The sequence below is a fragment of the Enterovibrio sp. FF113 genome (assembly GCF_041439165.1).
Lineage (GTDB): Bacteria > Pseudomonadota > Gammaproteobacteria > Enterobacterales > Vibrionaceae > Enterovibrio > Enterovibrio norvegicus_A.
On record NZ_JBGONO010000026.1, the window covers coordinates 1 to 44,555 of the forward strand.

Annotated in this window: 38 protein-coding genes; 16 read left to right on the top strand and 22 right to left on the bottom strand. The window is 47.1% G+C overall.

Annotation, left to right across the window (positions count from 1 at the left end; all coding sequences use genetic code 11):
- Window positions 1-276 precede the first annotated feature (276 nt).
- Window positions 277-630 (top strand): DUF2799 domain-containing protein, encoded by a 354-nt coding sequence (locus tag ACED36_RS18285; RefSeq protein ID WP_016959374.1) that lies wholly within the window; start codon window positions 277-279, stop codon window positions 628-630.
- A gap of 50 nt (window positions 631-680) precedes the next feature.
- On the opposite strand, the gene dapD is transcribed toward ACED36_RS18285, so the two are convergent.
- Both dapD and ACED36_RS18295 read right to left on the bottom strand, forming a co-directional pair.
- Window positions 681-1,712: a 2,3,4,5-tetrahydropyridine-2,6-dicarboxylate N-succinyltransferase gene (gene dapD, locus ACED36_RS18290; protein ID WP_016959375.1), complete on the bottom strand. Its 1,032-nt coding sequence runs from the start codon at window positions 1,710-1,712 to the stop codon at window positions 681-683.
- Between the two features lie 224 nt (window positions 1,713-1,936).
- Window positions 1,937-2,233 carry a YebG family protein gene (locus ACED36_RS18295; protein WP_016959376.1) on the bottom strand — a complete coding sequence of 99 codons (297 nt, stop codon included), beginning with the start codon at window positions 2,231-2,233 and terminating at the stop codon, window positions 1,937-1,939.
- A gap of 81 nt (window positions 2,234-2,314) precedes the next feature.
- Between ACED36_RS18295 and ACED36_RS18300 the strand changes: the two genes are divergently transcribed.
- On the top strand, window positions 2,315-3,001 hold the full coding sequence (locus ACED36_RS18300; RefSeq protein ID WP_029486317.1) for a DNA-3-methyladenine glycosylase I: 687 nt from the start codon (window positions 2,315-2,317) through the stop codon (window positions 2,999-3,001).
- Between the two features lie 10 nt (window positions 3,002-3,011).
- Here ACED36_RS18300 and ACED36_RS18305 read toward each other — a convergent pair whose 3' ends face one another.
- Window positions 3,012-3,920, bottom strand: coding sequence for a LysR substrate-binding domain-containing protein (locus tag ACED36_RS18305; RefSeq protein ID WP_016959378.1), 909 nt, complete (start codon window positions 3,918-3,920; stop codon window positions 3,012-3,014).
- A 140-nt stretch (window positions 3,921-4,060) separates the two neighbouring features.
- On the opposite strand from ACED36_RS18305, the gene ACED36_RS18310 reads away from it, so the two are divergent.
- Both ACED36_RS18310 and recC read left to right on the top strand, forming a co-directional pair.
- A complete protein-coding gene (locus tag ACED36_RS18310; protein ID WP_016959379.1) occupies window positions 4,061-4,984 on the top strand; it encodes a TDT family transporter in 924 nt (307 codons plus the stop codon).
- A 136-nt stretch (window positions 4,985-5,120) separates the two neighbouring features.
- Window positions 5,121-8,516, top strand: a complete 3,396-nt coding sequence (gene recC, locus ACED36_RS18315; RefSeq protein ID WP_016959380.1) for an exodeoxyribonuclease V subunit gamma — start codon at window positions 5,121-5,123, stop codon at window positions 8,514-8,516.
- Window positions 8,517-8,582: 66 nt separating this feature from the next.
- Here the strand turns inward: recC and ACED36_RS18320 are convergent, their stop codons facing one another.
- Entirely contained in the window at window positions 8,583-10,196 is a 1,614-nt protein-coding gene (locus tag ACED36_RS18320) for a methyl-accepting chemotaxis protein (RefSeq protein WP_016959381.1), read from the bottom strand.
- Window positions 10,197-10,455: 259 nt separating this feature from the next.
- On the opposite strand from ACED36_RS18320, the gene recB reads away from it, so the two are divergent.
- A complete protein-coding gene (gene recB / locus ACED36_RS18325) occupies window positions 10,456-14,016 on the top strand; it encodes an exodeoxyribonuclease V subunit beta (protein WP_371733662.1) in 3,561 nt (1,186 codons plus the stop codon).
- Window positions 14,003-16,000, top strand: coding sequence for an exodeoxyribonuclease V subunit alpha (gene recD / locus ACED36_RS18330; protein ID WP_016959383.1), 1,998 nt, complete (start codon window positions 14,003-14,005; stop codon window positions 15,998-16,000). The genes recB and recD overlap by 14 nt, the downstream gene beginning before the upstream one ends.
- Here recD and argA read toward each other — a convergent pair.
- The gene (argA, locus tag ACED36_RS18335) at window positions 15,966-17,321 is read right to left on the bottom strand and encodes an amino-acid N-acetyltransferase (protein ID WP_026024370.1); all 1,356 of its coding nucleotides are present in this window, start codon (window positions 17,319-17,321) and stop codon (window positions 15,966-15,968) included. The two genes, recD and argA, sit on opposite strands and share 35 nt — an antisense overlap.
- A 179-nt stretch (window positions 17,322-17,500) precedes the next feature.
- Here argA and ACED36_RS18340 point away from each other — a divergent pair, with 179 nt between their 5' ends.
- Window positions 17,501-17,848, top strand: a complete 348-nt coding sequence (locus ACED36_RS18340; RefSeq protein WP_016959385.1) for a DUF2850 domain-containing protein — start codon at window positions 17,501-17,503, stop codon at window positions 17,846-17,848.
- 23 nt (window positions 17,849-17,871) lie between these two features.
- Here the strand turns inward: ACED36_RS18340 and ACED36_RS18345 are convergent, their stop codons facing one another.
- The gene (locus ACED36_RS18345) at window positions 17,872-18,093 is read right to left on the bottom strand and encodes a hypothetical protein (RefSeq protein ID WP_016959386.1); all 222 of its coding nucleotides are present in this window, start codon (window positions 18,091-18,093) and stop codon (window positions 17,872-17,874) included.
- 227 nt (window positions 18,094-18,320) lie between these two features.
- On the opposite strand from ACED36_RS18345, the gene mltA reads away from it, so the two are divergent.
- Window positions 18,321-19,409 (top strand): murein transglycosylase A, encoded by a 1,089-nt coding sequence (mltA, locus tag ACED36_RS18350; protein WP_016959387.1) that lies wholly within the window; start codon window positions 18,321-18,323, stop codon window positions 19,407-19,409.
- Window positions 19,410-19,496: 87 nt separating this feature from the next.
- On the opposite strand, the gene ACED36_RS18355 is transcribed toward mltA, so the two are convergent.
- The 3 genes from ACED36_RS18355 to ACED36_RS18365 form a co-directional block, all read right to left on the bottom strand.
- A complete protein-coding gene (locus ACED36_RS18355) occupies window positions 19,497-20,465 on the bottom strand; it encodes a TAXI family TRAP transporter solute-binding subunit (RefSeq protein ID WP_016959388.1) in 969 nt (322 codons plus the stop codon).
- Window positions 20,466-20,589: 124 nt separating this feature from the next.
- Complete coding sequence (locus tag ACED36_RS18360; protein ID WP_016959389.1) at window positions 20,590-21,423, bottom strand: 3-keto-5-aminohexanoate cleavage protein; 834 nt, start codon at window positions 21,421-21,423, stop codon at window positions 20,590-20,592.
- A gap of 9 nt (window positions 21,424-21,432) precedes the next feature.
- The gene (locus tag ACED36_RS18365; protein WP_026024371.1) at window positions 21,433-22,752 is read right to left on the bottom strand and encodes an aspartate aminotransferase family protein; all 1,320 of its coding nucleotides are present in this window, start codon (window positions 22,750-22,752) and stop codon (window positions 21,433-21,435) included.
- A gap of 137 nt (window positions 22,753-22,889) precedes the next feature.
- Here ACED36_RS18365 and ACED36_RS18370 point away from each other — a divergent pair, with 137 nt between their 5' ends.
- Complete coding sequence (locus tag ACED36_RS18370) at window positions 22,890-23,783, top strand: LysR family transcriptional regulator (RefSeq protein WP_016959391.1); 894 nt, start codon at window positions 22,890-22,892, stop codon at window positions 23,781-23,783.
- 100 nt (window positions 23,784-23,883) lie between these two features.
- On the top strand, window positions 23,884-24,693 hold the full coding sequence (tcdA, locus tag ACED36_RS18375; RefSeq protein WP_016959392.1) for a tRNA cyclic N6-threonylcarbamoyladenosine(37) synthase TcdA: 810 nt from the start codon (window positions 23,884-23,886) through the stop codon (window positions 24,691-24,693).
- 77 nt (window positions 24,694-24,770) lie between these two features.
- Here tcdA and phaC read toward each other — a convergent pair whose 3' ends face one another.
- From phaC to ACED36_RS18405, 6 genes are all read right to left on the bottom strand, one after another.
- On the bottom strand, window positions 24,771-26,588 hold the full coding sequence (gene phaC, locus ACED36_RS18380) for a class I poly(R)-hydroxyalkanoic acid synthase (protein WP_016959393.1): 1,818 nt from the start codon (window positions 26,586-26,588) through the stop codon (window positions 24,771-24,773).
- Between the two features lie 62 nt (window positions 26,589-26,650).
- Entirely contained in the window at window positions 26,651-26,998 is a 348-nt protein-coding gene (locus ACED36_RS18385) for a phasin family protein (RefSeq protein ID WP_017007583.1), read from the bottom strand.
- A 54-nt stretch (window positions 26,999-27,052) separates the two neighbouring features.
- Window positions 27,053-28,264, bottom strand: a complete 1,212-nt coding sequence (locus tag ACED36_RS18390) for an acetyl-CoA C-acetyltransferase (protein ID WP_016959395.1) — start codon at window positions 28,262-28,264, stop codon at window positions 27,053-27,055.
- Between the two features lie 50 nt (window positions 28,265-28,314).
- Complete coding sequence (locus ACED36_RS18395; RefSeq protein ID WP_016959396.1) at window positions 28,315-29,055, bottom strand: SDR family oxidoreductase; 741 nt, start codon at window positions 29,053-29,055, stop codon at window positions 28,315-28,317.
- 551 nt (window positions 29,056-29,606) lie between these two features.
- Window positions 29,607-30,029, bottom strand: a complete 423-nt coding sequence (gene csdE / locus ACED36_RS18400) for a cysteine desulfurase sulfur acceptor subunit CsdE (protein WP_016959397.1) — start codon at window positions 30,027-30,029, stop codon at window positions 29,607-29,609.
- Window positions 30,030-30,044: 15 nt separating this feature from the next.
- Window positions 30,045-31,268 carry an aminotransferase class V-fold PLP-dependent enzyme gene (locus tag ACED36_RS18405; RefSeq protein WP_017007584.1) on the bottom strand — a complete coding sequence of 408 codons (1,224 nt, stop codon included), beginning with the start codon at window positions 31,266-31,268 and terminating at the stop codon, window positions 30,045-30,047.
- A gap of 405 nt (window positions 31,269-31,673) precedes the next feature.
- Between ACED36_RS18405 and ACED36_RS18410 the strand changes: the two genes are divergently transcribed.
- The 4 genes from ACED36_RS18410 (at window position 31,674) to rlmM (ending at window position 34,706) form a co-directional block, all read left to right on the top strand.
- Window positions 31,674-32,579, top strand: a complete 906-nt coding sequence (locus ACED36_RS18410; RefSeq protein WP_016959399.1) for a transcriptional regulator GcvA — start codon at window positions 31,674-31,676, stop codon at window positions 32,577-32,579.
- Window positions 32,576-33,193: an alpha/beta family hydrolase gene (locus ACED36_RS18415; protein WP_017004482.1), complete on the top strand. Its 618-nt coding sequence runs from the start codon at window positions 32,576-32,578 to the stop codon at window positions 33,191-33,193. The genes ACED36_RS18410 and ACED36_RS18415 overlap by 4 nt, the downstream gene beginning before the upstream one ends.
- The gene (locus ACED36_RS18420; RefSeq protein ID WP_371733663.1) at window positions 33,193-33,570 is read left to right on the top strand and encodes a DUF423 domain-containing protein; all 378 of its coding nucleotides are present in this window, start codon (window positions 33,193-33,195) and stop codon (window positions 33,568-33,570) included. Before ACED36_RS18415 ends, ACED36_RS18420 begins: the two co-directional genes overlap by 1 nt.
- Before the next feature lie 68 nt (window positions 33,571-33,638).
- Window positions 33,639-34,706, top strand: coding sequence for a 23S rRNA (cytidine(2498)-2'-O)-methyltransferase RlmM (gene rlmM / locus ACED36_RS18425; RefSeq protein WP_017004478.1), 1,068 nt, complete (start codon window positions 33,639-33,641; stop codon window positions 34,704-34,706).
- Window positions 34,707-34,840: 134 nt separating this feature from the next.
- On the opposite strand, the gene xni is transcribed toward rlmM, so the two are convergent.
- From xni to queF, 5 genes are all read right to left on the bottom strand, one after another.
- Window positions 34,841-35,614: a flap endonuclease Xni gene (gene xni / locus ACED36_RS18430; protein WP_026024372.1), complete on the bottom strand. Its 774-nt coding sequence runs from the start codon at window positions 35,612-35,614 to the stop codon at window positions 34,841-34,843.
- 80 nt (window positions 35,615-35,694) lie between these two features.
- Entirely contained in the window at window positions 35,695-37,065 is a 1,371-nt protein-coding gene (ppnN, locus tag ACED36_RS18435; RefSeq protein WP_016959404.1) for a nucleotide 5'-monophosphate nucleosidase PpnN, read from the bottom strand.
- A gap of 236 nt (window positions 37,066-37,301) precedes the next feature.
- Window positions 37,302-38,858, bottom strand: a complete 1,557-nt coding sequence (locus tag ACED36_RS18440) for a diguanylate cyclase (RefSeq protein ID WP_371733664.1) — start codon at window positions 38,856-38,858, stop codon at window positions 37,302-37,304.
- A gap of 131 nt (window positions 38,859-38,989) precedes the next feature.
- The gene (locus ACED36_RS18445) at window positions 38,990-41,260 is read right to left on the bottom strand and encodes a GGDEF domain-containing protein (RefSeq protein WP_371733665.1); all 2,271 of its coding nucleotides are present in this window, start codon (window positions 41,258-41,260) and stop codon (window positions 38,990-38,992) included.
- Between the two features lie 65 nt (window positions 41,261-41,325).
- A complete protein-coding gene (gene queF / locus ACED36_RS18450) occupies window positions 41,326-42,171 on the bottom strand; it encodes an NADPH-dependent 7-cyano-7-deazaguanine reductase QueF (protein WP_016959407.1) in 846 nt (281 codons plus the stop codon).
- 62 nt (window positions 42,172-42,233) lie between these two features.
- Between queF and syd the strand changes: the two genes are divergently transcribed.
- Both syd and ACED36_RS18460 read left to right on the top strand, forming a co-directional pair.
- Window positions 42,234-42,779: a SecY-interacting protein gene (gene syd / locus ACED36_RS18455; RefSeq protein ID WP_016959410.1), complete on the top strand. Its 546-nt coding sequence runs from the start codon at window positions 42,234-42,236 to the stop codon at window positions 42,777-42,779.
- A 5-nt stretch (window positions 42,780-42,784) separates the two neighbouring features.
- Window positions 42,785-43,558, top strand: a complete 774-nt coding sequence (locus tag ACED36_RS18460) for a Zn-ribbon-containing protein (protein WP_016959411.1) — start codon at window positions 42,785-42,787, stop codon at window positions 43,556-43,558.
- Between the two features lie 12 nt (window positions 43,559-43,570).
- Here ACED36_RS18460 and ACED36_RS18465 read toward each other — a convergent pair whose 3' ends face one another.
- Complete coding sequence (locus tag ACED36_RS18465; RefSeq protein WP_371733666.1) at window positions 43,571-43,864, bottom strand: hypothetical protein; 294 nt, start codon at window positions 43,862-43,864, stop codon at window positions 43,571-43,573.
- 79 nt (window positions 43,865-43,943) lie between these two features.
- Complete coding sequence (locus tag ACED36_RS18470; protein ID WP_016959414.1) at window positions 43,944-44,177, bottom strand: DUF2789 family protein; 234 nt, start codon at window positions 44,175-44,177, stop codon at window positions 43,944-43,946.
- Window positions 44,178-44,555: the final 378 nt, after the last annotated feature.

Below are 44,555 nucleotides of genomic sequence, written 5' to 3' on the forward strand. Positions count from 1 at the left end.
ATGGTAGTGTGGGGTCTCCCCATGTGAGAGTAGGACATCGCCAGGCTTCAAATTCGTTTTCATCTTTTTAATACAAAGATGAAAACAAAAAGAAAAACAAAAGGCCACCCGATAGGGTGGCCTTTTTGCGTTTTTAATTTTTTCCCTCGAAGGGAATGATATCCCTTCGTATCTTTGAGATTTTGCTCGTAGACATGAATGTAACGTTTATTACTTCAGCTGGTGTTAATGTCTGACATGTAAAATAAAGGGAGTTAACAGATACAGGGGGCTCAAATGAATAAAACACTATCAATAATCGTATTGCTACTGTCTATCTCTGGCTGCTCAAACGTTATTCTTGAAATGACGGAACAACAAGATTGGGTTGCAGTAGCTCAACATGATGTTGAGTTTGGTAAAAAGCAGAGAACCGATGATAACTTGGAGGAGCTTGGCGCTATTAGTTCTGAGGCAAAAGAAGAGTATGTAGACGCATATCTCGCACATGTGAATTTTTATTGTGAGCCAAGAAAGGGTTATCTCGCTGGTCGTATTGGGAAGCCTAGAAATGATGTGTGCTTTACTACGCCTAATGGGTGGATGTATGAGCAAAGTTGGCTGTCCGGAAGAACATCAGAGCGACTCTAGGTATTGATAAAAGACCAGCTAATGCTGGTCTTTTTAGATGAATTTAATACTTAGTTGTTAGCATGCAACTCTGCATTCAATTCTACTGCCGACTTATTCGTCAGACATTCGATCTTGCCAGTCAGCGAGTTTCGACGGAATAACAAATCTGATTTACCTGCTAAGTCACGTGCTTTCACGGTTTCCACTTCAGCACCGCCTGCATCCAGCATCGATACTTTAGTACCAGCAGTAACATACAAGCCAGATTCGATAGTACAGCGATTCCCAAGAGGGAAGCCTAGACCTGCGTTAGCACCCAGAAGGCTATTCTCGCCAATAGAGATGACTAACTGACCGCCACCACTCAATGTACCCATAATAGAAGCGCCACCACCGATGTCGCTGCCATTTCCTACCATGACACCAGCAGAAATACGGCCTTCAACCATGCTCACACCTTCAGTGCCAGCATTGAAATTGATGAAACCTTCATGCATTACAGTTGTGCCTTCGCCTACATGTGCGCCCAGGCGTACGCGCGCCGTATCGGCAATGCGAACACCCGCTGGAACCACGTAGTCGACCATTTTAGGAAACTTATCGACGCAATCTACGGTCAGTGTTTCACCCGCTAAACGTGCTTCTATTTGGCGTTCAGCCAGTTCAGGTAGATCGATAGGCCCTTGGTTGGTCCATGCAATGTTGTGCAGCAAGCCAAAAATGCCATCCAAAACGATAGTATGAGGCTTTGCCAGTCGCTGAGAGATGAGTTGCAGTTTCAAGAAACCTTCTGCAACACTGGCCGGTTTTTCATCGTTTGCAAGAATAACCAAAACCAATGGTTGGTTAGATGTTGCTGCTTTCGCGGCAAAACTTGCTGCTAGTTGATGGTCTGCTTCGGAAAATGCTGCTGAAATAGCATCACACTGAGACGCTTCTACGTTGAAAAACTGGTTACCTTCTTCGTATTTAACGACGTCAGCCAGAGCAACTATTAACGAATCTGACGGGTTGAGGGTTGGGGTTGGGAAAAATGCTTCAATGATTTTTCCGTCTTTATTTTTAGTTGCGGTGCCAAGCGCCAGAGCAAAACTTGCCATGATGAGAAGGTCTCCTTGTCTCTTTTCTGATCGCTGCATGAAACAGAGATCACTCAATATTGTGAATGCTGGAGACATCTTAAAGTGAAGGGAGACAAGATTGAAGGGCGAAGAATTAGATTCTTTCAGAAAACAGTACTTAGTGGAGGTTTCTCGACAATTAGACCGAAAACAGGTCTCAAAACAAAATAAAAAACGCCCCGATATCGGAGCGTCTTAGAAGATTATGCCGCTTCAGCGTCATCTTCTTTGGCCAGTTCAACTTTCTTCTTTGTCGGCTTTGGTGTTGGCTTGCGCTTTGCTCCCAAAGCACACAAAACGTCTTCGCGGTTTTGTGCCAAAAAGAGAGATAACTCTTCACGTTGCGCTTCATCTGCCGCAGCGCCACTTTTACCTAAAAGTTCGAATAGCTCATCAGCCATGTCGAGCATTTTGTCGTACGCATCAGCTTCCGCTTTAGAGGTAAAAGTCATCTTCTCTTCTCCATTGCGTTCAACCACATATTTGACGATAACGGCCACGGTTAACCCCTCATTAATTGTCTACTGTCTGTTTATACAGTAGAGTAAATGTATGTGTCTAGTTTAACCGTGATTAGTGTGATGACATTAGAAAAATTCTCAGATATTTATTATCGCGCAGCGACAAGAAAAGGCAGCAATAGTGCTTTGGAACAACGCTTGTCGTATCCAAAACCTACTGAGGATTTGTTGAAAATCCCCGATGACCGTTGGTTGGCGATGTTCAGTCAGAAGATTTTCCAATCTGGTATGAACTGGCAAGTAGTGAGAAATAAATGGCCAGGATTTGAGGAGGTTTTCTGGGGGTTCGATATCGAAAAGATGTGTTTGATCCCGCCTGAAATGTGGGAAAAAAAAGCCACGAATCCTGCCATTATTCGCCACCTTGGAAAAGTGATGACGATTCCTCACAACGCCCAGATGATTCAGCATGCCAGCAGAGATCGTGGGAGTTTTTCTCAATTTATAGCTGATTGGCCAAGTGCCGACATTATAGGTCTATGGGCTTATCTGAAAAAACAAGGTAATCGATTAGGGGGAAACACGGGTCCCTATTCCCTTAGACTGATGGGAAAAGACACATTTATTTTATCTGGTGATGTTGAAGCTTACCTGCGAGCGCATAATATCATTGATGGTGGGCGTGATACTAGCAAATCTTTGCAAGCCGCTCAGGATGCGTTTAACTTTTGGCATGCTGAAAGTGGCCGTCCTTTCTGCCAAATAAGCCAAATCATCGCATTCAGTGTGGGCGATAACAGCAACTAACGCTGGTATATTAACCTGAAATCTGCCAGTTGGTACTGAAGGTGATAAATTGGTTGAGTAGGGGAGATAGGTGTTTGTCTTTATGACGGACGAGCCAGTACTGACGTCTGAGGTCTAACGGTATATCAAGTAAGTGTAAACGGTTGTTAGACACAGCATGTCGAGCTGCGAGTTTTGATAAATAGGCGAGCCCTAATCCCGCGGCAGCACAGTTAATGATCGCTTCTGTGGTTCTGAGCTCAAAAGCAATGTTCCAATGTTCGAGTCGCGGTGCCATGCGTGAGAGAAAATGCTCCCGCGTCCCTGAACCCGTTTCACGTAGAATCCATGGATGCTCTTCAAGATCAAACAGTGTTAGCGTACTCTCTTGCACCAATGGATGATCCACTGCACAAGCGATACACATCTCATCTGACAGCCATGGTTCCATCAGTAAATCAGTATTATTGAGAAGATGCTTATTCTCTCCCTGCCCTTCAATTAATCCGATATCCAGTTCAAACGCCATCAGTCCATGAATAATTGTCTGACTGTTAGAAATCATTAATTCTTGATCGACATGATTGCTTTGATTGCGAAAGTCTCGTAGCAGGAAAGGTACCAATTGATTGCCAATGGTATCGCTAGCACCTATGCGTAAATGACCACTAAGTTCCCCTGTCGTATCCAATACTTTTATGATTTCATCGCTGCGCGTTAGTAACTCATCAGCAAGAGGCAAAAGGCGTTTACCGTGCTCGTTGATCAATAGGCGATTATTGACACGTTCAAAAAGGTTATGCCCGATCTGTTTTTCAAGTTCGGAGATCGCCATGCTCACCGCTGGCTTTGAGAGGAAAAGTAATGCGGATGCCGCAGTGATGGTTTTTTCCTGCGCGACAGCAACGAAAACTTGTAATTGACGTAAAGAAACAGACATAAAGTTAAGCTTAGTTGAAAGTGGGTTTAAATATATTCAGATATACTAAAACACAATGCCGTTCTATCATAATTTATATGTTTTTCTTCTAAAGACGTGATAGAGCGATGCGCAGACATTTAAATCTTCTTCCTACCCCCATGGCCGGTTTGGCGCTGGCAATAGCAAGTCTTGGGTGGAGCTGGGAAAATGCAGGTAACTTTAACGGAACGGCGCAATATATTGGAGCTGCTATTGGCGGCGTCATGCTGTTACTCATCGCATCCAAGTTTCTATTGAGTCCTAAGAACCTCTGGGCAGATCTGCAGCACCCAGTTGTAGGCAGTGTCGTCCCTACTTTTGCAATGGGTGTAATGATTGTCTCAAGTGCATTGGGGAAGTGGTCTCCTATGGCCGGCGACACCTTGTGGGTGTTTGCCGTTGCTATGCACTTGACCTTTCTCACCTCTTTTGTGTATCACCGAGCAAAGAGTTTCTCATTGAGTCACATGGTGCCAAGTTGGTTTGTACCACCGGTAGGTCTTGTTGTTGCCGATGTCGCCTTCTCGGGTAATCCTGCGTTGCGCCCGGTGGCTGATGCAATTTTGATCTTTGGTTTATTATCTTATGCCGTCTTGTTGCCGATGATGATCTACCGTTTGATCTTCTGTGGTGAAGTACCTGATGGAGCAAAACCAACGATTGCCATCATGGCAGCGCCAGCTAGTCTGTCGTTAGCGGGTTATCTCACCGTCAGTCAATCACCTTCGCCTGTGATTGTTGCAGTGCTACTCGGGATCGCGCTGCTGATGACCGCGGTAATTTATGTGTCATTCGCGTATTTGATGCGATTGCCATTTTCGCCAGGTTTTGCGGCATTTACCTTCCCCATGGTCATCGGTGCGACAGCACTTTATAAAACAGCGACGTGGATGCAATCGATAGGAATGGCACCTGAGTACGTTAACCAGATATCAGTGATTGCACTTATTGAGTTGGTCGTAGCAACCGTTGTTGTCGGCTATGTCTCTTTGCATTATCGCCGCTTTATTTCCTTGCAGTGGAAACAACCTGTTGCTGCATAAAAACTAAGTCTGCAAAAAAAGCTCGCAAATTTGCGGGCTTTTTTCAACTTTCCGCTCACGCTTAACGGCCTGAAATTGCACTCTTGAAAGCATTCCGCCACAATCTCTCCATTCGAGTTCTCAAGAGTTCTGCACTGTGTTTACTGTCTACCATTCCAACCAATTAGATCTATTGAAAAGCTTGCTGGTAGCTATTGTTCAACAAAAACCGTTGGATAATCCTTTCCAGAAAGAAATTATCTTGGTGCAAAGTCCAGGGATGGCACAGTGGCTTAAGTTGGAGATGGCCAAAGAGCAGGGCATCGTGGCAAACGTAGAATTTCCTTTGCCTGCTACTTTCATTTGGCAGATGTTTACCCACATTTTGGATGGCGTTCCTCAGCGAAGCTTTTTTAATAAAGAAGCGATGACGTGGAAGTTAATGAAAGTGCTACCTGCCATGCTCGATGAGCCCGATTTCGCAGAACTCAAACGCTACCTCGAAGACGATATCGACCAACAAAAGCTCTACCAACTTGCTGGTAAGATTGCCGATATCTATGACCAATATCTGGTGTACCGTCCTGAATGGATTAAAGCGTGGGAAAATGAAAAGCCAGTACCAGAGCTTGAAGAAGAAAAAAACTGGCAGCCTTTACTTTGGCAGGCTCTCTACGATTACACGTTGCAGCAAGGCCAATCACCATTTCACCGCGCTAATCTGTATGAGGAGTTCATCGATACACTCTCTTCTCATTCTTCCAAACCCGAGGGGCTGGCGGGTATTGAGCGCGTATTTGTATTCGGCATCTCAGCCCTGCCTCCGCGTTATCTGGATGCGCTGAAAGCCTTGGGGCAGCATGTTGATGTGCATTACATGTTTACTAACCCTTGTCGCTATTTCTGGGGGGATATTCGCGATAAACGCTATCTGGCGAAACGAGCCGCGGCAATGGATAGCCGTATTAGCCGCACAAACGGTGACGATGAACCCGCTCAATTCTCATTGCCGTTAGGCGGCGAAGATGATGCTGCAGAAATTGGCAATAGTCTGCTGGCTTCCATGGGTAAGCTCGGTCGTGATAATTTACTGTTGATATCAGAGCTTCAATGTCACGAAGTGGATCAGGGGTTTGTCGACATTCCACGCCACAGCTTATTGCAGCAAATCCAAGCTGATATTCTCGATTTGATTGAGCCGGGTAATGTTCTAGAAACCCTAACCAGTCAGAGCAAGCAGGAGATTTCGCCAGACGATCGCTCAGTCACAATAGAAGTTTGCCACAGCCCAATGCGAGAAGTGGAAGTCTTGCACGATCGCTTACTGGATATGCTGGAATCCGATCCCTCTCTCACTCCTCGCGATATCGTGGTCATGGTTGCCGATATTAACGCCTACAGCCCTGCTATCCAGTCTGTGTTCGGGAATGCACCCGGTGAACGCTACATTCCTTTTTCGATATCGGATCGTAGCGCCGATCAGGAAAGCCCAATTCTCACCACCTTCTTGCGTTTACTGGGCTTGCCAGACAGTCGTTGCAGCGCGGCAGAGTTATTAGAAATCCTCGAGGTTCCATCAGTGCTTCGCCGCTTTGGTTTTGATCACCGACAATTTGAGAAGGTGAAATTCTGGGTTGAAGAGGCGGGGATACGCTGGGGGTTAGATGATCAAACAGCTACACATTTTTCGCTGCCTGATCAGCATCAAAATACGTGGCAGTTTGGGCTCAATCGAATGTTATTGGGTTATGCGATGCCAAGTGAAAAAGGCTTGTATAACGATGTACTTGCCTATGACGAGGTACAGGGCCTAGAGGCCGATGTTGCGGGTAAGCTCGGCGAGTTTTTCCGCGTATTGAATGCGGCGCAAACCGCACTGACGCAAACCAAGATTGGTGAGGACTGGGTTCAGACACTTACGGCTTTGTTTGACGACATGTTTGCTCTTGATACAGATGAAGAATTGGCAGGCCGTCTGATCCGTGATCAACTTGATAACTGGCTCACCCAGCTCGATGATGCCGGTTTTAGCCAGACATTGTCGTTGGCTATTGTGCGCGATTATTTGAAAGAAAAACTCGGTGGTGAGCGAGTTAGTCAGCGCTTTTTGGCAGGTCAGGTTAACTTTTGTACCTTGATGCCAATGCGCTCCATTCCGTTCAACGTTGTGTGTCTATTGGGCATGAACGATGGCGATTATCCTCGTACTATTGCACCAGTCGGATTTGATCTTATGGCAGGCCGCACGCGAGCGGGTGATCGCTCTCGTCGTGATGATGACCGTTACCTGTTTCTGGAAGCACTGCAATCGGCACAGCAGCGTTTATACATAAGCTATGTGGGTCGTTCGGTGCAGGATAATTCTGAGAAAGTGCCTTCAGTGTTGATCAGCGAGCTACTCGACTATTGCCGACAAGGTTACTGCTTACAAGGTGACACTGCTCTTCCTGAGTTTGAGTCAGGGGAAAAGCTGCTTAGTTGCTTGGTTCATAACAATCCACTTGTACCATTTAGTCGTGTGGCGTTTAGCAGTGAAAGACAAAGCTATGCTGCCGAATGGCTGCCTGCAGCCAAAGGCGAAGGAAAGTTGGCAGCTTCTTTTCTTGGCGAACAGGCATTGACTGCAGAAAGCGAAGCGGACTTCGGGATTGTTGAACTGGCCGAATTACAGCGCTTTTGGCGTTTGCCAGTGCAATATTTTTTCAATCGCCGTTTGAAAGTCTTTTTTGAAGCGCCAAGCGGAGCAATGGAAGATGTCGAGCCGTTCGCATTAGACAACCTGCAACGTTATCAACTGCGTGATGCTTTGCTCTCACACGTCATCGAGCATGATGACAGTGAAGAATCACTTAATCGTTTCTTTCAACTGCAAAAAGCCAGTGGTGCCTTGCCACTCAGCCACTTTGGCGAGCTGACGCTTGAAAGTGAGCAAGCAGGCATTCTTGCCATGTACGAAAGGCTGAAGCCGTATTTTTCAGAACGCCGCCAACCGCTTGAAATCAATTTGTCGATACCTACATCGCGAGGCACCGTCTTGTTGCAAGGTTGGCTAGATGAGCGCTATCGCGTAGGACGTGTTTTGTTCCGCAGCGGAAAAGTCCGTGCTCGAGACAGATTGGCAGCGTGGATTGATCATCTGTGCCAATGCGCAGCAGGGGATATGACCGAGACGCGTTTTATTGGTGTTGATGAAGAAGTCATCCTCACGCCAATCCCTGCCGCTGATGCTGTCGCGTATTTGACGTTTTATTTAGAACAATATGATGAAGGCACAGAGCGACCGATGGCGTATTTGCCCAACACTGCGCTGGCCGGGTTATTGGCCTGCATCGACAAAAAAGGCAATTGGTCAGACGATGATGTGGTGCGAGATAAAGCCAAGATTAAAATGCGCGCAGCATTTGATGGCGGCTATATAACAACAGGCGAGGGCGAGAACGCCTATGTCAGACGTGTATGGCCTCAGGCCAGTGACCAATTATTGGATGACGTTTTGGCGTGGGGGGAAAACGTGCTGCTACCTGCGCTGAATGCAGAAAAAAAAGAAGACTAACAGCGGTTTTGTCAGTCTTCTCTCAATGCAGCACAGTGATCTGTGCTGCTTGTTTGCAAAGAATGGCTACGAAGTAATGTTGAACTTTGCGAGTTGATTACGACCAGTCTCACTCAGTGACTTGACCTTGTCGCTAAGCACTAGCGTTTCTTCGCTGGCATCGCGGTTGGTATGTGAAATATCACTAACACTCACCACACTCCGTGCAACTTCCAATGATGCACTGGCTTGTTGTGAGGTGGAAGTGGCGACAGCGGTATTTAACTGTTCCAAGTCGTTGATAAGATCTGCCAGAGCAGACAATTGCGACTGTGCTTGACGCGCCTGCTCTAGACTCTGCGCAGTTTTGTCTGTACCACTGCTCATGATCTTCGCCGCTATCTGAGCGCGTTCTTGCAACTTCTCAATGATGGCGTTGATTTGCGTGGTCGACTCTTTAGTCGAATGAGCCAACTTTCTTACTTCATCAGCAACCACCGCAAAACCACGGCCTGCGCTGCCTGCTCTAGCGGCTTCAATAGCGGCATTCAAAGCCAACAAATTGGTTTGCTCTGAAATATCATTGATAACAGTGACCACATCGCTGATCTGGTCGCTCGAAGCGGCAAGCTCACGAATGTTACGCTCAGCATCAATCACATCACGGTTAACCTCTTCAAACTTGCCAAGAGACGTTGAGAGTGCCTTTTCCGCTTCACCCACCAGCATTCGTGAATGACGAGTACTGTCTTGTGCCGTCAGCGTGCTGGACTCTACGTCTTTGATGGCAGAAGACATCTCTTCCATAGCACTTGCGACTAAATCTAACTCCTGGCTTTGACTACGGATGCCATCTGTCGATCGAGTAGCCAGTTGCTCCATCGTTTTGCTGTCGCAATCAAGCTCGTGAAGCGTGGTATCCACGTTAGAGAGCAGAGTTTGAAGTTGTTGACAGGCATCGTTTAGGTTTTGCGCCATCTCTCCTAGTTCATCGCCACTATTTACGTCGGCCCTTGCGGTGAGGTCGCCTTTCGCAACAGCCCCTAACGCACGCTGAATTTCACGAATAGCTTTCAACAGCATACGGGAAAGTACTGTCGCCAATAGAATCAATACCATGGTGAAGGACAGCGCGAGTAATGCAGATTTACTCGCCTCCTTCCAAACTAATGCTTCAAGGTCATCAATATAGATGCCCGTGCCAATCAGAAGGCCCCACGGCGCATGGCGTTTTACGGCGCTGACTTTTTCAATGCCGGTATTGCTGCCAGGTTTGGCAAACCAATAACTGCTAAATCCACCAACTGCAGGTTGAGCCGCTTGCCTCATATCGCGTAACACCGCGGATCTATTGCTGTCGCGGAATGTATTGAAATCACGTCCGATCCAGCTCTTCGCACCAGCTAACATGGTGCCATTGTTATCAACAACGAAATAGTAGCCATCAGTACCAAATCGCAAGGGCTGTAGCGCCGCCATTGCATTGCTTAGCCCTTTTTCTGAGGCATCTTTTTGATAATTGTTGTCGATGATTTGCCAAGCAATATCAATGGTCTGCTTAAGATTGCTCTTTCTCTCCTCGAGTAGGTCATTATGTAGGCTTCGGACTTGGAAAGCGGTGAGAAGGGTAATGCTAATCACTGAAAGGCAGACAATAAGCAGTAACTTATGTTTTACGGAAAGATTCGCAACAAATTTCATACTAGAGATACTCAGCTTTTTAGTGTGCTGTAACAACTTTGAAACAAGAAGGGTCGCCTAATTTGAGGGGGGTATCAATAGCTATTCATACGCTGAAACATGTAATACTGAGAGTCTGGTCGCATACATATTTTTCTTCGCGTTTTATGTCTAAGTTTTAAAGCGTGAAGTGTCAATAAAGTCTGCGTAGGCATTTCAATTACATTCGGTCCCAGACTTGATAAAATCCAGCTATTCATCTCAAGTGAGCCGACATTGCATGGCAATTCAACCTCTTCATCCCATGACCTTTCCGCTTTTTGGTCAGCGACTGATCGAAGCCTCTGCGGGGACCGGTAAAACCTTTACCATCGCGGGCTTGTACCTGCGGTTACTTTTGGGGCATGGCACTGAAGCGTCGGCACATGAGGTGCCACTGACGGTCGAAAAAATTCTGGTGGTGACGTTTACTGAAGCGGCAACGCAGGAGCTAAGAGATCGCATCCGTGCGCGTATTCACGAAGCAAGATTGGCATTCAGTCGGGGTGAAAGTCGCGATCCGGTCATTCAGCCATTGCTTGATGAAGTAAGTGATCACAAGCACGCTGAGCAGCTACTGCTGCAAGCGGAACGCCAAATGGATGAAGCTGCGATATACACGATTCATGGTTTTTGTCAGCGTATGCTGACGCAAAATGCGTTTGAATCCGGTAGCTTGTTTAGCAATGAATTCATCACCGATGAGTCGGCATTGCGAGAGCGTGCTGTCTCTGATTTCTGGCGTCGTCAGTTTTATCCCTTGCCGAAATCCTTGGCGGGGGTAGTGCGAAGCTATTGGGCGTCTCCACTCTCATTGTTGGGCGATGTTGGTGTGTATTTGTCGGGACCTCTGGTCAGCATTCAAGCGCCCGAGATGCCCGATGATTTAGAACAGTTGCACAAAGATAATCTAGCGCGCATTGAGGGTGTGAAATCGCAGTGGTGCGCTGCTGCGCCTGACTTAGAAGCGTTGATTTCGTCATCGGGCGTTGATAAACGCAGCTATAGCAAACGATCACTGCCAAATTGGCTAGAAGAAGTCGGTATCTGGGCTCAGGTCCCAACGATAAACTACGATTTTCCGACCAATCTACCTCGCTTCGCCGCATCCATCTTGAGTGAAAAAACCAAGAAAGGGGAAGTGCCCACACACACCGTTTTTGATGCCATTGATACGTTGTTGGCTTCTCCGCCGACACTCAAAGATGCGCTAACGGCACATGCCATTCGAGAAGTGCGAATTCTACTCGCGCAGGAAAAACGCCGTTTTGGCTGGTTATCGTTTGATGATTTGCTCTCTCAGTTGTCAGAAGCACTGAGTCAAGACAGTGAACGCGTGCTTGCAGGGCGGATCCGCACTTTGTTCCCTGTCGCTATGATTGATGAATTTCAAGATACGGATCCTCAGCAGTACCATATTTTTAGCGATATTTATGCTGATGCGCCACAGTGCGGTTTGTTTATGATTGGCGATCCGAAACAAGCAATTTATGCATTTCGTGGTGCGGATATCTTTACCTATATTCATGCACGTAGACAGATCACCGAACACTACAATCTTGGCATCAATTGGCGTTCAACGGCTGACATGGTGGCAGCGGTAAATCGTGTTTTCTCCTATGCTGACGCACCGTTTATTTACGAAGGTGATATCCCGTTTACGCCGGTTGATCATGCTCCAGGAGCAGAAGAAAGACATTGGCAATACGATGGCGCACAACAAGCAGCCTTAACCTTCTGGTTGCCGGATGACCGGGAATTGGTCAGCAAGAATGATTATCAATCGACGATGGCGATTGCTACCGCGAGCAGTATTCGAGAGATACTGACGGCGGGTAACGAGGAGCGTGCGCATTTTTGTAAAGGTGAGAGTCAAAAAGCCATTCACGCGGGTGACATTGCCATTCTTGTGAGGACAGGTAGCGAAGCGGCGAAAGTTAAGCAAGCGCTGGCGAGACAGGGCATTGCATCGGTCTACTTGTCCAATCGCAACAGTGTGTTTTCCAGCGCCTTAGCGACCGATCTGCAGCGGCTTTTGGCTGGGGTGTTATCACCCGATAATGAGCGTGCACTTCGCGCGGCGCTCGCCAGTGGCTTATTTGCATTAACCGCAGAAGAGCTCGATGCCTTGAATCATGATGAAAAATCGTGGGAGCGGGCCGTTATCGAATTCGCCACCTACCAGTCAGTGTGGTTTTCACGCGGCATCTTACCTATGTTGCGTCAGGTTATGCAGCGTCGCGGTATCGCAGAGCGTTTATTGCTTGAAGACGAAGGCGAGCGAGCATTGACTGACTTATTGCACCTCGGCGAATTACTCCAACAAGCGAGCCAAACCCTAGATAGCCACCATGCGCTGATCCGCTGGCTTGCTGATCATATCGACAATCCCAATGGCAACAGCGAAGAGCAACAGGTGCGTTTGGAATCTGAACGTGATTTGGTTCAAATCGTCACCATCCATAAATCCAAAGGCTTGGAATATGATTTGGTGTATTTGCCCTTTGCGTGCAATTTCAGGCCGTCAGACAGGCCGTTTTTCCACGACGAAGACAATACGCCGACCTTGGCATTGTCCAACCCAGAACCTGCGATTGAGCAAGCAGATAAAGAGCGTCTCGCTGAAGATCTGCGTTTGATTTACGTGGCATTGACCCGCGCTGTTTATGGTTGCTTTATTGGGTTAGCACCGCTGAAAGACGGACGTAAATCAACAGGGGATACTGGGCTGCACAACTCTGCGCTGGGGTATTTGATTCAAAAAGGCGAAGCAGGGGATGCTGATGCGCTTCACGCGGCTGTGATTGATCTTGTCAAAGACCAACATCAATGCACCGTTACCTCGCCACCAAGCGATGCCAGCGGAAAATTCGCGGCACAGGACGCGGTTGATGAGGCCATTGCTGCGCGAAAACTCAAAGGGACGATAAGACGCGATTGGCGCTTAACCAGTTATTCCGGTTTGGTTAAGCAAGGGCACAGCTCTGCGCTACCCGATTTACCTGCGTTTGATATTGATGCTGCCGACGAGCAAAGCGATGAGCATGAACCTATTGACCAGTTTGGATCGATCTTCCAATTCCCACGAGGTGCACGCCCCGGTACGTTTTTGCATACTTTATTTGAAAATGTTGATTTCGGCGAAGATATGTACAGCGAAGAAGTGGCGGAGATGATCCGTCATGCGTTGGCGATGGAAAACTACGACGAAGCTTGGGTGCCTGTTTTGCAGCGCTTGCTGACCGATGTTGTAGCGCAATCGCTTGGCGAGCAAGGACTTACGCTGTCGCAAATTGACGCGCCAGCACGGCTAACAGAAATGGAGTTCGTGATGCCCGTTGAGCGTCTTCAATGTGGTCGCGTCAATCGCCTGATCCAAGCGCACGATCCGCTTTCTGCTAAGGCTTCTGAGCTTGGGTTTGATACGGCAAGTGGCATGCTAAAAGGTTTTATCGACTTGGTGTTTTGTTGGCAGGGACGTTATTACGTACTCGATTGGAAATCGAATTACCTTGGTGATACGCCCGCGGATTACACCGAAGCGGCGCTGAGTCAGGCAATGGTTGATCATAGATATGATTTTCAGTACCAGATTTATTCGTTGGCATTACATCGATTCTTGCGTCAGCGGATACCGGATTATGATTTTGAACGCCATTTTGGCGGCGTTTATTACTTATTTGTGCGTGGCATTGAAGCCGATACGCGCCATGGCATTTTCTACACCAAACCTTCTTATTCTCTGATTGACGGATTGGACATGCTTTTTACCGATGGAGAGAGCGCTGATGGCGATGAGTGAGATGCTTCAGACGCTTTATAAGCGTGGCGTTATTCGGGCGATCGATCGTCAATTTGCGCTGTTTATTGCGGATCAGCTCAATGATACCAATACGAAAATTGCAGGTTGGGCGGCTTTGGTCAGTTTCGAGCTGGGCAAAGGCAATGTGTGCATTGATCTCGCCGCTATCGATCCAACAAGACTGTTTGACTTACCTGCGGCCGATTCTGCTCGCGTTGCTGCACTTCTCGAACCAGAACATGCACTGACATTGGTTGAGCAAAGTCCTGTTGTCGGTAAGGGCGATATTCCTACGCCACTCGTGATGGATGGTTCTAGACTCTACCTTCACCGTTATTGGCTGGCAGAGCAGCGCGTGGTGGCGGAGATCAGCAAACGCGTTAAGACGATTGAATTACCTGGTGAAACACGCCAGCTTCTTGATAACTTGTTCGTGCCGGATATTGGCTATTTGAAAGAGCAATTTGCATTGTGGCCTGACGCAGAACAGCCACAAAAGCTGGTGGATTTTTTTGATGTTGTTGAGTCAAATCGCGTTGATACCCAAGCATTGATCACGCTGATTTCATCCGGTGCCAGTCATGAAGCAATATTGTCTGCAGTGCCAGAGTCGGCTCGACTCAATTGGCAAAAGGTCGCTGCTGCCGTGGCACTCAGTTATCGCTTTACAGTGATTTCAGGTGGTCCGGGTACAGGAAAAACCACGACAGTGGCTAAATTACTCGCCGCGCTTGTTAGCAGCAGTGACAAAGCATCAGGGCTGGATATCAAGCTGGTGGCACCAACAGGAAAAGCGGCAAACCGACTTACAGAGTCAATCGGAAACGCGGTTGCTGCATTGCCAGTAGATGCTAGTATTCGTGAAAGAATTCCGGTGCAAGCGTCCACCATTCACCGTCTGTTGGGGGCCATTCCGAACCGCGTTGAGTTTCGTCATCACGAGGGTAATCGACTCCACCTTGATGTGCTGGTGGTCGATGAAGCATCAATGGTTGATTTACCGCTAATGGCGCGATTACTTTCAGCACTGCCCGATCATGCGCGTGTTATCTTGCTTGGCGATCGCGATCAACTCGCCTCGGTCGAGGCCGGAGCGGTATTAGGTGATATTTGTGATGGCGCTGATGCGGGTTACAGTCCATCGCGCGCAAATCAATTATCAGCACTCACTGGATTCGAACTGCAAGGGCATGAGAATGTACCCGCCGTGTCCGATGGGGTTTGTCTGCTCAAGAAAAGCTATCGTTTTCACGCACGATCGGGTGTTGGTCAATTAGCTAACGCGATTAATGCTGGGGATCCGAAGCAATTAGAAAAGGTGTTGATGCAGGGCTTTGCCGATATCGCATTGCATGATTTAGACGGTGATGTATACGGTCATGCGATTACGCAGGCGGTAGAAGGATATAGTGCCTACCTCCGTGCACTATTAGCAGGAGAAGATCATCGACAGATACTGCGCTTGTTTTCTGATGTGCGCCTATTGTGCGCGTTGGCGGATGGGCCGTTTGGCGTGAAAGGACTGAACAGTGCGATTGAGAAAGCCTTGTCAGCAAAACGCCTTATTGCTCCCGGAGAAGAAGCTTTCTATTCCGGTCGACCGGTTATGGTGATTCAAAATGACCATGGCTTAGGTCTTTATAACGGTGACATTGGCATTGTGGTTAAGCAAGAGGATGGTTTACGAGTGGTGTTTGAAATGTCTGATGGCACCGTGAGAGCTTTCTTACCGAGTCGCTTACCTGAGCATCAAACCGCGTATGCGATGACTATCCATAAATCTCAAGGTTCGGAGTTCAATCACACGCTGTTGGTGTTGCCACCAACGCCAACACCCGTCATGACACGAGAGTTGGTATATACCGGCGTGACACGGGCAAAGTCGAGGTTAGATGTTTACGCAACCCGCGCCAGTTTGGCGCGGGCAGTAAGAAGGAAAACGCAGCGCTTTAGTGGGTTGGCAGACGCATTACGTGCCCGTTAAGATCTAGGGTTAGTACCTTAGAACGGCGTTGCAGATTGTAAAGCTCCTGCTTGGCATCAGGGAGCGCACTCACATCTGCTTCGGCAAAACCGTGTTCGCGGAACCAGTGAATACTGCGTGTCGTGAGCACGAAAATGGTTTTAAGCCCATCTTGCAATGCTTGTTGCATGATGTATTGCAACAAGCGCGTACCGCGCTCGCTGTCACGATATTCTGGTTGCACGGCAACACAGGCCATCTCAGCACTCTTTGATTCAGGGTAGGCGTAAAGGGCTGCACAACCGATGATACGATCGTCACGTTCAATGACGGTAAAGCGAGGGATTTCTTGTTCGAGTTGCTCCCGTGAGCGCCGAACCAAAATGCCTTGTTCTTCCAGCGGACGAATGAGATCTAAAATACCGCCAATATCATTAATGGTCGCCTGGCGGATTTGCTCGGCACTTTCCGTGACAATTTGGGTGCCAATCCCTTCAATCGAGAATAATTCTTGGATTAAGGAACCATCGACTTTGTAGCTCAGAAGGTGGCTTCTTGGCACGCCAGAGCGACAGGCGGCGACCGCACCACGCAAAAAGCGGACAGTGCCTGACTGAATGTCTCCCGCCTGTTCGCGCTGGTGTAGAATTTCTTCAACCTGATGCGGGAAAAGCTCAGACAATACATTGCCGTTCGGGCCTATCACACCTTGCAATGAACAGAATCCGATTAATTTGTCGGCATTGAGACGAATTGCAAGTTGGGTCGCAATTTCTTCTGAGGTGAGATTAAAGCACTCTCCGGTAACAGAGCTTGCGACGGGGCCGAGTAAGACGATCGCACGCTGATCGAGCTGGCGGTGAATGCCTTCAATGTCGATCCGGCGGATCCGGCCGCTATGACAATAATCAATGCCTTCATCGACGCCTAGAGGCTGTGCGATGACAAAGTTACCGCTCACGACGTTGATTTGCGCACCAGCCATTGGTGTATTATTCAGGCTCATTGAGAGGCGAGCGGTGATGTCTAGCTGCAACTGCCCAGCAGCCTGTTTGACGACTTCCAGCGAAGCGGAGTCTGTCACCCTTACACCATTGTGATAGGGCGTTTCTAGCCCTTGCTTGTCTAAAAGCTGGCTAATTTGAGGGCGCGCGCCATAAACCAGAACAAGGCGCAGACCTAAGCTGTTGAGAAGCGCAATATCGTTGACGATATTACCAAAGTTGTTATCCGCGATCGCTTCACCGCCCAGCATGATGACGATGGTTTTATTTTGGTGTGCATTGACATAAGGCGCAGATTGCCTAAATCCTTTTACAAGTGCTGTACTACGAAGTTTCAACACCTTACTCCATTATTATGATTTTATATGCTTTAATATTGACTAAATATTCCATGTTTGGCAAGGGGGGTGATATACCTTCAAACTATTGATGCCCGCCTTTATCGGCAGTTCGAGAGTTTTTATAATAAAATGGTTAATAAACAAATCCTTTTCTTCTCTCTGGTGAGACTTTATTTGTGAGCATTGTTGGACAATCTATCGCGCTCTTTGTTCTACTGATTGGCGGATTGGTCGGTTTTTTGGTTGCGAATGACGTGCCGATTTTTACCGAAGTTGATCAAACTGTCATTTATGGCGAGTGGGTTGAACAAGGGGTGGCACCCTATGCTGCGGACAAATTTGAAGTTCGTAAAGACGGTATATATACGAAAGGCGCTCGCACCACAAGCCACTATGAATTCACGGGCCGTAAGTTGATTTATACCGTCGGTAACCATACGTATTTGTATGTTATGGAAGATGACAAAACACTACAAAGAGAAAAACCGTATCACTACAGTACACCTTTCATCAAGGTACGCTGATACGGAGACAGAGTTATTGCAACTTAATAATTTGCTGGCAACACGCTGAGTAATTCAGTCACGGGTGTTAATCCCAAAGCGACGCGTCGAATGCGATCGGCGACATCATCATTTCCGCCTAAACAGCGTCGAATACTGGAGTTGATCATTTCTTTGCTGCTGCCGTCACTGGCGAGTGTTCGAATCCACTGGTATTCGATCGATTCGGGATCTAGCAGTGTTTTACGACCTATTTTCAATTCCATCTCGTACTCCCTTACGAAATCAATGTTTAATTTTTAAGACACTTTCATTACGGATGATTAGAACCAATTTTGATTACAGTAATGTGACAAAATGTTGCAAGCTGAATGGTGTTGGATATGGATCGCATTCTAAAGGGCACTATCGGTAAGGGTTTTACGGGTTTCATTTGCAGAAAATCTGTGCATCTGTCACCCTCTTTTGATTGTTTTATCTATCAGGATTAACCGTGAATCGCGCACTCTGTGTTGTTGGCATTTCTATACTTTTAGCCGCATGTGCTCGTCCTACTGATCGTGGGCAGCAATATATTGATGGACGCTTTGATGAGGTGCTCAACCCGATTGAGTCAGTCGCGTCTGATCAGCCAAAAGATTACAGTCTGTTTCCTGCTCAACTGGAAAAAGTGGAGTCACTTTCACCTTCATTGTCTAAACCCAATCAGCCGCTTTATGACAGTGTTAAAGCTTGGCTCAATGAAAGTGGTGAACCAACAGCATTGACTGATTATGGTATTCAGCTAGAACAGATGGGCGGTGGCGATGGCTTCGGCAATGTTATGTTCACTGGCTATTTTTCGCCTGTGATTGAGATGCGCCATCAGCCAGATGTTTTATTTCGCTATCCTGTTTATGCCATGCCTACTTGCGGCGAGTCGTGTCCAACGCGCGAAGAAATCTATAATGGTGCTCTTGAGGGTTTAGGACTTGAACTGGGCTACAGTGCATCACTCATTGATAATTTCATTATGGAAGTACAAGGCAGTGGCTTTATCCATTTTGGTGATACCGATCAATTGGAGTACTTCGCCTACGGTGGGAAAAACGGTCATCCCTATGTCAGCATCGGTAAAGTGCTTATCGAGCGTGGAGAAGTATCGCGAGAGAAAATGTCACTGAAAGCCATTAAAGATTGGGTAGAAGCGAACGATGAGGCCAGTGTGACTGAACTTCTCAATCAAAACCCTTCCTATGTGTTTTTCTTGCCAAGAGCGGCTGCCCCCGTCTCTGGTACCGCAGGTATTCCGTTGTTAGCGGGTGCGTCTGTTGCGGCTGACCGTGAGTACTTACCAATGGGGAGTGTGCTACTGGCCGAGGTGCCTCAGCTTGATAAAGAAGGCAATTGGAATGGTCAGCATGTGCTGAAGCTTCTGATGGCATTGGATACAGGCGGAGCAGTGAAGAAAAATCACCTCGATCTTTATCATGGTACTGGTGAAGACGCTGGCATTAAAGCTGGGCATCACAAGCATTTTGGTCGTGTTTGGAAGCTAACTAAGCCGCTTACGGTTGAATCGTTATCTGTTAAGTCTCAATAAAACACTTAGTTGAAATGGGGCTGGCGTAAGCAATAAAAAAGGCGAGAGTATCTTATACTCTCGCCTTTTTTGATCGTGTAAGCCGTCTTATTTAAGCAGACCTGCTTCTTTGTAGTACTTTGCTGCGCCAGGGTGAAGAGGTGCAGACAGGCCGTCTGCAATCATTTCTTCTTTTTTCAGGTTTGCGAACGCTGGGTGCAGACGACGGAAATCGTCAAAGTTCTCGAACACAGCTTTCGTTACGTGGTAGATAACTTCTTCAGGTACTTCAGTAGAAGAAACGAAGGTCGCACCTACACCAAAGGTTGCTGTGTCAGCGTCGTTACCGCGGTACATGCCGCCAGGAATAGTCGCCGAACGGTAGTAATCGTTATCGCTAACCAACTTCTGAGCCGCCGCATTGTTTACTTCTACGATGACGCTGTCACATGCAGTGGTAGCTTCTTGGATTGCGCCACTTGGGTGACCCACGGTGTAAACCATGGCATCGATTTTGTTATCACAAAGCGCTTTAGATTGCTCTGCCGCTTTCAACTCGGAAACTTGTTTAAAGTCATCCATTGTCCAACCCATTTCGGTCATCAGCACTTCGATAGTACCGCGCTGACCTGAACCTGGGTTACCGATGTTTACACGTTTGCCCTTCAAGTCATCAAACGTTTTGATGCCTGAGTCAGCGCGTGCAACCACTGTGAACGGTTCTGGGTGAACAGAGAACACGGCACGAAGGTTTTTGTATGGACCTTGTTCAGTGAATTTGCTGCTACCGTTGTATGCATGGAACTGCCAGTCTGATTGGGCGATACCCATGTCAAGCTCGCCAGCGCGAATGGTGTTGATGTTGTAGATTGAACCGCCAGTTGATTCAACTGAACAACGGATGCCGTGCTCTTTTTTCGATTTGTTGACCAGACGACAAATTGCACCACCAGTTGGGTAGTACACACCAGTGACACCGCCAGTCCCGATTGTTACAAACTGGTTAGCCTGTGCAGGCACGGCGGTTAAAGCAGCTGCAAAGCTCATTGCGGCCAGTGTTGGTTTTAACGCTTTCATGCTTTATTTTCCTTGTCTACGATGTGATTGCTATCGCGGTGCGAGTCCGCTTGTTGTAAAACTGTAACTCCGCTGTAAGATTAAATTATCTGACAGTTGCATTTTAGATCGCAAGAGATATACCTCACGATTCAAAGCTACGAAAGATATTTTTCCTTAAATCTTCCACAGAGTTGATATATAAACCCATGTTTTGAGACAAAACCGTGATTTGCTGGACAAGCTCTGCATTGTTATCCGCATACTGTCCTATTAAATTCATTAGATTATTTTCAAATCCGACCCGAACATCGCCACTCAATGACATTGCTGCACTTAAGCATTGATGCTCATTCTGTCCAAATGCACATGTTGCCCATGAAATACCCTCATCAGACAAACGTTTAATGTCAAAATCGAGCAGATCACGGGGGGCTGACAACATGTCTTTTTTGTACTTTCCTAGTACCAATAGTAGGTGATGTCCGACATTTGGCAAAACCTTGTCATTAACCATCTGAAAGTAAAGGGACAAATCCGCAGCATCATACAAAATGTATTGCACATAGATTTGTCGTTCGGCAAGTTCAAAAAAGAAGCGGCTGGCTTCTTTTTCAAAGCTCGCATTCGGGCGGAGTTCTCGAAGAGCAAGAGAGACAGCTTCGGGATCTGTGCCTCTGACCAATGCCATTTGTTCGCTAGGTTGATACTGGCCTATTGCCTCGGTGGTCTGTTGGATAACTAGCCGGGAATCAAAACGCGCCCGTATTTCTGTTAACCACTCACGGTTCAGCCCCACATCTAATGAATGCTTTCCATGTGCGTCTCGCACGTGCATGTGCGCCATGGCGGCGCCGGCATCAGCGCATTGCGCTAAACATGTGCTCATTTCATCAACAGTTAGGGGGAGTTGGCTGTGTGCATCCTTGCCCCGTCGCGCCCCGTTTGGCGCGACAATAATCGTTCTTCCTGTTTGCACGATATATCCTTATGAGAAGACATTGTCCATGGTGGTGCAGAGTCGGCGTACCAGTTCGTCCATTTCTTGCTCGGAGATAATGAAGGGAGGCGCCAAGAGAATGTGATGTCCGTTAATGCCATCCAGTGTGCCAGCCATGGGATAGCACATTAGTCCTTGTTCCATTGCTATTTTCTTCACCTGCTGGTGGAGAGAACGTTCTGGAGAAAAGGGGCTTTTGCTGACTCTGTCTTGCACCAGTTCTAGACCAAGGAACAAGCCCCGCCCTCGAATATCACCGACAAATGGGTGCGTTCCTAATTTTTGCTGTAACTGTTTGACTAAGTATTGACCCTTTTCGGTCACTTCTGCCAGCGTCCCTGATTCTAACGCATCCAAGGTAGCGCAGGCTGCTGCACAGGCCAAAGGATGAGCCATGAAGGTGTGTCCATGTTGAAAGTATCCCGAGCCATGCGAGATGGCGTCGTAGATTTTGCTGTGGATCATAACGGCACCAATGGGTTGATAACCTGCAGCCAATCCTTTTGCTAGCGTCACGAGATCAGGAATAATATCTTCTTGTTCATATGCATAGTAGGTGCCCGTACGACCACACCCGCACATCACTTCGTCAAGGATCAAAAGTACGCCATATTTGTCGCAGATCTCTCGAATTCGTTTGAAGTAACCTTTTTCAGCGACCAAAGCACCTGCCGTTGCACCGACAACGGGTTCTGCTACAAATGCGATCACGGTTTCTGGCCCGACAGCTAATAACCTTTCCTCGAGTTCGTTGGCGACACGTTGTCCATATTCGAAATGGGTTTCATCCTCTTTTTTATCACGATAGGCGTAACAAGGCGCGATAAGCTCACCGTTTTGTAGCAGTGGTGCGAAGGGCTCTTTTCGCCACATGTTCCCACCTACGCCTAGCGCCCCTAGCGTATTGCCATGATAGCTCTGACGTCTTGCGATAAAACGAGTGCGAGACATCTCGCCTTTTTCAATAAAATATTGTCGCGCCATTTTGAGGGCCGACTCTACCGCCTCCGACCCTCCACTCACGAAGTACACGTGGTTTAGCGGACCAGGCGCTTTGTCAGCTAATCGTTCAGCCAGCTGTTCTGCAACCGGAGAGCTAAAAAATCCAGTATGAGCATATGGAATGGTGTGCAGTTGGTGCTGGATGGCATTTAATACGCCTTGATGGCTGTGCCCGAGGCAAGAGACTGCCGCACCTCCGCAGCCATCGAGATATTGTTTTCCGTTAGCATCAAGAAGAAACACTCCCTCCCCGCCAGAAACTAAAGGAGGGTTTGAGTGACAGTGCCGTTGCAGTATGTGAGTCATTGTGTTTATTTCGCCGCATTTTAGATGAAGTTGAGCCGTTTACTCACTTCAGTATTAGCGGGTTGGAAATTGTACGGCAAACGATATAAATTCAGAGGGTATGCTAAAAATTCATAGCTAGGCCGAGAGAAATCAAAATGACGATGCCAATTCCGCCCATGAAAACCTTGCGCACCTTTACAGTGGTTGCACAAACTTTGAGTTTTTCGAAGGCGGCAAAGCGACTTAATCTGACGCAAAGCGCGATCAGCAAGCAGATAAGTCATTTGGAAGAGTTGATGGGGTGCTCATTGTTCGAGCGAAGTGGTGGCCGCGTTGAGCTGACAGAAGCGGGTCGTCGTTATTTACCTTCCGTTGTGGAAGCGTTGGAAAATTTGCAGCATGCTACGTCAACAGTGATGCAATCATCGGAGACCAAAAGCCATGTTGAAATATCCGTACCTCCTTCATTGGCCAGTATGTGGTTAATTCCCAGACTGACGGCTTTTCGCGCACAGAATCCCAACATCGAACTTACCGTAAAAGCAAGTGTGACGTCTGATGCACAGAATCTTTATCAAAGTGATATTGCAATTCATTGTTTACCGCTTTCAACCCAAGAAGAAGATGCTGAGTTGCTCATTCGCGAAAAGTTGAGGTTAGTGATTCATCCTGACCAAATGTCGCAAGATGTAATGGAGATTACTGATCTCTTATCGCTCCCTTCTATCGGTCATATTACTCGCCCTCAGATATGGAATCAGTTCTGGCACCACCATGCTGTTGCGCCAACTGGGCCAATTTATGGTACAGGGTTTGAACATTTCTACATGGCATTGGAAGCAGTCAGATACCAACAGGGAATGGCGTTGATCCCTGGTTTTTTAGTGCGAGATTACTTGAAGCAGGGGGTGGTGATTAATCCATTGTCGTTGCGATTTGATAGCCCCTATGGCTATTTTTTGTTTAGCCATGGGTACAAGCGAAGGCTAGGTCCAGTGAAGCAAGTCATCGATTGGTTTAAGCAAGAAATTATTCGCCCCATTAGCTAATCAACAATAGGGACACGCTCCCAGATAGCATGGACATTTTGGCGTCAAACGCGTATAAACCGCACTCTATTATCACCACCCAAACACTGAGCGATTTAGTATGACCACAACATCACCAGCATCAGAAAGCTACCAGCAACGCTTTGGTGGCACACGCCGTTTATATGGCGTGACCGAGCTTGAGATTTTAAGGCAATCTCACGTTTGTGTGATTGGGATTGGTGGTGTCGGCTCATGGGCGGTGGAAGCGCTGGTGCGCAGTGGCATTGGTGCACTGACGTTGATTGATATGGATGATATCTGTGTGACTAACATCAACCGTCAGATCCATGCCATGGCAGGAACAATCGGACAGAGTAAAATTGAGGTGATGGCAGAGCGTGTTCGTGCCATTAATCCAGATTGTCAGGTTAATCTGATTGATGATTTTATTTCCGAAGAAAACATCCCAGAGTACATCACTAAAGATTTTGATTACGTGCTTGATGCTATTGATAGCATTAAACCAAAAACTGCACTTCTGGCTTACTGTAAGCGTAATAAAATCAAAATTATCACGGTAGGTGGTGCAGGTGGTCAGATAGATCCGACGCAAATCCAAGTGGCAGATCTGACGAAAACCATACAAGATCCGCTTGCAGCAAAATTGCGAAATAATTTACGTCGTTTCCATAATTTCACGAAGACCAAAGGACGAAAGTTTGGTATTGATTGCGTGTTCTCGACAGAACAGCTTAAGTACCCGCAGCCAGATGGCAGTGTTTGTGAAACTAAAGCGAGTGCTGAAGGGCCAAAGCGAATGGATTGTGCCAGTGGATTTGGCGCAGCAACGATGGTGACAGCGACTTTTGGTTTTGTGGCGGTTTCACGCATTATTGCCAAGCTAACAGCAAAGAAAATGGCTGAATAAATAAGCCTTGAAATACCCTGTGCACCAAAGACAAAAAAGGCCGCATTGCGGCCTTTTGGTTTTAAGCGAGCGTTAGCTTATGCTTCTACTTTGGAGCGCGGCTTTTTGGCTTGAGGCTCGGGTTTCGCTGCGACAGGCAACACCTGCTTCACGTAATCTCCCGGCGCAACAGTTAGAACAGGGAAGTTTTCAGAACCTGCTTGATACGGTTCGACCTTCTCTTTCGGACTGTAAGCTTCTAACCATTTATCCCAATGCAACCACCACGACCCTGTGTTGTGTTTCGCTGAATCAAACCACTCATCAGCTGATTCACACAGTTCATCGTTAACCCAAAAACCATACTTTTCTTTTGCTGGGTGATTCACAATACCTGCAATGTGGCCAGATTCACCGAGTACAAAAGTTTTGTTACCGCTCATGTTTAACGCGCCACGATAAGTGCCTTGCCACAGAGCAATATGGTCTTCTTTTGCCGAGATAAAGTAAGTTGGGATTTTGATTTTACTCAAATCAATCCAGACTCCACCCACTTTGACACCTTTATCTTCAATCAGACGATTGTTGAGATAAAGCTCGCGCAGCAAAAAGTTATGTGTTGTTGCGGCGACATTGGTGCTGTCGCTGTTCCAGTATAGGAGGTCGAAATCGACAGGGCTGTTGCCCTTGAGGTAATTGTCGACATAGTAGTTCCAGTACAGGCTGTTTTCGCGAAGTAAGCTGAAGGTGACACTCAAAGAGCGACCATCCATGTATCCGCGAGAATTGTTTTGTAACTCAATAGCACTGACTAAACTTTCGTTGATGTAAGCGCCGACTTCACCAGGCTGCGCAAAATCGAGCAGTGTAGTGAAAAATGAGGCTGACTTGATGCGAGCCTTCATGCGCTTAGCCGAATAGTAGGCTATGGTCGATGCCAATACTGTACCGCCAATGCAATAACCAGCAGCGTTGATTTGCGACTGACCGGTGATGTCTTCTATCGCGCTAACGGCTTTCACTACACCTTCGGTGATGTAATCTCCGAATTCAACATCACGCTGCTCAATACCTGGGTTGCGCCAAGACATCATAAATACGGTGTGGCCTTGTTCTACCAGCCAGCGCATCATTGAATTCTTCTCACGAAGATCCAAAATGTAGTATTTGTTGATAAAAGGCGGAACGATTAACAGTGGCGTTGCATTCACTGTTTCGGTCATTGGGCGGTACTGAATGAGCTCAAACAATTCATTTTTGTAAACGACATCACCCGGCGTGTTTGCCACATCTTCACCAATGCGGAAGGCATTGGTATTGGTCATGCGTACTTTTAAAATGTCAGAGCTTGATTCGATATCTTCTTGGAGCTGTTGAAGGCCTTTCACCAAGTTCTCACCTTTTTTTTCTAAGGTAAGCTTAAGCAATTCTGGGTTTGTGCCCACGAAGTTGCTAGGTGACATCGCGTTAATCGCTTGGCGAGAGAAAAACGTCAGACGCTCTTTCGCTTTCTCATCTAAGCCTTCAACTGCGTTGATTGTTTCTAAATAGGTGCGGCCAAATAATAGGTATGATTGCTTGATGAAATTGTAGAATTTTTCATCCTGCCAGCTTTCATCTTGGAATCGTTTGTCGTCTTTTTCTGGCGATACAATATTGGTTTGGTTGGCTTCTAGTGCAACGTTTTGCCAAATTTGCATTTGCTGTTCCCACCACTGCATTTGAATTTGCAGCATTGCGGCGGGTTGACTTGAAGCGCCCTCAAGAAGCTTTGCAGTATCTTGCATGCTCTGCTCTTGCATCGCTTTATTTAAGGGGGTATCTACGGCTGCCTTGCCTTGCTCAACATCCTTACACCATTTCTGGTTACTCTCTTGGAGTTTTACAAGGTAGTCCGAGAAGAAGTTCTGATACATGTGTAAACCCTCTTGATCGGAAACAACCCACCCTCGAAAAGAGGATGGGTTGACGACCTAGTTTAAGCTGGAGTAGCTGCTTTCACGTTATCAGCAGTCAGTTGCTCGAGATCCTCTTTGAACTCTTTGGCGATAGATTGCAGCTTGTTGCTGTCATCCATCATTTGCTGAGAGAGTTTCGTCATCGCTGCCATTTGTTGGCCACCAAATGCAGTCATAGACGTTACATCGGTAACGCTGCTAGCGGCTTTAACTTGTGACAAACCCATGTCGCCGTATGTGCGAACAGCAGTCAGCTGAAGCTCGGTTAGGGTTTCAACATTTTTAGCCAGCAGTTTGTTGAATTTCACGTAAGGTGCCAGTGCTTTTTCGGTTTGCTCTGAGAATGTTTTGAACATATCTGTGTACATGGTGTATCTCCTGAGTGTATTAATTAGATCCAAGGGGGTTTTGTTTAAACCGTCTTAGCTGTCAGCACGTTTGACGACCACTGCCGTCCCCATGCCGCCACCGATACAGAGCGAAGCAACACCGTATGTGCCTTCGCGTTTTTCCAACTCGTGGATCAGGGAAACCAAAACACGGTTACCTGATGCGCCGAGAGGGTGACCCAATGCAATTGCGCCACCGTTAACGTTTGCCTTTTCCAAAATCGCTTCTGGACTGACGTTATGTGTGTCAGCCAATTGGTGGACAACACCTAGAGCCTGAGCGGCAAAGGCTTCGTTGAGTTCAAACAGATCCATATCGGAAATCGAGAGCTCTGCTTTTTTCAGAGCTTCGGTTACAGCACCCACTGGGCCTAAGCCCATTATTTTAGGATCTAACCCAACTTGCGCGTAGCTGGTAATTTCTGCTAATGGCTTCAATCCCAGACGTTTAACTGCAGCTTCAGAGGCAACAATTACCGCGCTGGCACCATCGTTCAGACCTGATGCATTACCCGCAGTGACAGAACCTTCACGGTTAAATGCCGGGCGCAATTTCGCCAGGCCTTCTTGCGTGCAGTCTGATTTAGGGTATTCATCAGTATCAAAAGAAACAGTTTGACGTCGTTGCTTCACTTCAACCGGTACGATTTCATCTTTGAATCGTCCCGCTTCAATCGCAGCAACCGCTTTTTGTTGGCTTTGTTGAGCGTAAGCATCTTGTTGCTCGCGGCTTAGACCGACGAGTTCTGCAACATTCTCTGCTGTTACACCCATGTGGAATTGGTTGAATACATCAGTCAGACCATCGTTGATAAGAAGATCTTTTAAACCGATGTCACCCATTTTTTGGCCGCCGCGCAAAGAGCCCGATGCAGCAAATGGGATTTGAGACATGTTCTCTACACCAGCAGCGACAACCACTTCGGCATCACCACAACGGATGTGAGCGACAGCATCCATGACAGCTTTCATGCCACTTCCGCATACCATGTTAATGGCGTAAGCGGGAACTGTTTCAGGCAGCCCAGCAAAGATAGCAGCTTGGCGACCAATACCCATGCCTTGACCTGCGCTAACAACGTTGCCAAGGATGACTTCGTTAACAGCATCTGGTGCGACATTACCGGCTGCTAATGCGCCTTTGATAGCAACGGCGGCAAGTTGGCCTGCTGGTGTGTCTTTCAGTGAGCCAGTGAATGCGCCAATCGCCGTGCGTTTGGCGGCAACGATATACACTTTTTCCATGTTAACTCTTTCCTTTTTTAGAGCACGTACAACGAGTGAATACGTGAACCTTAGTGCATGTATAAACCGCCATTGACTGACAGCGTTTCCCCGGTGATGTAGGCACCTGCATCACTAGCAAGATATGCCACTGCTTCCGCAATTTCTTCTGGACGAGCCAGACGTTTCATTGGAATCTCACTTTTGATAGATTCGAGCACTTCTTCTCGCATCGCTTCTACCATTGGGGTTGCTGTGTAGCCAGGGGCCACGACGTTTGCCGTTACGCCATATCTCGCACCTTCCATTGCCAATGCTTTCGTAAAACCAATCATGCCGGCTTTCGCAGCAGAGTAGTTGGTTTGACCAAATTGACCTTTCAGTCCATTAACTGAGGAGATGTTGACGACGCGACAACCGCCTTTTTCACACATTGCAGCAAAAAGAGGTTGAGTAACATTGAACAGGCTGTTCAGGTTGGTATCGATAACTGTGCGCCAGTTTTCGGCTGCCATTTTTTTGAAAAGACCATCTCGGGTGATACCCGCGTTGTTAACCACAACGTCGATAGTGCCTTCTTCAGATAGCAAGAGCGGGAGACGTTCTGCACACTCTTCTGTGTTTGTAACGTCTAGTTCGAAAAGGCGCACTTGGTCAGATGTGAATTTCTTCTCATCGAACCATTGTTCGGCACACTGTAGGTTTCCGGTGAAGTAGGTAGCAATAACACGATAGCCCTGACTTACCAGTTTCTCTGTGATCGCTGAGCCGATACCACCTTTTGATCCGGTGATGAGCGCGAGTTTCTTCATTGATGACTCCATTCTTAACAACAAGCAATTGAAACATGACCCCTGTAACTGCATCTGGAAGTCCAAAAATACAGGCACCGTTAATTATTTAGTATTAGCGCGTAAGGGTTGAAACCAGTGAAACTCAACTAGTTTCAGTAGTACTTTAAATTATTATTATGATGGTTTTGTGACCACTGAGTTCAAAGATATACAATCTTTTGAATAAGGCAAAAGGAATGGAGGGAGAATTGGTAAAACAAGATCTAGATCCACAATAAATGACCAAAGGTTAACAAGGTGTTAATCTTTGGTTTCCGGCTGGATCTTTTTGATTTTAATCTGGGTAAAATGCTTATTTTTTATGAGAGAGACACCTAATTATTTAGATTTTCAATAATGGCGCATGCCGAGCAAAGAATAAGCAAACTTAGTAAAGGAATAAAAGCTAAAATACGCAACTTCAATGTCGGAATTATTGACTGAGGTCTCAGCATTAAAAAGTGTAATGTACGGTAAGGTGGTCAGTTAACATTTTGAATTGATGAAGGGATTTGTGTTGATCTTGGGCATTATATTCGCTGAAGTTGCTCTACTATTGCACGAACTCCGTTGTTTCGAGATGGGCTAAGGTGATCTAATAAATTCATTTTTTCGAAGTACGCCTCAAAATTAAATGCCACTAAATCTTCACGGCTTTTTCCTTCAACGGCTGCTATCACTATTGTTAACAAACCTTTTACAATGCGTGCATCAGAATCTGCGGCAAAATGATAAAGGTTGTTTTCAATTCTCCAAACTAGCCAGACTTTGCTTTCACAGCCGGGAATTGGCATGCTTTCTGACTTTAGCTGCTCATCTAAATTAGGTAGTTGCTTACCCAGTTGAATAATTAGACGATATTTGTCTTCCCAGTTACGGCATTTTTCCATTATTTCAGTGATATTTGCAGCAGTAATGTCTGTACCAAAAGGGTGTGCTGGAAATGTAGTCATAGTCATCATTATTTCTTAGAGTAAATCACAAGCTTTTTGAATGGCGGTGATGCAGTGTTTAATATCATCAGAGGTATTGTATAAGGCGATAGAGATTCGTACACACCCGCTGATGCCAAGTGCATCCATTAAGGGATGCGCGCAATGTTGTCCAGAGCGTATGGCGATGCCCTGTTGGTCAAGCAAGGTTGCAATATCAGAGTGATGCACACCATCGATATGGAACGCCACCACGCTCGCTCCTGCTTGGAGGCCAATAATCGACAGATCTTCAATATTTTGAATGCCATCAACCAGTTGCGCTTGAAGTGATGCAATGTGCTTTTCTGCGCCATCACGATCGACGCCATTTAACCACGTAATGGCTTCAGCCAATGCTAGAGCCCCCGCGACGTTTGGCGTACCTGCTTCAAATTTGGCGGGAGAGCTTGTATAGGTCGTCCCTTCAAAAGAGACGTTTTCCACCATCTTCCCACCGCCGTGCCAGGGGGGCATTGCCTCCAACATGGCGGGTTTGCCATAAAGCGCACCAATGCCTGCGGGGGCAAACAATTTGTGGCCGGAAAATACATAGAAATCCGCGTCCATTTCTTTGACGTTGATGCGTTCATGCACGATAGCTTGTGCACCATCTACCACGACGATTGCCCCGAGGCCGTGTGCCTTTTTTATGATGGCTTCTATGGGATTTCGCGTGCCCGTTACGTTGCTGATATGGGCCACTGCGACTAATTTTGTGCGAGGGTTGAGCAGTGAATCGAACACCGACATATCAAGCTGGCAGTGAACGGGATCTATTGGCCATTTGACGATTTTTGCGCCAGTTTGTTCTGCAACGATTTGCCACGGGACAATATTGGCATGGTGTTCCATTTCACTGATCAGGATCTCATCGCCTTCTTTGAGTATTTGTCTTGCGTAGCTTTGTGCGATGAGATTCAACGCTTCGGTTGCGCCGCGGGTCCAAACCATACCGTCGACAGATGCACCGATGAAATCAGCAACCGTTTGTCTGGCCGATTCAAAGCGCTGTGTCGCCGATGCGGTTAAAGAGTGGGAGCCGCGGTGAACGTTAGCATTAGCGCCAGAGTAATAATCGGTGATGCATTTAATGACAGACAACGGCTTTTGTGAGGTGGCAGCACTGTCAAGATAGACCAGAGGTTGTCCATTAACGCACTGATCCAGCGATGGGAAATCGCAGCGGATGGCTTCAACATTAAAAGGGCGAGTTGTCATTATCTGGGCGTCACGTTATTGAATGGGATACAGGGTGTTGATGATCGCTTTTCTATGTCGTTAACTCAAGAGAAAGTGTTTGATGCTCTCTGCTTGACCAATAAGATGGATTGATTGCCACCAGTGAAATTTGAGCAAAAAAAAGCACCGAGTGAAATGCTCGGTGCGATGAAAAACTATTTCATAGTAAGGTGTAAAAATACGGTATGTATTCAAAGGTAGATGTGACTACCGAGACTCGGCTGAGGCCGAAATATGCAAACACAACATCGCAACCACAATATAAAACGCACGTAGGGAACGCTTATCTCATGGCGCACGCAAACTATAGGTTTTCTCTGGTGACTGAACAATGGACATTTTATAATGTTCTACATTAGAAAAACTTATTCATGAGGGCGAGAAATGGCCAGACGTCTACCACCCCTTAATTCTCTTCGAGTGTTTGAAACAGCAGCGCGGCACTTAAGCTTCACGCGTGCAGCAGAAGAGTTGTTCGTCACCCAAGCTGCGGTGAGTCATCAGATAAAGGCATTAGAAGAGTTTCTTGGTTTAAAGCTATTTAGGCGTCGTAATCGATCCTTGCTACTCACTGAGGAAGGGCAAAGTTACTTCCTCGATATTAAAGATATTTTTGTGTCACTGGCGGATGCTACTGACAGAGTATTGGAGCGCGGGGCGAAAGGGGCATTGACGATCAGTTTACCGCCTAGCTTTGCCATTCAATGGCTAGTGCCGCGTTTATCGGATTTTAATCAGGCTCATCCTGAAATCGATGTGCGGATTAAAGCCGTTGATTTGGAAGAGGGCTCATTGACTGATGATGTCGATGTCGCCATTTATTATGGTCGCGGAAACTGGCCCGGTTTGCGCTGTGATGAGTTATACCCTGAGTTTCTCTTGCCAGTGTGCAGCCCTGCAGTGTTTCATAGCGAAAAGCCGTTGAACACGCTGGAAGATCTCAAATACCACACCTTGCTTCACGACCGTTCACGTAAAGATTGGACAGCTTATGCAAAGTACTATCAGATTACTGATATTAATCTTAACTATGGTCCCATTTTTAGCCATTCAGCAATGGTGTTGCAGGCTGCAGCGCTTGGGCAAGGGATCGCCTTGAGTAATAACGTACTCGCGCAACCTGAGCTTGAATCTGGGCGCTTGGTGTGTCCGTTCGAACATTTTCTGATGAGCAAAAATGCTTTTTATTTAGTCAGTCAGCAAAGAGATGCTGATTCAGGAAGAATTACGGCATTCCGTGATTGGGTGTTAGCAAAAGCCGCGGCAGAACAGGAGAGTATTTCTGCATGAACAATGTCGTCATTAATGGACCAGAGCACGCTGACGTGACCTTTATTTTTGCCCATGGTGCTGGCGCAGATATGAACCACGACTTTATGGCGGATGTGGCGGGAAAAATCGCAGAACATGGCATTCGCGTTGTGAGATTCAACTTCCCGTATATGGTTAAACGTGCAGAGGATGGGAAACGACGTCCTCCAGACAGAGCGCCAAAGCTACTTGAGGCTTTCAATGAAGTCATTGACGTCTTTGGTTCAGGCAAGACTTTCATCGGGGGCAAGTCGATGGGGGGGCGTATGGCAAGCCATTTAGCCGAGCGGGATGACGTTGAAGGTATCGTATGTCTTGGTTTTCCGTTTCACCCACCCGGTAAGCCCGAGAAGGACAAAGGTGAGCATCTCTCGACAATTGCCAAACCCACGCTCATTTTACAGGGGGAACGCGATACGTTTGGTAACCGTGTAGAGCTCGAAAACTATCCGCTATCCGAAAAAGTGACCGTGATCTTCGTGCCTGATGGCGACCATAGCATGAAGCCGCGTAAAGTATCGGGACACACTGAAGCGAGCAACCGCCAATTGGCGGCAGATAAAACTGCCGAATTTGTATTGGGGGGTGGTTGATGAAGGGGAACAAATTTGCGGCTGTTGGCTGTCTTTTCGCTGCGATGGCTGTGGCGTTGGGGGCTTTTGCTGCGCATGGATTGAAATCACAGATCACGCCCTATGCGCTCTCAATTATTGAAAAGGGTGTTCAGTATCAGCTCTGGCATGCGCTGGCACTTATCGTATTGGGTCTTTGGTTGATGGTTGCACCGCAGCGATTACTGGTTATTGCTGGTGGTTTTATCGTGGTGGGCATTCTTTGTTTTAGTGGAAGTTTGTATGGTCTAGCGCTGACGGATTGGCGATGGCTATGGCCTGTCACGCCTATTGGCGGCATGAGTTTATTGATTGGCTGGGGGCTGGCTGCGTGGTCGTTATGGCGACAAACGAGTTAGGTGCGCTGAATCACGTTTTCTGAGGTATAATTGCGCGTTATTTTTACCACGGCATTTAAAGGCATCGTGTGAATCAGATTTTATTGTATTGCCGTCAAGGCTTTGAAAAAGAATGTGCAGGTGAGATTCAAGACAAAGCGACAGCTGCAGGCGTTTACGGCTTTCCTCGCGTAGAGAAAAATGCAGGCTATGTGTTGTTTGAATGCTATCAGCAAGGCGATGCAGAGAAATTGCTTCAAACGCTTCCTCTGAAGTCGCTCATTTTTGCGCGTCAGATGTTTGCTGTTGTTGAGCAACTGTCTGATCTTGATCCAGGTGACCGTATTTCACCGATCTTGGCGTTAGGCGGCGAGTTACCAAAATGCGGTGATCTGCGTGTTGAAACACCGGACACTAACCAAGGTAAAGACTTGCTTAAATTCTGCCGTAAGTTCACGGTTCCGCTTCGTCAAGCATTGCGTAAACGCGGTGTTTTGCTGGCGAAAGAAAACCTTAAGCAACCTGTGCTACATATCTACTTTACTGCGCCAGGTTGTTGCTATGTGGGTTATTCACTGAGCAACAACAACTCGCCACATTTCATGGGAATTCATCGTTTGAAATTCCCTGCTGATGCGCCAAGTCGTTCAACGCTGAAACTAGAAGAAGCATTTCACGCATTTATCCCACGTAATGACTGGGATGAGCGAATTGCTCCGGGGATGTGGGCGGTTGACCTGGGCGCGTGTCCGGGGGGCTGGACGTATCAATTAGTGAAACGTTCAATGTTCGTCCATGCCGTAGACAATGGTGCGATGGCAGAAAGTCTCATGGAAACGGGTCAGGTTAAATACCATGCTGCGGATGGGTTCAAGTTTGAGCCGCCACGTAAAAACGTAACATGGTTGGTTTGTGACATGATCGAAAAGCCGTATCGCGTTGCGCAGTTAATGGGGGAATGGATCATTGAACGTTGGGCCAAAGAGGCCATTTTCAACTTGAAGCTGCCGATGAATCGACGCTACGAGCAAGTGAAAGAAGACATTGATAACTTGAAAAAGTTTTTGATTCAAAACGGCGTGAAGTTTGAAATTCAAGCTAAGCACCTGTATCACGATCGTGAAGAAGTGACGGTACACCTTCGTCGACTAGACTGATACGACGTTGAAAAACGCACATAATGAAACGGCAGCCAAATGGCTGCCGTTTAGTTATTCATGCGCGGTGACACATACTCATGCTTAGCCTGAGTGATGTTAGTTAGATGGCAAACTGTGTTGTGAAAAGCGGATTAAGCGTCAGGCGTGTAGCGAATATCTTGAAGATTAAAGCCGAGCGTAATATCGGTTTTTAACGTCGCTATTTGTTTGCAGCGCTGTGCTAAATCTTCATTTCCGTCCAATTTCTTCTGCCATTTAGGCTCAATATCATCTGCGGTGAACAACTGCTCTAACGTGTTATATCGCTGAAGCAAAGTAGCCGCAGTTTTCGGGCCAATACCTGGTACACCCGACACTCCGCTGGAGCTAATTCCAACCAATCCCCAGTAGTCGACAAGCTGGCGAGGCTGCACGGTGAACTCCTTTTCAATAAAAGGACTGTCTAACCAGCGCTGCTGAAAATAATCGCGAATACGCAGTGTGGGTTGGAGCAACTGGCAATAGCCTTTGTCGGTCGAGACAATTGTGACTTGTCCCTTTCTGCTCGCAACTTTCACCGCGAGTGTGGCAATCATGTCGTCTGCTTCATCGCCAGATGAGAGCAGTGAGTCAATACCCATGTCCCAGAAGGCATCCTGAATTTTGTTTAAGCCATGTTGAAGGGGCTCTGGCATGGGTTTGCGCCCTTGCTTGTACTCAGGGATCAGCTCTGCACGCCAACCTCTGTCTTGCTCTGCATGATCGAATACGGCAACCATGTGCGTAGGCTCGGACGATTTAATGATTTTCTTCAGTGCACGGCAGCAGACCAGCGCAGCGCCGTCGATATCGTTCGGATCCGGTTGGGCGGCATGAACGCGTCGGATAAGATTCATTGCATCAATGATGACGAGATGAATAGACATGAATGGTGTGTCCGCTAAATAAAAATGGCCCAATAGGGCCATTCTAATTGCTTGAGAGATAAATGAAAGGCTAACCGTTTCTATCCGTTACCTTTGCCTTGCACTATCTCATAGCAAGGGACATAAGCAGTTCCGGGCAATTTCATTCGTTGCTGCTCAACAAAACCGCGTAGAAGCTTATCCATTTTCTTCATTAAGACGGCATCACCATTAATTTTAAATGGGCCGTTACGTTCAATTTCACGAATACCCTCTTCTTTCACATTACCCGCGACGATGCCAGAGAAGGCTTGACGCAATGCGGATGCCAGCAATTCAGGACGCTGGTTCATGTGCAGATCGAGGTTCGCCATGTTTTCATGGTTGGGTTCAAAAGGCAGCTGGAATTCCGGTGCAATTTTTAGAGACCAGTTGAACGAGTACGCATCGCCAGTGGATTTACGGTGCTCTTTCACCGCAGGCATACCTTGCTTTATGATGCGAGCTGCTTTAGCTGGGTCGCCGACGACAATTTGATAGTACTTAGTGGCTTCTTCACCAATAACATCACGAACAAATTCATCAATGACACGGAAGTAACTTTCACTTTCTTTTGGTCCTGTTAGTACGACAGGCATAGGCTGATCAACATTGTCAGGATGCATTAAAATACCCAGCAAGTAGAGTAGCTCTTCCGCCGTACCAGCACCGCCGGGGAAAATGACAATTGCATGCCCCACACGAACAAACGCTTCGAGGCGTTTCTCGATATCAGGCATGATGACCAGTTCATTGACGATGGGGTTCGGTGGCTCGGCGGCAATGATCGAAGGCTCGGTTAACCCTAAGAAACGACTGCCTGTGACACGCTGCTTAGCATGGCCAATAGCAGCACCTTTCATTGGACCTTCCATTGCACCAGGGCCGCAGCCAGTACAAATATTGAGTTCGCGTAGGCCAAGCTCGTGGCCAACTTCACGGGTGTATTGATATTCAATCGGGTTAATGGAGTGTCCGCCCCAACAGACCACAAGATTAGGATCGCGCCCCGGAACCATTGCTTTTGCGTTGCGTAGAATATCGAAAATCAGATTGGTAATGTGGTTTGAGTTAGTGAGATTAAATATCTTCGCATGTTCGAGCTGCACGTTGACGTGAATGATATCGCGCAACACCGAGAACATGTGCTCTTGGATGCCCCGAATGATTTTACCATCGACAAAAGCATGATCGGGTGGGTTCACCAATTCAAGCTTCACCCCTCGTTCACGACGCATGACGCGGATGTCGAACGTTTTGTATTGCTCAAGCAATTCTTTCGAGCTATCGGTATGGCTGCCCGAATTGAGTACCGCTAATGAGCAGTTGCGGTAGAGGCGATACAAATCGCTCTTTGCTGTGTCTTTGAGTCTGTCGACCTCAAGTTGAGAGAGTAGATCCATTGCCCCGACTGGGCTGATATGAGTGATCATAGTCACCTCCTGTGCGAAGAAAACACACTGTACAAACGTTGAGAGGCGTTTTTTACACCAACTCAATCAAAGAGTTACAATTTCAATACTATAAAAATCAGTGTGTTAATTAACCATACACATAGATATTAAGTTTAGCCAGTTTGGTGCAATAAAAGAAAAATGTATCGAGATATGAGGGGCCGCCAATGCTGGCTGAGGGGATGCTAAATGGAACGAAAATCGTGAAAGGGGGATTATGCCCACACCAATTTGTTGCGACCGTTGTGTTTAGCGTTATATAGCGCATTGTCAGCACGCTCAAGCACTTCGACGGTATTATCATTTTCTCTAAACATACTGGCACCAATAGAAACCGTGACCGTCAAGCGGCTGTCTTTGAACTTAAAGGGCAGTTTGGCGACAGTTTCACGTACTTTAGTAAGCAGTGTTTTTCGGGTTTCTTCGTCTGCATCGGGCAGCAACACCACGAACTCTTCGCCACCAAATCGCGCGATAAAGTCGGTGTCACGTAAACACTGATGAATGGTTCGTGCGACGACCTTGAGAACTTTATCACCCACTAGATGCCCGTACTGGTCATTGACACTCTTAAAGTGGTCGATATCAATCATGGCAAGGCAGAATGGTGTTTCGTAGCGAATCCAGCAGCGGTACTCGTGCTCCAAGCGGTCATCCAGAGCCGCTCGGTTATAGACCTTGGTGAGCGGGTCTAACAGAAGTTTACGCTCTTGATCGCCCAGACGACGGCGGTAGTCCATGGTTTGCTGATACAAGGCATCCAGTTTCTGCTCGTTATGCTGAAGCTGTTCTAGCAGTTGCTGCTCGCGTTCTTCAAGCTCTCTGTTACGCGCGACCAATGATTCAAGGTTTACTGATACCTGAGATATCTTAGGGCGCAGAGTTTCGAGAGACTCTGCCTCTCTAAGCTGAGATTGAATCGTTTCTACAGATGAAGCGAGCTCATCATTGAGTGAACTTCGTTGTGATGAAATGGCATGAGAGCTATCAATAGAGCGGCCATTGTGACGCTGAAGAACCGATAAATCTTCGTTGACCTGAGACAAAAATACTTGTGAAGTTTTACGCTCGTTTCGGGTGCCATCAAGAATGAGTTGGACAGATTCAAGCGTTAGCTCAAGCAGGGTTTGTGAGTCCGGAGTCAGTAGAAGTCGACTTCTAATATCCAGCAGTTTGTCGCCCACTTCACCGTCAAAATCGAGTTCGGTGATGAGATGTTGTAGTTCAGTACAAAGTTGGTGGATGCGATCGATGTTCAGAAGATCTTTGGCAGAAAGCCCATTTGAAGGCAGAGACAGCAATTTGAGTGCACGTTCGTAAAGTTGTAGCAGTGCCACAATTTTATGGTGACCATCTTGTTGTTGATTGTCACGGTTAATCAGTAAGTTACGGAGATCACGTTTTAACTGCGCAGGGAGGCCTGGCAAACACTTGAGCGTTTCACCACTTTGCTGAAATTGGCATTCCAGTGCGTCTTTGGCTTTCTCCGTTGCCTGATTATGTCTGTTGACCATTCGCTCTACCAATGCAAGTTGAGGGATCAATCTACTGACATCATCCTGACTGTCAATATCACGTCGTATCTGAGACAACCGCTCGTTGAGCTGTGGGTCTTCATGCGCTTGAGAGGCGGCGATAAGGCGTGAAATGAGCCTTTTTAAGATCGTCGCTTCGCGCCGGGATTTAAGTGCTAAATCCCGGAATACCAGCTGAGAGTGCTGCAACTTTTCTTTCAGTGTAATGACGTCTTCATCTGACGAGAAGTTGGACATAAATACGACTATATCTCCAAACCCCCGTCTAGAGCGCACTTGCACCGACTATTGGGGCTGATAAATAACAAGCGCTCACGCGCAACGCCTAGCTATAACGGTTTATTGCCTGCTTTATCAATAAATTGGCGTTAGTTTTTGTCAGATTCGTGAACCGTCTGCCAGTTAATCTCGCCATGTGCTGAAGTTTTGACCTTAAGCAACCCCGTACTTATGCCATCTAAACAGGCTTGGCGAACGTTGTTATTCGCGAAACAAGCGGCGGGAGTTGAGTCAATTGCGCTGATATGAACCCATTGGCTAGAGTGCTGGGTTTTGCAGGCCTGACGGGCGGCACTGGTTGCCATTAGCAGGATGTCGATAAGCTCCTTGTCGTTGATTGACGTGAAGGCGCGAGGAAGGAAAGGGTAGTCGGCCATACCAACGCGTAGACGGTTATCAACGTCGTTAAGTCCAGATTCTTGGACAAAGCCATCCACCAACATTTGAATTTTAGTGGCCAATTTTTCGGGGGCATTCAGGGTTTCGGCGTTGGGCTCAATATAAATGAACATGGCATCCGAAAAGTGATAGAGACGTGCTGGTTTCTGGAGACGTGATTTTAGGTAATCTCCCATTTTTCGTTCTAACTCTAAACCTTGGTGGTAGCCATGTTGCAGATAAACCACTTTTAGAAACGGCACTTCGAACATGGCAAAGCTGAGTTTATCGCTTAGTGGTTCATGGATCATTTCACCTAAATACCATTGCTCAAAATGTGCACTGCTTTTGGCGAGTGAATTCGACAATCTGTCGTTGAGCATTCGCAAGTTACGTAAGCCACTTCGCGGGTGAGTATAAAGTTCTTTTCGAAGCTCCTGCAATTGCTCTAATCGCATGCCTGCCGCACGGTTTCTCAACACTAATACGAGCAGCAACACGCTCAAGCTGCCCAAAAGAAATAGGTTAATCTTCTTTTGTTCAACAATGGTTTGTGTGTCGTCTGCATGCTTTTTCTGCATGTCATCAAACTGAAGTTGACGCTCAATAACGCGCTGCCGGTGCTTAAACGACTCAACTTCTTGGATCTGGCGTTTTTTCTCATCACGCTTGTTGAGTCGATCATAATGACGTTGGAAGTGCAGTGCGTTGTCGAAGTCGTCTTTTTGCTCATAGGCCTGTGATAAACGCGCAAGGCTTTCAAGCATTAGAGGACGGTTTTTCAATGTTTCAGCATGACTTAGTGCTTGTTTGAGGGCCTCTATGGCGATGTCAGTCTGTAGGGTAAGAAATGCTTGTTCACCTTTTACAAGAAGCGCTTGGGAAAGCTCCTCGATAAGCGAGGAATGTTCAGCAATCTCTATGGCGTTATTGACGTACTCTTCAGCTTGCGGATAGCTCTGTAATTTGAGGTATGTGTTGGCGATAGCCACGTTGATGTCGGCGATGTTCACGGTGCGAGAGAGCATGGTTTCAAGCTCTAACGCATTGAAATAATGCACCAATGCAAAGTTATAGCGGCCTTGTTGGCTATAAATCGCGGCGAGAAGTGTCTGTGTTTCGGATAAGCCGCGCTTCAAATCGTAGTGCTCGTAGAACTCCGCCGCTTGGTTTGCATGTTGAAGTGCTTTATCAAGCACGCCTTGTTGTTGATACAGTTTGGTTAACGAGATATTCGCACTGGCGATTTGCACCGCGAAATCATTTTCACTGGCTTGCCAGTAAGCGCTAAGTAATTCCGATAATGCACGTTCGTAAGAGTTAATACTGAGGAAATAATTACCCAGTGCGATTTGATAACGCACTTTGTGTTTTAAGTCTGGTGTCTCACCTAACGCTTTGAGCGCAGCATTAAATTGCGCAATGCTCTGTTGCTCGTCTTCTTGTGTGGTGACAATGATGGCATTAAGTAACGAAGCTTCAAATCTCAAGCGTTCAATTCGGCTGGATTGTATGTCATCCAGTAGTGATAGTTCGGCGAGCAGAGCCTGTATAAGGGCTTGTGCGGCGTCAGAGTTATTGTCGAGAGAATACAGCAGCGAGGTTTCGGCCAGTGTTACTTCTAATGATGCTCGCGTTAATTCGTTGCTTTGTGCGACTGATTTTGCCTTTTTAAGTGCTTCCCACGAGGCCTCTCTATGGCCTAGCGCTCCGCGCGCCTTTGCGGCGATCAAATGGGCGTGCACGGTATTTAGCGGAGTGCGAATAGAACGATCTGCGTCATTGTTGCTGTGTGGGCGATTCGTGCTGTCAGATAATCGACGTTGCATGAGGTAGCGTTCAGTCACTTGCAAAGCTTGCTCTGGCGAGGTTTGCAGCAAAGCATCTGCTTCCGCCAGAATTGGCGTTGAATTGAGCTTAGCGCTGACAGTAGCGCTTATTAGCAGCGAAAAGAAAAGCAGTGCGGTTGTCAAAAATCGCATGATTGGCTGAGTCTATGGTAGTGAAGATACAGGCCCAGATACGAGATACTGAGCCTGCTTCAGGGTTATTGACGAGCGAGTCGGTTGTTTTCGCTTGGCGTTTTACCCATGTTAGTACGATATGGGTTGATATCCAAACCGCCACGACGGGTATAACGTGCATAGACAGTTAACATCTCAGGCTGACAGTACGTCATGAGATCGGTAAATATGCGTTCGACACATTGTTCATGAAACTCATTATGACGACGGAACGACACAATATAACGCAGCAGTTTCTCGCGATTAATTCGCGGGCCTTTATACGCAATGCGCACTGACCCCCAATCTGGCTGATTGGTGATCAGACAGTTTGATTTCAATAGATCGCTGTTGAGGGTTTCGCTGACGATAGGTCCTTCAGCTGCATCTTCGAGGATGCTCGAGTCAAAGGCATAGCCAGTAATCTCAATATCTTGATCATCGATGTTCTCACCGCCAAACGCGACAACGGGCGTATTGCTGAATTCATCGAGAGGTAAGATGGTGACATCGACATCTTCACCCGCACAGGCTGACAAGTCTTTAGCCAGTGTATCCACGACTTTTTGCCAGTTTTCAAAACGGGTTTGATTGAAGCTGTTTAAATAGAGTTTGAATGACTTGGATTCAATCAGGTTCGGGCTGGTGGCGGAAAGACGCACTTCACCGATGGCCACTTGAGGCAGTCCTTTAGCATTAAGCCAGGATAATTCGTAGAGCGTCCAAATGTCGTAGCCGGTAAAAGGCAGCGAGTCCCCCAAATTAAGGTCATCGCGGTTAAGGCTACGCGGAACGGGTTGCAGCAGTTCAGGGGCGTAGTGCTCCTGATAGTCCGTTTTCTGTCCTAATGTCAGGCCAGCAAGTTCTTTTGCATCTTGATATTTGCTCATACGGTTTTGCCACGGATCGATTAGAATGCGCAAAGTTTACTGAATCTTGAGGAATCTTGCTAATGAATCACTCTGTCACCAACGCGCTTTGGTCGTTTAGCGAGCGCTTTGTCGATGCTTGGAATGCGCAACATGGCTCTCAGCCACAGAGCGATGCTTATCGCGGACTCATATCGCCTTGCGTGGTTCAAGAAACCGATGACGTTGTGATCTGGGAGCCTGTTAAGCGCGATGAGCGTGCTGATTTCAGCAATGTTGAAGACGGCATTGGAATTAGTTTGCATGATGATATTAAGGCTTTTTATGCGGGTCTTTATTGTGGCGATATGTCCGCAACGTTGAATGGTCAGCCACTTGAGCTTATTCAGGTGTGGAGTGACGAAGACTTGCCGCGCCTGCAAGAAAATATGCTTGGTCACTTGTTGATGCAAAAGCGCCTAAAGCAAAACCCAACCGTGTTCATCGCCTCGACCGATGATGAGCTGGACCTGGTGTCTATTTGCAATGTAAGCGGCGAAGTCATCAAAGAACGAATCGGAACCAAAGAGCGCAGTGTGCTTGCGCCCGATGTAGTTACCTTTCTTAGCTTGTTGACGCCTGAGGTTTAACAATTATGTACGTGGTAGAACTGACATTCGAATGTTTTGATGACACAACGATCTCAGCGGTGGATCGCGCGGTCAATGGGCTGATGGATACCTTGCGCTACAACGGACAAGTATTAGGTCGAGAGTTTCCGATGGTCATGGGGGATGGGGTGTTTCATGTTCGCGCAGTGTGCCCAGAAAAAGACAGCCTCAATCCAAAACACCACAGCCCACAGGTGGCACTAAAAATTCGTCAGCTGTCTGATGCGGGTTTATTGTCGCCTAAGCTTAAAGTACTTGGGCGTGACATCAATTCTGAAGAAAGTGCGCTAGACGAAGATCGCTCTTGGCAGGTGCTTTACACCACGTATGTACATACTTGTTCACCGCTTCGCTGTGGTGAAACACTGTTGCCTATTCCCTTATATCGCCTTCCTGCGACCTTCAATGGCGATCATAAAGCGGAAGTGAAATGGCAAACTGAGTGGCAGGCGTGTGATGAAATCCAGATGGCGGGTGCGTTTAAAGCGGAGTATGCGGCACTGGCTGAAATCCAGGACGCGGATAGTCTGCTGTTTCGAAAGGGCTGGGAAATTAGAGGTCGCATCGAGCATTTAACCAAGGTGCCGACGTATTATTATCAGTATCGAGTGGGCGGAAAAAGTGCGGAGTCTGAGCTGGGCAGAAAATGCCCGAAATGCGGAGGTGACTGGTTGCTTGAGCAGCCCCTCCATGATGTGTTTCATTTCAAATGCGATACATGTCGAATAGTGTCTAACTTGTCGTGGGACTTTCAATAATCGCCTAAAGAGCTAGCTCTCACTGTTGTTTTTGCTGTGTTGTTCCAATGCATCAAGTCGTTGGGTCAACACTTTCACTTGAGCCTCCAACGCTTCGATTCTTGCATCGGCATCTTTTACTTTCTCGATTATCTCTATCTTCGGTACTTTGCCGTTTTTTTTCCAACGCTGCAGCGCACTGATGATCAGCGGCATAGGTATGGATTGATTCAAGCGGCTTTTGACTAAAGCAACCGTCGGTTCTTTGCCTTCGCGCAAAAGTGCCTCAATGGCTTGCTGCAATGCGGGAGTGAAATCAGTGCTCATGGTGTTTTTCCTTTCCATCAAACCTTTACTGTCCATCAAGAATGTACCAGCGTAACTAGGAATGATGAATACAGGAAGTTTATGCCTTACGCAATAAGGTATCGAGGGTATCAATTTGTTCTACCCAGTCAGCGTCTTGTGATTTTGCTTCTTCTAAAAATTGACGTTGACTGGTTGTCCAGAACGCTGCCGCAGGCAAACTTTCACTGTCAGAAAGTGAATGCTTGTTGATAAAGTCCCGTATAGCAGTGTCATCTGCGGGCAAGCCAAGCTGCAGAAAAAGGTGTGCTAAGTTGTGATCAAATACTTCCATCGGCAATGCCCTCCTTAAAGTGTTCAGAAAGTATAGAAGCTGGTTTGGCAAGGTGTCCTTACCGCTTGTGAGAGATCTCTTACAAAGGGGTAAGATTATACTGCTTTCTTCAATGTTAATCTCTAAGGTTGATTAATTAATTAGTTTAAAATCAATGCCTTAATTAATCTTGGTCGACGAGTGATTCAAAGTGAGAGATCGATCAGTTAATCATGGCTTGTGTAGAAAATTGATTCGCGTAATCTTTGCGGTGTCGGAAGGATACTGACACACGGAACAGGAACTAACACCACGGACTTGGTAAGCTCAGGATGAGCAGGTAACGCAAGGATTGTGTTACTAGCAAGGAATGCGGCATTAGGGACACGGATGGAACCG

Coding starts and splice junctions, on each gene's coding strand:
- ACED36_RS18285 (WP_016959374.1), top strand. CDS start 277: ATGAATAAAACACTATCAATAATCGTATTGCTACTGTCTATCTCTGGC.
- dapD (WP_016959375.1), bottom strand. CDS start 1,712: ATGGCAAGTTTTGCTCTGGCGCTTGGCACCGCAACTAAAAATAAAGAC.
- ACED36_RS18300 (WP_029486317.1), top strand. CDS start 2,315: ATGACATTAGAAAAATTCTCAGATATTTATTATCGCGCAGCGACAAGA.
- ACED36_RS18305 (WP_016959378.1), bottom strand. CDS start 3,920: ATGTCTGTTTCTTTACGTCAATTACAAGTTTTCGTTGCTGTCGCGCAG.
- ACED36_RS18310 (WP_016959379.1), top strand. CDS start 4,061: ATGGCCGGTTTGGCGCTGGCAATAGCAAGTCTTGGGTGGAGCTGGGAA.
- ACED36_RS18320 (WP_016959381.1), bottom strand. CDS start 10,196: ATGAAATTTGTTGCGAATCTTTCCGTAAAACATAAGTTACTGCTTATT.
- recB (WP_371733662.1), top strand. CDS start 10,456: ATGGCAATTCAACCTCTTCATCCCATGACCTTTCCGCTTTTTGGTCAG.
- recD (WP_016959383.1), top strand. CDS start 14,003: ATGGCGATGAGTGAGATGCTTCAGACGCTTTATAAGCGTGGCGTTATT.
- ACED36_RS18345 (WP_016959386.1), bottom strand. CDS start 18,093: ATGGAATTGAAAATAGGTCGTAAAACACTGCTAGATCCCGAATCGATC.
- ACED36_RS18355 (WP_016959388.1), bottom strand. CDS start 20,465: ATGAAAGCGTTAAAACCAACACTGGCCGCAATGAGCTTTGCAGCTGCT.
- ACED36_RS18365 (WP_026024371.1), bottom strand. CDS start 22,752: ATGACTCACATACTGCAACGGCACTGTCACTCAAACCCTCCTTTAGTT.
- ACED36_RS18370 (WP_016959391.1), top strand. CDS start 22,890: ATGACGATGCCAATTCCGCCCATGAAAACCTTGCGCACCTTTACAGTG.
- tcdA (WP_016959392.1), top strand. CDS start 23,884: ATGACCACAACATCACCAGCATCAGAAAGCTACCAGCAACGCTTTGGT.
- phaC (WP_016959393.1), bottom strand. CDS start 26,588: ATGTATCAGAACTTCTTCTCGGACTACCTTGTAAAACTCCAAGAGAGT.
- ACED36_RS18385 (WP_017007583.1), bottom strand. CDS start 26,998: ATGTACACAGATATGTTCAAAACATTCTCAGAGCAAACCGAAAAAGCA.
- ACED36_RS18390 (WP_016959395.1), bottom strand. CDS start 28,264: ATGGAAAAAGTGTATATCGTTGCCGCCAAACGCACGGCGATTGGCGCA.
- ACED36_RS18395 (WP_016959396.1), bottom strand. CDS start 29,055: ATGAAGAAACTCGCGCTCATCACCGGATCAAAAGGTGGTATCGGCTCA.
- csdE (WP_016959397.1), bottom strand. CDS start 30,029: ATGACTACATTTCCAGCACACCCTTTTGGTACAGACATTACTGCTGCA.
- ACED36_RS18405 (WP_017007584.1), bottom strand. CDS start 31,268: ATGACAACTCGCCCTTTTAATGTTGAAGCCATCCGCTGCGATTTCCCA.
- ACED36_RS18410 (WP_016959399.1), top strand. CDS start 31,674: ATGGCCAGACGTCTACCACCCCTTAATTCTCTTCGAGTGTTTGAAACA.
- ACED36_RS18415 (WP_017004482.1), top strand. CDS start 32,576: ATGAACAATGTCGTCATTAATGGACCAGAGCACGCTGACGTGACCTTT.
- ACED36_RS18420 (WP_371733663.1), top strand. CDS start 33,193: ATGAAGGGGAACAAATTTGCGGCTGTTGGCTGTCTTTTCGCTGCGATG.
- xni (WP_026024372.1), bottom strand. CDS start 35,614: ATGTCTATTCATCTCGTCATCATTGATGCAATGAATCTTATCCGACGC.
- ppnN (WP_016959404.1), bottom strand. CDS start 37,065: ATGATCACTCATATCAGCCCAGTCGGGGCAATGGATCTACTCTCTCAA.
- ACED36_RS18440 (WP_371733664.1), bottom strand. CDS start 38,858: ATGTCCAACTTCTCGTCAGATGAAGACGTCATTACACTGAAAGAAAAG.
- ACED36_RS18445 (WP_371733665.1), bottom strand. CDS start 41,260: ATGCGATTTTTGACAACCGCACTGCTTTTCTTTTCGCTGCTAATAAGC.
- queF (WP_016959407.1), bottom strand. CDS start 42,171: ATGAGCAAATATCAAGATGCAAAAGAACTTGCTGGCCTGACATTAGGA.
- syd (WP_016959410.1), top strand. CDS start 42,234: ATGAATCACTCTGTCACCAACGCGCTTTGGTCGTTTAGCGAGCGCTTT.
- ACED36_RS18460 (WP_016959411.1), top strand. CDS start 42,785: ATGTACGTGGTAGAACTGACATTCGAATGTTTTGATGACACAACGATC.
- ACED36_RS18465 (WP_371733666.1), bottom strand. CDS start 43,864: ATGAGCACTGATTTCACTCCCGCATTGCAGCAAGCCATTGAGGCACTT.
- ACED36_RS18470 (WP_016959414.1), bottom strand. CDS start 44,177: ATGGAAGTATTTGATCACAACTTAGCACACCTTTTTCTGCAGCTTGGC.